Raw genomic sequence first — 57,628 nt, 5'->3', positions numbered from 1 at the left:
CAGTTTGTTCTCCTTAATGAAAGCTCGTAATTGCTCTTTTGTCCAAAGTCCCATGTGTTCCCCCAACCTTTCTATTACTTTCCATTTTAGTAGAATTGGGAGTTTACACAAATTATTTTACAGACTCTATTTACTTAAAAGTGTAGTAACGATTTTTTCCACCTCTTCATGTTCATTTGAGTTGATTTAGATGCTTTACTTTCCACTATTAGAAAACCAAGGTCGTAGCCCGCTAATATAACTCCTTTATAATCTTATTATTCGTGCTTTCGCATAACGTTCGTTTATCCACGACATCCCACCGACCTATGGCCCTGCCAAGAGCCTTAGGTCGGTGGGATGTGTTTTGATTACACTTCCCTGCCGATGCTGACCGAGGAGCCGTAAGGCTTTGAAGTGTGGACTCTTAATGTTATGCAAAGTACTATTAATACAAAAGAATTATGTTCTTTCCTCAAACATTTTAGACATTACTTTAAGAGTGTCATAATTATCTTCTGCATTAACTCGTGTTTGATAAGTTTGAAGACTTTTAGTTACAGTTATAAATAATTCATCCGCTTCTATCTTAGTATCTGATGATTTATAAATTATTTTCCTTATCGTATCTCTCCAAAAATTTAGTTCTTTACTAAAGTCTTTAAGTTTTGACTGATATATAATTTTCCACTTGATGTGAGTATCTTTTAGCTTTTCTACTTCTGCCACTAGCCTTTCATAGTCTTGAAAAATTTTAAGTCTTTCCTTTTCTTGCTCCTCCAGTCTTTTCTTAATTCTATCTGTATCTTCTTGGATGTCTCTCTTACTAATCTCCAGCCTTTCAGTATATTCGTTTTGTAATTTTTGTCTTCTTCTATCGGTTAAATAATTTGTTACTGCAAATAAAGCAGCATAAATAATTGCATTAATTATGAGGTTATCTATATTTCGTTTATATGGACTCGACACTTTATTGAAATATTCGACTTCGATATTATTTCCATTTTTATCTATTACCACTTGGTTTGTCTCTATTTTTTGAGAACTCATTATTACCATTGATATATTTTGATGCTCAGCCACTTTAGTTATTCGGAAAATAGCTCCAAAAGTATTTCCATAATTGGTTACAACCTTATTGATTGTTACTGGTTGTGTAACGATAATGTTATTAGCTGGAACATCAATAGGCAATTTAATTTCCAAATTGTTTATATTTTTATTACTAAAGTTCAAGATCGAAACAGAGATTTGAAATTGATTTTTATCAATCTCAATCGGTTCGCTAATACGTATAGTACCTTTTTCAACTATGAAATTTGAAGATAATAAATTAAAAAGAAACATTACTATCGCTAATAATAATGAAGAAATTATTGTTTCTATTACTTTTTTAGACATGATTATGCTCCTTTTGAGTAATAAGTATTTCCCCCAACGTCTCATTTATGAATTTATGGATATTCAAAACTAAGCCGACTATACTAACAAAGATGGCATAGTCTTTTTGAACTATACTTATTCTACTATAAAAATGGAATAATATGCCGAACAATTAGTTTTTATCTCGAAAATAGAAAAACTCCCGCTACTACTAGCGAAAGTTTTAAATCTAGATCTTATCCACATAACAAATAGCATATATGTTCCCCAACTTCAAACTCAAAACTCAGCTCTTCCACCATCAATTTCTTTTCTCAAACCCCTTCCCCTCCCCACAGAAAACCTCCATCATCATCAATGCTCCCATCCTAAATCCCTGAACAAAGGCTTCACTTGTAAGCATGGAATTCGACTCCCCGTTTAGATCCAAGATTTCCTCAAGGGCTTTGAAATCGTCCTCTGAAAGTCTTTGTTTGAGTTCCTCCATCAAATATGAAATTTTTCTATTGAACAGGCGATATTCAGGAATAGTTGGAACCATTTTCTCTTGAGGGTTAAGGTTACCTCTGTAAAGTTCCTCTAAAATACTTTTCATCCCACTCTCCCCTTCCAGACTTATATAAACTACCATTAAGAATCTTGAAATACTGCCGACACTATACTTATAGAATAAATTTTATGCGGAAAGTGCATAAAATACAATATGCAGTTTTCGCATAATTTAAACTTAGCTTGGGTGAATAAGATGTATAAAAGAATACGTGATTTGCGTGAAGATAGAGATTTAACGCAACAGCAACTTGCAGATAGACTAAATATCTCTCAAGCTACCTATTCCCGGTACGAAAGCGGGAACTTAGATGTACCGAGCTCCGTGTTGATCAGGTTATCGGAATTTTACAACGTAAGTATAGACTACATTCTGGGTCAGACGGATATTTCGAAGCGACTTAATGGAATGCGAAAATGAAAGACACTGATCCGGCTAATTCCAGCCGGATCAGTGCTTTTTGTCTTCTCCTTTACACTGATTAATCACTCGCCTCATCTTTACCCCTTCCCCCACAGATTAGCTCCACCCTCTCCCGGGATCAAACGTTCGATATATGGAACATTTTAGGTAGACTTCCCCTCCACAAAATGCTAGATTACTCTATAACTCAACCTTTACGACTCAAATTATTTATATTGGAGGATGCTGCCGCATGGACAAGAATTCCGGTTATAGAACGAACGTGATAGGTGCTGGCGAGGTGGGACGGGCCGTCTCGGTCGACATGGACAATGATTCTATACATAAAACAAACGTCGCTTTTTGGGATACAAAAGGAAATGAAATTTTAGGGGCAACCGCGCTTCCTTTGTACGGGTCATTTGTTTCGGAAGAAAATTGCCAACTGTTTGGCGATGTCACAGGGAAAAAGATACTGGAAGTAGGCTGCGGGAGCGGTCAATCCTTGCAATACTTGGGAGAACGCCAAACAGGTGAACTATGGGGTATAGACATTTCGGAACGACAGCTCGAAAAGACCACCCAACTTTTGACGTCAAGCGGTCTTTCGGCCAAATTGATTTGTTCTCCTATGGAAGAAGAATGCGGTATACCGGAGGATTATTTTGACTTCGTGTATTCGGTGTATGCCATAGGCTGGACCACGGACCTTGTGGGTACCTTTAAGAGGATCGCTTCTTACTTAAAAAAAGACGGCGCATTTATTTTCAGTTGGTCCCATCCTATCCACAAATGCGTGGTTGCTGAGAATGATATGCTTCTTTTCAAAAAGAGCTACTTTGATGAATCGTGGTATTCGGTATCTCTTGGTGATAGTACGCTGACCTTATCGGACCGTAAACTATCAACCTATGTGAATGCACTCTCGAAAGCGGGATTCGTCATTGAGCAAATGGTTGAGCAATCCGACGATGAATTGCTGCAAGCGCGGGGCGAGAACCATGATTTTGCCAAAAAAGCCGCAATGCTTCCCGTAACTTTTGTAATCAAAGCTAGAAAACTGTAGGAGCCCACTTTTTTAATTCGAGTGAACCTATCCTGTTTTACTCTGGTTTGCTTTGTCTTTATATTCTTTTATCAAATGATAGATGTCCATCTTCCATATCTGATCTTCTTTTTGTAGTCCCAATGCCAAGGTATGTGTCGTAGTTTCTATACTAACCGTAACAAGGACCGTGACCTTATTCTCTTCGGACGTACTCTCATCGACTTTTATAGAATCATAATATCTGTAATGTACAGCTGTTTCAGAATCATAGGTCATCGCATACTCAAAATAATCTTCCCGAAACTTATCTTTGTCCGGCAGCTGTCCGCCACTAAAAGTAATATCATACAGCAAATCCGGATCCCCTACGGATAGACAGTATAGATAAACCAACACCATGTCCTCAGGGGTAAAATTGTAAAGGTAACTCCGTTTCCGCTCCTCTTCAAATCGGGTGAACGCCTCTTGTTTCTCTAAGGGAAGTTGTTTCAGATACGAGAATTTTTCAACGGACTCTTTACCCGTAGACATTTTTATAGAGTTATTGTCAGGTGCCTTGACTTGGTCATTTTTTGTTAATTCCATCGTGGTTTCGGACATTACGGTTTTATCTGAGTTATCACTATTGCATGCCGTCACCAAAGATACTATAGCTAACACTAATATTACTAATCCTGTTTGCTTCAATCCATCACTCCGTTGCATAAGGAATTATTGTTGGGTTCTTATACTCTTGTAGTCTGACCCTTATTTTACCATACATCACCAGTAAGGTCCTTAGTGGAAACACATCCTCTTTTTGTTGAAACAAAAACCTCCGCCCTGTCGTCTGTTTGGGTGGAGGTGACTATTTTGAAAAAGTTGGTATTCATACTATTGCTGGCTCTTATGGGCTGTCAATCTACTGAACCGATCTCACCCGCCGCGGTAGATTCAAACTCAGCTTCGCATCACGATCTCTTCTCCATACAGCTTTCGCTTCCGGAACAAGTGAAGGTGAATGAGCCTTTTTCCATGGAGGCGGAGTTAAAAAACACTTCGGACCGAGCTTTCGAAATTATGACCGGAGAGCCGGTATTTTATTATGTCATCCGTGACAGTGACGGGAACTCCGATCCTATTATACGAACAGATATCGGGGTTATTCGACCTCTGGATCAGAACCAAGTCATTCTAGAGTCACACACCTATCGCTTTAAAAGCCCGGGTATCTACGAGATCTCCGCCGTAGCGGAATTTACCTTACAAGGCGAAGACGACAACCCTCAAGTCTACAAAATAGAGACCGATCCAAAGAAGATCGAGGTAGATTAAGTACTACACTGCCGGCAATATCTTCTCTTTAATCAATTCCCACCGGTCCCGGGGCTGCATCATAAATCCTGACGCTATCGCGATGACCAGTTCTTTATCAGGGATACAGCAGATGACATTCCCGCCATCCCCCATGGCCATATAAGCAGAAATGCCCTCCTCCTCCCTCAGCCACCATAAGTATCCGTAATGGTTGGGGTTCATTGCCGTGGACTCAAGCATCCAGGACTCGGGAACGAGCTCCCGGCCGTCCCACATCCCGCGGTTTAAACACAGCAAACCCAACCTTGCCATGTCGCGGGGCGTCAGCGTTAATCCCCATCCCCCGGTAGAGTTTCCGCTCGGGTCTTTAACCCAGCCCTTCACCTTGGCTCCAAACAATTCGTCAAAACCGAAATTTTCCATCGGATAATCCGGAATCGTCCTCATCCCTATAGGACCGAACAAGACTTCATTGGCGAATTCACGGGCGCTTTGGCCCGTGGCACGGGTGAGAATGGCGGATAGCAGATGCGCTCCCGCGGTGGAATATTTAAAAACGCCTGGTTCCCCTTTTTCCCCCAACATTTGAAGCGTATACTCGACCCAGTCGGGCTGCATGCATAGCTTGTCCAACGGTTCCTGCCAATCCTCAAAAGGATAAGGAGCCGTCATCGTGAGCAGGTGACGCAGCGTGATTTCTTTTTTTACCGGGTGATCACGATCAAGCGTATATTCCGGAAAAAAGTCCAACACCTTCTGATTCACATCTCGAATCAAACCGGCTTTGACGGCCATCCCGACAAGGACGGAGAGGACCGTTTTGGTCACCGACGCCACATGCTGCGCATCGTCCGGTCCGCAGCCGTTGAAGTATTTTTCATATGTCAAAAACCCGTTCTTCACGATCACGATACCGTTCATATTTCCATAATTCTCCGTAATCTCGGATTCCAGCCCCGATAGCTGATCCGCATCCATCCCCAGACTTACGGGATCGGCGGCTTGCCAGAAATCAGTCGGCCAAACGTTTTTTGGCATGTGTTCATCCCCTTGATTCAACCTTGTTATTTTTTCTTAACAGGAAAATACACTTCGGTCACCAGCCCCGCATCCTCCGCGGTGTTAAAAGGATCGGTCAAGTAAATTTCATAAGGCGCTTCCGTTAGCTCATAACCTTCCCGCTCCACCCATTCTCTCAATCTGGCATAGACCGAGATCAGTTCCTGGTATGAACCCGTTAAAACCGATTTCGCGCAGAGGCCTCCGGGAAAATCCCTCGTCCCCTTGACCGCCTCCTTGATGGGGATCGCAAACTCCGTATCATTGCCGACCGGATTATAATCCGGGCTGTGATAAATGGTCATCGGCGTCCCTTGTACGGTTAGTTTCCCGGTAGCGATTCTTTCATAGAGCTTGGCAAAATACATTCCATAGCCTGCCGCATATTCCTCGCTGCTCAAATTTCGCCGGAGGAAGAGGAGCTTCTGCGGCCGGGTCTCCACCAGCTCCACTTCGATGCGGTCAAGGAAGGACATGACGGATAGCCCTTGCTCCAGGCTGCCGATGTCAGAGTTCATTTGTCCCAAGACCGAGGCATAGGCCCGGATCTTCTCCTCGATCTCCCCTCTCTTGCTCTGCAAACGGAAGCGCAGCTGTTCCTCCGCTTGATCCGCTTCCCATGCAAGCACCTCTTTGATTTCATCCAGAGAGAAGTAATAAGACTTCAGCCGCTGGATTAGGAGCATCCTTTTGAGCTGGGCAATCGAGTAATATCGGTACCCGTTTTCAGGGTGGATCTGATCCGGGTGAATCAGTCCGATCTCGTCATAGTAGCGCAGCGTTTTAGTCGACACCCTGCATATTTTCGAGAATTCTCCAATCGAGAGCATGCGGTCACCTCCTCTGTTGTTTACCAGTGTGAGCCTTCCCCTAAGGGCAAAGTCAACTCCTAATTTATAAAAAGCAAACAGGCAACCTCAAGAACACGGGCCGTTCTTCAAGGTTGCCTGTTTTTTAGCCTATGTGTCACCCGTTTTGCGGAAACGATATTTCCCATAAATATATGGATGCGACCGAACCGTACGGTGAGTATCGGCGGCGGTATTGTTCAAACTGCTCTTTCGTGAGGGCCGGAAGCCCGTACAGATTCATGATACCGCGCCGAATCGCAATATCGCCCCAACTTACAATATCCGGCCGCTCCAGGCAGTTCATGAGCAGCATTTCGGCCGTCCAAACGCCGATGCCGGGCAGCACCGTCATCTTAGCGGCGACTTCCGCATCCGGCAAACTTCGGAGACCCTCGAGGTCGAATTCGCCCGAAGCGACCTGCGTGGCGATCCGGTGGATGCAAAGCGCCTTTTTCATCGTTATACCGCAGCGTTGGATCTCATCGGCCGAGGCTGCCGCCAAACGTTCCGGACGTATATCGCCGAAAGCTGCCTGCATGCGACTCCAGATGGTCTGCACGGCTTTTACGGAAATGAGCTGGCCGACAATCGCGTGAACGAGCGCGGGAAACAGCTCCGGAATGATCACGCGCTCCACTTGGCCCCGGCGTGACATGAAGTCCCCGAGCACCGGGTCCGCTGCCGACAAAGCTTCAATTTCCTTTGGTCCGTATTCAAAAAACTTGGTTACCACGGCGCACATGCCGATTCCTCCCAGTGATCAGATTCCAGCGGCCTTTGTTCGCAAAGACGACAGAAGCCGTACAACTACTATAGCGTATCGGATAGCAGAAAGTACGGCGGTTGGATTGAAACAGCAAGATAGTGAATATCCTATTTTTTTATTCGCTGCGATTTGTTGAGATGGACGATGAGATGCCGGGTGGCCGGCATCAGGATGATTCCCGCCTTGGTCAGGCCGCCCCAGTAGTCGAGCAGCCATTCCCCTTCTTCGCGGACATCCTTGTTGCTTTTAATTCTAGCGATCCGGGAAGGATCTATCTTCTGCTTCAAATCGCCGGGACGCATCGCCAAGACGATTTCCCGGGTACGAAGGCCCACCGCATTCCGGTAATCTCGAAGAGACGGAATATGAACGGAAGCGCTAAGCTCCTTCACGTCCTCGTCATTCATTCCGTTGCCGGTGTCACGATACCGGATTCCTATTTTGCCGGGCCAATCCTGTTCTTGTTCGTCAAACACCTGCGGCCGGTCTCCCACCAGGGTGTTCAACGTAATATCCTCGATCCGTGTGGAGTGGTAAATATGCCAAGCAATCGAGTTCACGCCCGGCTTGGGAATCCTCCGAAAGTTTTCCTCGCTCATATCATTCAGCACTTCGTCCTCAAAAGACCACGCATCCGGTTCGGCGATTCGGGCCGAATGAACCGCTGCATGCTGCGCCAGTATGATTTGAATGACAGATTCATGATGCTCCGGTTTAGCGATGATCGCTTTCAATTCTTTTTGCCGGGTATTCCAAAGAACTCGTTCGTTCGACAATGTTATCTTCCCCTATTCTCCTGACTTGGCCAGCGCTTCGGCAGCAGCGTTCAAATAGTACGCCAGACCGGTTTGCTGCCCCTCCAGCATATTTCGGTGAAAATCGTCCTCCAGAAAAAAAGAGGTTTGGAGCGCAAATTCGGCAACCGTCGCGGGATGACCATGCTTTTTCAAAAAATGTAGATGTCTATGAATTTTGTTCTGTATGCTCTCGTCGTCATATTTGAGTCCGTTTCTTAGACTGTCGGCCATTTCTCCCATAAACTGAGCGGCTTCCAGAGCCTGATCGTTCAGCGCCGGCACATCCAAAGGTTCCTCGCCGATGACGTCCACATCGTAGGTTTCCTGCAAATAACGATTTTGCTCTTGCAGTGCCTCCACCCACTCTTCTTCGCTGTTAAACCCTTTGAACATTTCGCCCTGATCCATGATTTCTCCTCTTTCCGTATAGACGATCGATTTTTCCAAAGTTGATAAAATATGCTCGAGTCTTTGTTTCTGACGGGCAAGAAGCTCTTTTTGCTGCGATAAAATAGCCAGACGCTCCGGATTGTCGGCAAGAAGTTGTTTAATCTGATCCAAGGGGAAATCCAGCTCCCGGTAGAACATAATTTCCTGAAGCCGCTCCAATTCCTCGTTTCCATACAGACGATATCCCGATTCATTAACTTGAGCCGGTATAAGCAGGCCTACCTTGTGATAGTGATGCAGTGTCTTGACAGTAACGTTAGCGATGGAAGCCACTTCTTTAACAGTAAACAGCATTTTGTGTCACTCCTTTCACTTCAAGCCTAATCCCTCCCCTAAGGTAAGAGTCAAACAAAAAAACTAATCTGCTTTCTCGCTTGACCCTCCTCTTAGGTCAGGACTTACGCTAAAGTCCGTAAAATGGCTTTCCGGTCCAAACTAAGTCAAACATGCTATGCATGTCACGTATGCCACGTATGCCACGTATGCCACGTTCTCCACATATTCCACGTACTCCTCGCCCCTCGTTGGATATTTTCCAATGATATCAACCAAATCGCCGCAGATTGTCTCTTTCATTGGAGAAAATCCAATGATATAGCCGATAATAGCCCATTTTGCACGAACTATGAAATTTTGATTGGATATTATCCAATCAACCCCCGAAATCCCCCCGCCAAAGCGCGACTCGTTGGAATTTATCCAACGAGTCAAATTGATTTTACTGGATAGTTCACCTAACAACGTGCCACAGGGCCAGCCTAATAATAAATGAAGCAGTTAAAACTGGGTCCGCTCTTCCATCTGGCCTAACGGGCCTCACTCGCCATTCTAACGCTCAACGCACCACGTCGTGCACTATCTCAACAGCTAAAACTAATTTGCACTTAATCCATCGCACCTCACCCTCCATCCTCAACTATTAACGTGCCACGGTCGCTCTATAACGCAACAGTAGAAGCTAGTTTCCTTTATCACAACGTTCTCTATGTTCTCTATGTTCTCTATGTACCCCACGTTCCTAACGCCCCAGCCCTACTCACTCCTCAACACTCAACGCTCCCCAGTTCCTCCCCCACGCAAAAAGGCCGCCCCGCGCAGCAGCAACTGCTACCGGGACAGCCCCCTCGCCTAATAGATAACTACTGGGCGACCGTTTGATCCGTCTTGCCTTGCAGCTTCACGAGCTGCATGATAACCGTCGCCGCATCCGCTTTCGTGACAGTGCCTTGCGGATTGAACTTGCCGTTTTGGCCTTGCAGCAGCCCCAGTTTAACGGTAAGCGCCACTTCGCCTTTGCTGCCGATCAAGGACTTGTCGCTGAATTGATTCAAGCTCTCATCCTCGGCCAGGAACCCTGCCAGCTTGTTGTATTTGACAATCGTTGTCAGCATAACGGCGAGCTCTTCTCTCGTCAATTTGGAATCGACCTTCAACACGGCATCTCGCTCGATCCATTTATATTGGGCAGCATAGGCTACCGCATTATAATATGGACTATCCACCGGTACCCCGGATACCGGCTTTCGTTCTCCCATTCCGTAATAACCGCCATAGTCCTTATAATAAGGAGTTACGGCTTGAGCCATCATACCAAGCCATTCGCCTACCGTAATTTCTTGATTCGGCTTCGCGTTGCCGCTCTCATCAGGCACAATTACCCTATGCTGAATCAAGGTCATGAGATCCTGCTCGGCCGGATGCCCTTTCACATCGGCAGGTATGGTCACGGAAGGATTCCCGTCCCCATACCGGATGTTATCATAGGTCGTCACCCATTGCCCCGAAACGGCATCAATAACTTGAAACGGGCGATCCGGATTTTTGGACTCCGCCCCATACGCGAGCCAAGTTTTCTGCTCGATATAATTGTTATCCACAAAATGACCGCCGGTGTTCATGTACTGCAGCTTCATGACGTACAGATCCCGGTATGCCTTCAGAGCTTCTTCTTTTGCCATTTTTGCGGTCGATGGTCCGGTAATTTGATCGAGTCCCGGCGTTCGGCCGAAACTGTAATATTTCAGGTTACCGTATAAATCAAAGGATAGCGAAATTCCGCCGTTACTTACCGGGATTCCTTGCACAAATCTAGTGAAATGATATCCATAGCTCTTCTTATTCTGATTGTTAGAATTGGCCTCCTTCTGCTCCGCCAGCTTATAATCCCGGCTTGCATTTGGAGCCAAAGCATTTACGAGTTCGATCGCTTTCTGACGGACTGTCGCTTGGCTCAGCTTCACAGCTCCGGCTGGAGGACTTGATGCGTCTTCCTCCCCCATTCCCGCGTATTCTTCCATGCGAAACTCAAGAATTTGTCCTGTCAAAGCATCAACCTCTGCGATTGTTTGTGACGAGAATCCTCCCGCGTACAATCTTCCCGGCTGTTCTCCCCAGGTCAATCTCCACAATTTGCGCTCAGGATCGGCGTAATCGGAATCAAGCGATGAATACAATAAAGTTCGACCCTTGGGAATCGTAAAGACTTGTTCCACCAGTTTTTTCGCCTCGTCAGCTGTCAGTTCTGTCTTGGCCGTACGAGGAGCAAACTGTTTCTTGCCCGCCGGGACTTCCGCATATACGGTCTTCCCCCTGATAACTTAGCCTTTTCCCGGTTAAGGCATCAATCGGATAAGTCGCATTCTCCGACGGATTCCAAGCCAGGATATATTTACTGACCTTATTATCCTTGTATATCGGAATATAACTGAGCTCGACATCCAATTCTTTAGCAAAAGTTTGCTCTGCAACGGTCTGGGAAATGGCAGCCGTCTTCTCCGGGTAGTTCAATTGGTCATAGGATTTGGAAAAGGAGATCAGATCGCCGTTGCCGTTGAGCGATACATTGACGTATTCGGGTGAAGGAATTCCATTCTTCAGCAGGCTAAAATAGAAACTGTATTGAACCGGTCCGAACAAGGAAGTCTCGTTCAGTCCCCAGGACGAGTACCCCTCCTGTTTCAGATCGCTCAGCGTAATGGAGGGAGCCGCTTTAACGATAAATGCTTTGGCTGCTTCCAACGCTTGATCCCGGGTCAGCTTTGGAGGATAATAATTTTCATTTGCTTCTTGGGCGACACTTAAATAGATACTGATCAACTCTCCGGTCAATGCATCAAGCTGGGAACTAAAACCATATCCCATGCTTCCCGACGGATAGGTCCATTCGATATTCCAAACCATTTGATTCGGTGGGGGAGGATATACATTCGTTACCCCCAGCGTGATATTCTGCGCGACGGCATCCTTCAACTCCGGCAACAGTGCCTTCACCTTCCCGACAGCCTGCTCTTTTGTAATTTTGGCTTGAGACGGATCCGGTGCGGTTGTTCCCGGCATCGGAATTTCACCGGCAGCAATCTTCAACCGGGTCTCGACCGGCAAATAATCATAAGTTCCAGAGCTTGTCTCAGCTCGGGCCAGCCCCGCAGGCAGCAACACTGAAACCGCTACCAAGCTGGTACAAGCCAATCTCGTCATCCGGTTGAACTGGCTTGCCCTCGTTCTTTTCCTATTCAACTCTATCCCATCCTCTCTCCTGGATACTTCTCTCCATTCTAAGATGTTTTAAACAAAATATCCAGAATTACCCTGTACCCCGCAAAAAAGAGACCGTCCGCCAAACCATCAGCGTACGGTCTCAACTTCATTTCTATTCACTTCGTAACTCATCCATTTACACGTTGACCCGAGGTTCGTTCAAGCAATTGCTCGACCGCAAGAACCGCCTCATCTACCGAATCGGCACGGATGGTCGTAAACTCGGCCCCCTCATACTGCTCTTCCGAATGTTCGTACCGCGGATCGTAATAATAGAGCAGCAGAAGCTCCACGGCTCGTTCATAATTGCCGTTCTTCAAACTGTCTCCGATTTCTACGGCGATGGGCCGGTGAATGCGGGACTCGATTTTTGAAAAAGCCTTGGCGCAAGCCTCCGGATGATCCCAGGGCTGGTAATCTTCCAGGATCGTCTGCACGCGTGCTTCAATCGGAAGCTCTACCCGGATATGGGTACCCTGATCCTTCTTGGCCATGACCAGCTCCGGAATAACAACCTTCCCGATCCGCTTGCTCTCCGCCTCCATGAGTATATAAGGAGCCTTCTGATACAGCAGCAGTTCATCCAGCAGCAAGGCGTCGAACGTTTTCTGGTTATGGGAGCGAAGTCCGATTTCGCCGAAAACCGATCCCCGATGCCCGGCCATGTCCTCCAGGTCAAGGACCGGATAGCCCTTTTGTTTCAGCTTCCGTAACAGTGCCGTCTTGCCATTTCCGGTATTTCCATGAATGACATAAGCCGGGGGTTCGAACGACATCGTCTCCAGCATAGCTACGACCCATTGGCGGTAAGCCCGGAAGCCGCCGGACAACCGGTAGGCATGGATGTTCATCAGGGACAACAGCGTTGCCGTCGTTTTGCTGCGCATACCGCCCCGCCAGCAGAACACGGCTTTCTTCTCTGGAATCGCCGCAAACTCTTTAATAAATGCCGGCAGCTTGGCCGAAACGATCTCGAGCCCGCGTTCCTGCGCCGCATCTACACTGACCTGCTTATACAGCGTCCCGATCTCCGCTCTTTCCTCATCGTTAAACAGCGGAATGTTGATACTGCCGGGAATGCTGGACTCCGCGTACTCCGAAGGAGAACGGACGTCGATCAGGACCAGTTCCCCCTTTTTGCGCACAGCCAGATCTTCAATGGTTATGTCTTGAAACATGATGTTTGACTCCTTCTATAAGACTTCCTACTCCACAACGATGCGTCCAGGATGTTGTTCGGTAACTTCCCCGATCAGGCTTGCCTCGACACCGGCTTGCACAAGCGCCTGCAGCAGCTCATCAGCTTGTCCGGCCTCCACCGAAATGAGCAGGCCGCCCGAGGTCACCGCATCGCACAGAATCCAGCGGCCGATTTGGTCCAGCTCCGCAGGGAAATCGATATCCACCTCGACATGAGCAAAATTGTTTTTCGTTCCGCCTGGTACATTTCCTTGCTCGGCAAGCTCCCGCACGCGCGGCAGAACAGGAACATCGCTATGTTTAATACGGATTCCGCATCCGCTTCCTTTCGCCATTTCCAACGTATGGCCCATCAGGCCAAAGCCGGTCACGTCCGTGCAGGCGTGAACATCGTAAGGCTCCATCGTCTCGGCAGCCGTCTTGTTCAAGGTCGCCATCACGCGGGTAACCCGCTGCGTCTCTTCCGGAGTCAGCGCATCCTTTTTAATCGAAGTCGTCATAATGCCTACCCCGATCGGCTTCGTCAGGATCAGCTTGTCCCCGGCCTTCGCTCCCGCATTCGTTCTGATTCTGTCGGGATGAACAAGGCCGGTCACGGCAAGGCCGAACTTGGGCTCCTTATCGTCGATCGAGTGACCGCCTACCAGCGTAGCTCCCGCTTCCCGGACTTTATCCGCAGCCCCGCGCAAAATATCCGCCAAAATGCTTTTATCCAAAGTGGAAATCGGAAAAGCTACAATATTAAGCACGGTCAACGGCTTGCCGCCCATGGCGTAAATATCGCTGATCGCATTGGCTGCCGCAATTTGGCCGAAGGAATACGGATCATCCACGATCGGCGTAAAAAAATCCACCGTCTGCACCAGAGCCATGTCCCCGGACAAACGGTACACGCCCGCATCGTCACTCGTATCCAAGCCCACGAGCAAGTCGGGGTTCGGCTCCGATTGAGGCAAACTCCGAATCACCTGCATCAAGTCGGCAGGGCCGATTTTACATCCGCAGCCACCCTTACTGGATAATGAAGTCAACTTTACTGAATCCGCTGCTGCCATCTATGAATCACTTTCCTTCCGTATATAAAAATATATTTAAAGGTCTTTCCATTGCCTGCTCCACTCTAAATCGTACTCCAATCGGCCCGGGAAAGGCAAATCAATAATGCAGCCTTGTCTCATTATGTTATACTGTAATTCGTGTCTTTGAAAATAACAAACTGTGGGGGAACATACATGGCAACATCAACGAAAACACACTCTCTCAATCCACGTACTCCTCGTACGCTCAAGACTATATTCTTCGTCGTCCTCTTTGTCATCATTGCCATTGCCGGCTTAAGTTATGTTAAGTGGTGGCCGTATTATGAAAAAGCATTCAAAGCCGCGGCGAACCACTCGATCGGCTCGTCGATTCTCGGCTCGGACGTCTCCGCAGCTCCTTCCTGGAGCTCGGCTATCGAATACGCGGCCGCCTATTTCAAATCGGTATGGAAAGCCGCCGTTCTGGGCATCCTGCTCGGCTCCCTTGTACAAGTACTGCTGCCGTCCAAATGGCTCTATAAAGTGCTTGGCAAAGCCAACTTTAAGAGCACGCTTCTCGGCGGCGTCGCTTCCTTGCCCGGCATGATGTGCTCCTGCTGTGCTGCGCCCGTCGCCTGCGGTCTTCGCCGTAAAAACGTCTCGGTCGGCGCAAGCCTCGCCTTCTGGATCGGCAATCCGGTGCTGAATCCGGCCACGCTCATATTTATGGCGTTTGTGCTCTCGTGGAAGTTTACCCTACTCCGGCTTGCCTTCGGGTTGATCTTGACCTTCGGAGTCAGCTACTTTGCGAACCGGTTTGCGAATACGAATGAAACGGCAGCAATCCCTGAGCCGCCCGTTCAGGAGATGGAAGAAGAGCAACGCTCTTTCTGGGTGCGCTGGCTCAAAAGCCTAGGCCTGATGATTCTTAATGTCGTCCCGGCTTACGCCATTTCCGTTCTGCTGCTGGGTGCCTTTCAGCACACGATGTTCCCTGTTGCACTGGGAACCGGTATCGCCGCCATTATCGTATTTGCCATCGTAGGTACGCTGTTCGTTATCCCGACGGCGGCGGAAATTCCGATTATCCAGTCCTTCGTAGCCCTGGGCCTGGGGACCGGCCCGGCGGCGGCCCTGCTGCTTACGCTGCCAACCGTCAGCCTTCCGTCCATGCTCATGGTCGCGCGGTCTTTCCCTAGAAAAGCGCTGATATTCGTCTTTGTCTCCGTGGTTGCGATCGGCATTGTAGGGGGCATCGCAGGCTCGTTCTTCCTGTAAAAAGATAAATAACCCGGCCCGCAACCATCGTTGCGAAGCCGGGTTTTGTTTATTTCCTTGCGGTCGATTCCCGGATCATCAATTCCGCCGGGAATGTTTTATGGGCGTGAGTTATTTTTTTATTAATCAGGTCAAATAAAATTTTGATCGTCTCCTCGGCAATTTCCTCAACCGGCTGACGAATCGTTGTAATGGATGGATGGTAATAGTAGGTGATATCAAGTCCGTCAAATCCGGCGACCGCATAGTCATCCGGAACCGATTTGCCGCTCTCGAAGATAGCCTTGCAGGCTCCTACGGCCAAGCTGTCGGATACGGCAAACAATGCCGTGAATTCCTCGCCGGAACCGAGCAGTTCCTTGGTCACCTCGTATCCGTTTTCCATCGAATAGCTCTCTATGCTTTCTTTCATGCTGTATACCAGCTTTTCGTTCAATTCCAGACCGTGATCCTCAAGCGCCTGCTTATAACCTTCATATCTTAATTTACCGATACTGACATCATCCATAGATGCCGTTATGATAGCGATTTTGCGATGGCCCTGATTGCATAAATAATCTACCATCTTGTAGCTTTCTTTAAAGTCGTCGACGGAAACGGAAGAATACTCATGCGGATCGTAGTCCGGCGTCATACCGATCGTACTGAGAACGAACGGTACCGTAAGCTGATCCAGCTTTTCTTTGGAATGCGAGAAATATCCGCCGAGAAAAACAATCCCCTTCAAACGCTTCTCTTTTTCGAGCTCGATCGCGACTTCGATTTCATCCTGGTTCTCATCCACCCTTTGCAGAATGAACGAATATTTCTTTCTTTGAATCTCTTTTTCAAACACCTGAATCATCCGGTTAAAAAACGGATTGGTTATCCCCTTGATCAGCACGGCTATCGTCTTGGAAGCGGAACGCTTCAAATTCCGGGCGCTGTTGTTAGGAACGTAATGATTTTCCTTGATGACCTGCATAATCATTGCTTTGGTCTCTTCGCTGATGTCAGGATGATTATTGATCGCCCGGGAAACCGTAGTAACCCCAACCCCGCACATTTTAGCAATATCGATAATTGTAATTGAAGCCATGTCCGATCTTCCCTTACATTATAATCTTTCCTTCATATACTCATAGAAAATATAGCAATTAACCCCCCGGAAAACAAGGGCGGATACAAAAAAGCAGGGCTTCCCGGCAAGTTATTCCCCCGGTAAAGAACCCTGCTTCGCCCGCTGCGCCTATTGCCTCAGGCATTGTTTCTGACCTTAACCTTTAACAGCGCCGGCAACGACGCCCTCAATAATATATTTTTGACAGAACAGATAGAAGATTACGATAGGCAAAATAGCCAATACCAGCATCGCCATCATCGCGCCCATATCAATTGAGCCGTAACCGCCCTTCAAGTATTGAATCGCGATCGGAATCGTTCTGTGCTCGGTCCCGATGACCAGCATAGGCAGCAAGTAGTCGTTCCAGATCCACATGACGTTGAGGATAGCCACGGTAATCGCAATCGGCTTCAATATCGGCAGAACCACTTTAAAGAAGGATTGGACCGGGTTACAGCCGTCGATCAGGTCGGCTTCTTCAATTTCGAGCGGTATCGACTTCACAAACCCGCTGAACAGGAACACCGACAACCCGGCTCCAAATCCCAGATAGATGAAAATGATCCCGACCAAATTGTCCACGTGCAAAATGTTAGCCACTTTCGACATCGTAAACATGACCATCTGAAAAGGAACGATCATCGAGAATACAAAAATGAAGTAGAGCATTTTAGTAAATTTCGTTTTGACCCGGGTAATGTACCAGGCGGTCATAGCTGTAAGCAGCACGATGACGGCCACGGAGCATACCGTAATAAACAATGAGTTTCCGAAAGCATTGAAAAATCCGATCTTGGCAACGCCGCCCGTATAGTTTTTAAGACCAATGAAGGTTTGGGCATCGGGAAGCTTGAACGGAGTGTCGCTGATGAAGAACTTTCCCTTGAAGGAGTTCATCAGCACGATCAGGATCGGTGCCAAAAACAGTACGGCTAGAATGAATAGCACTGTAACTACAACAGAATCTCTGCCCCTTGTTTTTTGCATCAGCTCTCAACCTCCTTGCTTCTTGTTGCGACAAGTTGAATCAATGCGATCAGGGCGACCAGTACAAAGAATACAACCGCTTTGGCTTGACCGACGCCTTCCCAGCCTACGCTGCCGTAGAACGTGTTGTAAATATCCAGCGCCAGCATCGAGGTTTGCTTCGACGGTGCCCCGGCTGTTAGCGCCAGGTTCTGGTCAAACAGCTTAAACGAGTTCGATAAGCTCAGGAACAAACAGATCGTAATGGAAGGCATCACGAGCGGGATAGTCACGTTACGCAATATACCGAAACGGGTACTTCCGTCGATCATGGCCGCTTCAATAACATCCTTGGACACATTTTGAATGCCGGCAATATAAATGATCATCATATACCCGATTAATTGCCAATTCATAAGTACAACGAGTCCCCAAAAGCCGTAGTTGGCGCTGGAGGTTAAAGTTACATCGAATTTAATCAGTATACCGTTAATGATAAGCTGCCAAATGTAACCCAGCACGATTCCGCCGATCAGATTTGGCATGAAGAAAATCGTTCTGAACAGATTGGTCCCTTTCTTTCCCCGGGTCAACAGCATGGCCAGAAGAAACGCGAACACATTGATCGTTAACACGGAGACAACCGTAAACTTGACCGTGAACCACAATGCATTCAGAAATTCTTTATTCGAGAAGGCTTTAAGATAATTGCTGAGGCCTACCCATTTCGCATCCGTGACTGTCGTAAATTCCGTAAAAGACAAGTACACGCCGAGAACAAACGGAATGATGAACATGACCGTAAAGGCCAGAACTGTCGGTAATGCAAAAAGGGCGAAATATCTTTTTATCGATTTCTGCATGGTGTTCTTCTCCTTACCCAGGATTAAAAAAATGGCGAGTCAGAAATGGTCCTCTATGAGTAATCGGTCATAAAATATGCCACGGTGCACCGGTTTGGCCCACCGCGGCATGAAAGTACATGCTAATTACTTGGCTTTTTCAGCTTTCCAGCTGTCTTTAAAGATCGTTACAACTTCATCCCAAGTTTTGTTGCCTTGAGCGTATTGCAGCAACGCGTCGCCGAATACGTTCTTGAACTCTTCGCTAGGGAATGCAGCGAACGTCCAAGGTACAGATACGATACCGTCTTTAGCCATCCAGTTGCTCACTTCTTTAGCCAGCGGATCAGCAGGTTTTTCGTTATCGTTGAACGTGTTGAATGGAGCGATGAATCCGAGATCGTTCGTTACGTATGCTTTACCTTTGTCACTGGAGAACAGCCATTCCAGGAAAGCGATCGAAGCTTGTTGTTTCTCAGGCGATACTTTGCTGTTGATGGAGAAGTAGTTCTCCGTACCGATAGCGAGACCTTGATTTTCTTCGCCGGCAACACCGGTGTAAATAGGCAGGAACTTGATGTCTTCGGCTTTAACTACGTTGCCGTCCACTTCGTTGATTTGGGACCATCCCCAGTTTCCGTTTTGAACCATTGCGGATTGACCCAGTGCGAACTCGGCCATCGAGTCGGTTACAGATTTGCTGCCCAAGAGGGAGCCTTTCGTAACCGAGTTGTTGATGTAGAGATCAAAAATGTTTTTGAAGTTCGGATTGTATTTGAATTCGACTTCGTTGGAGGCAAGACCGGCCAAAATCGTGTTGTCATATTCGGTGTTATCTTTGAATTCATAGTACAGCGGCATATTGGCCAAGTGAGTTTGCCATCTCCATTGTTCGCCGGCAGCCAGCGAAGTGGAGGAGAACACGCCCTTGATTCCCAATTGGTCTTTCTTCGCGGTCATATCTTCAACAACCGCTTTCAAAGTATCGAAGTTTTTGACATCGGCCATCGAGGATACCGAAACGGCTTTATCCGACAACTCGAAGTATTTCTTCATAATCGCGTCATTGTAGATAATGCCATAGCCTTCTACGACATAAGGAATCCCGTAAACGCCGCCTTCATTAGTTACGGCAAGGCTTTGGTCGGACAAGTAGCTGTAGAGCTTGGTGTCTTTCAAGTCGAGGGAGTAATCCTTCCAGTTCTGATAACCGACAGGACCGTTGATTTGGAAAATCGTCGGAGCGTCAGATTTGGCGATTTCAGCCTTAAGCGTAGTCTCATAAGTTCCGGCAGCCGCGGTTACGACTTTCACTTTCACGCCTGTTTCAGCTTCATAATCCTTGGCGATCTTCTCGTAAACCGGAGCAATTTCCGGCTTAAAGTTCAGGAAGTAGATCTCTCCGGCTTTGGCTGGAGCGGTTCCTGAATTGGCCCCCGAGTTCGTTGTGTCGGATCCTTCGTTTTTGTTACCGCAGCCGACCGCAAGTCCGGCGACCAAAGTTAAAGCCAGCATCAAACTCCATAGCTTTCTGACTTTCATGTGTACTTTCCCCCTCGAATTTATTCGAATTATATAGCGGAATGAATGCGCTTCCGATAATTCCGGTTTCGTTTTCGGTAACGGTTCCGAAAACGTGTCCGGCATCCTTTTCGGTAACGTTTTCAATCTCAACGTCATATTAGCATACACCTCAGGAATTCGGCAATATAAAGTTTAAAATTTCATTTATGTCGGAGTAAATCCGACGGTTTCGCTAGGTACGGTTTTCGGTAGATGTTGATAACTATGCTCCCCATTGGATATCTCCAATGAAAAAGCATCTAGCAGCTTAACATCTGTGCTTTGATTGGATATTTCCAATTAACACAGCTGAAAATGGTCTTCTTTCACGAAACCACTATATCCTCATTGGATATTTCCAATGAAACAGTTAAAGCATCTTATTCTCGCACCATCTCATTGGATATTTCCAATGGAGTAAAGGAAAAGCCAACCACACACCACAGGTACTTACGGATCACTAAGGATGGCCCTTGGGATGACAAACGGGTTCCTATGGATCACGAACGTATCTCCCCACGCCACACATGGATCAAGCACAATTTGCCACCCAACCCGCCAACCTGAAAGAACCACAAAAAAACCGGGCTCATTCGCCCGGTTTTTAACACTATTCCACAATGCTCGATAGTTACACGCCCAGCCAGCGTTTGAACATATGCTTGGTGGTCGCCTTGTTCATTTCGGCGATGGAGGTGGTCAGCGGAATGCCCTTCGGGCATGCGCGGACGCAGTTTTGCGAGTTGCCGCAGCCCTCGATGCCGCCTTCTTCCATCAGCGCCTCCAGACGTTCCTCCGCGTTCATTTCACCAGTAGGATGTGCATTGAACAAGCGCACCTGGGAAATGGCCGCAGGGCCGATGAAGTCGGTCTTCTCGTTGACGTTAGGACAAGCCTCCAGGCAGACGCCGCAGGTCATGCACTTGGACAGCTCGTAAGCCCACTGGCGCTTCTTCTCCGCCATCCGCGGGCCTGGTCCAAGATCGTACGTGCCGTCGATCGGAATCCAGGCTTTGACGCGCTTGAGCGCGTTAAACATCCGGCTGCGATCGATGACCAGGTCGCGCACGACCGGGAACGTCCGCATCGGCTCGACGCGGATCGGCTGCTCCAGGTTGTCGATCAGGGCAGCACAAGCCTGGCGAGGCTTGCCGTTGATCGTCATCGAGCAAGCGCCGCACACTTCCTCCAGACAGTTGGACTCCCAGCATACCGCAGAGGTGTTCTCGCCTTTCAAATTGACCGGATTCCGCTGAATTTCCATCAAGGCGCTGATGACATTCATGCCCGGACGGTAATCGAGCTCAAACTCTTCCGTATAAGACGCCGACTTGGGATCATCCTGGCGAGTAATCACAAATTTCACTTTCTTCGCCGTTAATTTTGTATCCGCTGTTGCCATAGTCTCTCCCCCCCTATTTATCCTTCGAATAATCGCGTACCCGCGGCGGGATCAAAGAGACGTCCACTTCTTCATAAGAGATCTGCGGACCGTCAGGCGTCCACGTCGCCTTGGTTGTCTTCAGGAATTCCTCATCATTACGAGTCGGGAACTCCGGTTTATAATGGGCCCCGCGGCTCTCGTTACGGAGCAGCGCGCCGAGCGTCATCGCTTCGGACAGCTCCAGCATGTTCCACAGCTGGCGGGTAAAAGCGGCGCCGGCATTGTTCCAGCGGGACGTATCGTTAATATTGATATTTTTGTAACGCAACTTCAATTCCTTGATCTTGCCGATCGTCGCTTCCAGCTTGCTGTTTGTACGAACTACGGTCATATTTGCCGTCATCCATTCGCCCAGCTCCTTATGCAGCACATACGGATTCTCCGTGCCGTTCATGGCCAGCAATCCTTCGTACTTATCTTCTTGCGCTTTACGATAGCTCTCATAAATCTGCGGGCTAAGATCCTCCGCCGATTTTTTCAGGCCGCGGATGTATTCCACCGCTTTCGGCCCGGCCACCATACCGCCATAGATCGCGGAAACCAACGAGTTGGCCCCAAGCCGGTTTGCACCGTGATACTGGTATTCGCATTCCCCTGCCGCAAACAAGCCGGGAATGTTCGTCATCTGATTGTAATCGACCCACATGCCGCCCATGGAATAATGGACCGCCGGGAAGATCTTCATCGGAATTTTGCGAGGGTCATCGCCCATGAACTTCTCATAAATCTCAATAATGCCGCCGAGCTTCACATCGAGTTCTTTCGGGTCCTTATGGGACAGATCGAGGTATACCATGTTCTCCCCGTTAATCCCCAGCTTCATATCGACGCAGACGCTGAAGATTTCCCGGGTCGCAATATCCCGCGGAACCAGGTTACCGTACGCCGGATATTTTTCCTCCAGGAAGTACCATGGCTTGCCGTCCTTATACGTCCAGATCCGTCCGCCTTCCCCGCGCGCGGATTCAGACATCAGCCGCAGCTTGTCGTCTCCGGGAATCGCCGTCGGGTGAATTTGGATAAATTCGCCGTTCGCGTAGTTCACGCCCTGCTGATACACCGCGCTTGCCGCTGTTCCTGTATTAATAACCGAGTTCGTCGTTTTGCCAAAAATAATGCCAGGGCCGCCCGAAGCCAAAATGACCGCATCGGAAGCGAAAGTAACGATTTCCATTGAGCGCAGGTTTTGTGCGCAAATCCCGCGGCATACGCCTTCATCATCCAAAACGGCAGACAGGAACTCCCAGTTCTCATACTTGGTGACCAGACCTTCCGCTTCATAGCGGCGTACCTGTTCATCCAAGGCATAGAGCAACTGTTGTCCCGTTGTCGCACCGGCAAATGCCGTCCGGTGGCGCTTCGTGCCGCCGAACCGGCGGAAATCGAGCAAGCCTTCCGGTGTCCGGTTGAACATGACGCCCATCCGGTCCATCAGGTGGATAATTCCCGGCGCCGCCTCGCACATCGCCTTAACCGGCGGTTGGTTCGCCAAGAAGTCCCCGCCGTATACCGTGTCATCAAAGTGCTCCCAAGGGGAGTCGCCTTCGCCTTTCGTATTTACGGCCCCGTTAATGCCGCCCTGCGCGCAGACGGAGTGGGATCTCTTCACCGGAACGAGCGAGAACAGATGCACCTGCACCCCGGCTTCCGCCGATTTAATCGTAGCCATCAGGCCGGCCAGACCGCCGCCGACAATAATTACGCTTTGTTTAGCCATCTCTATCTTCAACTCCTAAAAGAGGTTGTTCAAAAATCAACTTTGAACTCTCATCAATTGTTTTATATAGCCATTATCCTACGAATACACGAAGCGTCTCCAGCAATGCCGTTCCATCGGCCTGGAACTCCACGCCCCGGAAGGCGAACAGCGACCAGGTGAAGAGTACCGACACAATAACAAACAGGGTCATGCAAATATAAGAAGAAACCCGTTGGGCCCGCGGACCGACCGTGATGCCCCAGCTGACCATGAACGACCAAAGTCCGTTGGCAAAGTGAAATGCCGCAGAGAGCACTCCGATCAAATATAGAATGAAGAAGAACGGATTCATCACGATATCGTGCATCACCCCGCCGAGTTCTTCATGAGTTACATTACCGATAGCGACCTGAAAGCGGGTCTCATAGAGATGCCAGATTACGAACGCAAAGACAAGCACCCCTGTGATCCGCTGAAGCAAGTAGCGCAAATTGCGTTCATTCCGGAACCGCGTATTGTTCGGCTTCGCCTGGAAGGCGATAAACATACCGTAAACGGCATGATACAGCAGCGGCAAGAAGATCCCAAAAATCTCAAGTACAAGGACCAGAGGCAAGCTATTAAGAAACGCGACGCTGTCCTTAAACCCTTGGCTTCCTCCTTCAACCGCGGAAAAATTCGTAATCATGTGTTCCAGAATAAAAAAACCGAGCGGGATGACACCCAGAAGCGAGTGCAGTTTTCTGGAATAAAACCCTTTCATAAGTCCATGTGCCCCTTTCCGTTTCCATCGTTCCTCTAATAATCTCATTATTCAACAAATCTCGACCGCGGGACGTATATGATAAATTACACAAAAGCGCGGTCTTATTCCCTTGTTACAAAAGTAACATGTGAACATCTTGTGTCATATTTCATGTTACTCCTTTTTATCTTATAATGGAATTGCAATATACTTATTAATACTTATAACAAATTAACATAAGGAAGGTTGGCCACGGCTATGATTGAAGATTTGCTGGTGTTTACCACGGTCGTTGAGCAATCCAGTTTAAACAAAGCTTCCAAGCTGCTTAATTTGTCACAGCCCGCACTGTCCAGAAAAATTGCAAAGCTGGAGGAGGAATGGGGTGTCTCTTTATTCTCGCGAAAAGGAAAGCGGCTGGAGCTCACCCGCGTCGGACATGAAGCTTATATCTATGCCTTGGAGCAGCGGCAGCGCCATCAGAACTTTCTGCAATCCGTCTCCAGGTTCAAGGCGAGTGAACGCAGTGTAGTTACGCTTGGCGCCAGCCTCACTACAATTCAAACGACGCTCCCGCCGCTGGTTACGGCATTAATGAACAAGTTCCCCGAAATAGAGCTTAAGCTGGTTACCGGGAAGACGCATGAGATCGTCTCCTATGTCCGCGACCGCAAAGTCGATATCGGTGTTGTCGCCTCCTCAATCAGCGAAACGGGACTCCGGTGCATTCCCTTGTTCCAGGACCATTTGGAGTTAGTGGTCCCACGGGGGCATGAGCTGGCGGGCAATCGCCGCGCGGCAATGGAGGATCTGAACGGCCGGCCGATGATCATATTCTCGAAGGGCACCTGGTACCGGAAGCTGATCGACGATCTGTTCGGACGTTACGGGATCATTCCGGACATCCGGATGGAGATCGATTCTTTTGAAGCCATCGTCCGCTTGCTGACCACATGCAAGGCTGCGGCCCTTCTGCCGAAATCGTACTTACGCAAGCAATTGCTGAAAGACAACGACCTCGTCGCTGTTCCGATGAAGGAGCTTGAACAGACGCGCAGAGAAACATGCCTTGTCTACGGCGACAAATCGGAACTGAGCAAAGAAACGATGGAATGGTTTACGGGCATTAAGGAGAGTCTTGCAGAAGTGCTTTCTCAATAAATAGAATTCCAATATTTTATATAGCAGCCGGATGCTCCGGCTGCTTTTTTTCATGAAAGGATCATTCGCCTGTTGACAATATACCCCTATGGTTGTATGGTTAGTTACATAAGTAATTAACCAACACGGTGGTGAAGAAATGGGTGTGTTAAGCGACGATGGTCGGCCGATTTTTCAGCAAATTGCCGAAAAGATCGAAGATGACATTATTGAAGGTAGATTGCCTGAAGAAGCCCAAGTGCCTTCTACCAACCAATTTGCGGCCTTTTATCAGATCAACCCGGCTACGGCGGCCAAAGGCGTTAATTTGCTGGTAGATCAGGAGATTTTGTACAAGAAAAGGGGGATTGGCATGTTCGTTGCATCGGGAGCGCAGGCGGTTTTGGTTGAGAAGCGAAAGCAGCAATTTTTTGACCAGTATATCGTAGTCATGCTGCGTGAGGCGGCTAAATTGGGAATATCGCCGCGGCAGATTGCGGAAATGATTCAAAAGGCAGAGTCTGCCGATTCATGAGGACGAGAGGAGAAATTGTTGTGAATCCTATTCTGGAATGCCGTCAAATTGCTAAAAATTTCGGCAGTACCGAAGCTATCCGAAACGTGACCACGACTTTTGAAGAAGGAGCCGTTCACGGGCTTCTGGGAGCCAATGGCGCCGGCAAGACAACCTTGCTTCACATTCTCTCCGGCCTGATCTATCCAAGCCAAGGGCAAGTCCTCTACGACGGCCAACAGGTCCATGACAACCCCGCCGTCACCCCGAACATCTGCCTGGTCAAGTCGGATGAACGTTCTTGGGCCGATTATAAAGTCAAAGATCTGATGCATTATTGTTCACTGCTGCTTCCGTACTGGGACGAAAAGCTCGCAACCGAACTGCTTAGAAAATTCCGCTTGCCCGCCAAAAAGAAATATAAGCAGCTTTCCAGAGGCATGCAGTCGATGGTAGGGATCGTGAAAGGACTGGCCAGCGGCGCCCCATTGACTTTGTTCGACGAGCCGACCCTGGGGCTGGACGCCGACATGAGAGAAACTTTTTACGAATTAATGATTAACGATTGCGGTCAACGGGAGCGGACGATGATCCTGTCGACCCACCAGATCGATGAATCCTCCAATCTGTTCCAGTACATCACGCTGCTGGAGCAAGGGGTCATCACCTCCCATATGGATAAGGATGCCTTTGTGGCACAGGCGCATTACCTCCAAGGCGATTCTTCGCAGCTGCTGGCATTGGTATCAGACCCGCATGTGCTCCACGAAGAATCACTGGCCGGAACAACCGTCCTCGTCTGGTACGGGGAACTGGATAACCGGGTCGAACTGGAACGCCGGGGTATCAAAATCAGCTCAGTACCGCTGCAAAAACTGTTCGTTTATTTGACCCGCAAAGGGAATCTGAATTCGGAGGAAACAAATAATGGTTACTTCTCGTAAGATGCTGCGATTCTATTGGATGGATAACTTCAAACCGGTGACGTATTTTTGGTCTATCCTTCTGTTGGTTGATATCGCACAAGTGGTAATCATGCTTTATTTTCCGGAAATTATGAACTCCACTAACAGTTTTCTGTTCTCAGCCAACTTCGGAGCCATCGCCATCTATCTTTTGGTCTACGGCATTTTAATTGCAACGAACAGTTTCCCTTTGATGATGAGCTTTGGAATTCCCCGGCAGAGGTTTTATCTCTCTGTGATCGGAACGACGGCCATACTCTGTGCCGCCATGGCCTTGATGCAAAATATCGTCGTCTATGTAGGTTATGGGGTGACGTCGCTGTTAGGACATTCTATTGAAGAAAGCATCCCTGCGTTCTTGTCCTTATGGTACTCCCAATTTGCATTCTACCTGTTCGACATGTTTCTGTTCATCCTGCTTGGTACCGTTTTTTACCGGTTTGGCACGCTTCCCGGCTTGATTACAATCGCTTTTTACGTACTGATTTTAAACCTCAGCCCCGGAAACATGGACTTCGCGGAAAACTTTGAATTGTCGGCGCCAGGAATGTCCAACGTGATGGTTTCTCATCTATTTCTGGGATTAACCGTCATTCTGATCGGAATCGGCTGGATGCTTTACCGCCGGGCCCCGGTCCGTACTTATTAATCCAAGGAACCGGAAACCGACCCGTAAAATTAAAAGAAGCTGCCAGCAAAAGCCCTAAGGCTTTGCCGCAGCTTCTTTGATTTCGAGGCCAAGCTTTCGCGCCGCCCAGGCTGTCGTGCTCGCCTGAACGATAATCGTAAGCACGATCGCCATGAACGTAATCGCCGCAATGATCTCGGCATGCGGGACGCCCATTCCGACAATCATTCCCGACAACGCAGCCGGTATAACTCCGGTTTCGCGGACCCAGCACATAAACAGCAGCTCCCGCCAGGTCCACTTCACTTTCCGGTCCGGAAGGGCGCACAGCAGGATGGTCAACGGACGGGCTACAAACATAAGCAGCAGCACCGCCCCCAGACTCTGCCACAGGTAATGGCCCAGCGTGCCGAAATTAACCTGACTGCCCAGCAGAACGAAGATCAGCATGCGCATCATCACCGTGATATTTTCCGCAAAAGAGCCGACCTCGATATGTCTTTCCTTCATTGAAAGATTAAAGGTTTCCGCATTACCCCAAATGATCCCGGCCACAAACGTCGCCATAAACCCGCTGACATGCATCAGGTCGGCAATCAAGTAACTCGACAGGGCGCAGACAAGCATTACGATAGTCGTATATTCCCGCAGTACGCCATGCCGCGCATGTCCCGTGAAATAGGCCAGCAGCCCGGAAATGATCAGCCCGATCACAATTCCGCCGAGCGCGGTTTTTACAAAGTCCAAGGTCATCGCGCCAAAATGGAGTTCGCCGCCGCCCGCGACCGCCGCCAACAAAGCAAACGTAAGAATCGAACCCGTTGCATCATTAAATGCCGATTCGCTCTCCACCGTCTCGCGGACACGCTCCTTGATCTTCACCTGTTTGAAGATGGGGATGATCGATGCCGGGTCCGTAGATGCAATGACCGCAGCTGCGAGGAAGGCAAAAATCCAATCCACCCCGAACAGAAAATGCACGCCTGCCCCCACAACCAATACCGAGATGATTACCCCCGGGACGCTAAGCAAGGATAGGGTGATCCAAACCTTACGGAGACCGCTGAGCTTAAGATTCCTGCCGCCATCAAACAGAATGAGCGCCGAACCCAATGTTAAAATGAGCTGATTGATCAGCGAGCCGCTGGATTCATGAATGAGCTTCAAGCCGGGCCCGAGCAGCATGCCGACGGCGATGAATACGGCAACATCGGGCAGCTTGAGCCAAGCGGCTAATTTGCCGGAAACCATGCCGACACTGAGAACAAACAATACTAGGATCAGAAAATGCCGAATTGCTTCCGTTGCAGCAGATTCCATGCAGGTCACACTCCAAGAGCAGAATCACTAAAATGATTAATCATTTATAATAGCTTCGAATTCATCGATGTTTTTCTTTGCCCCGATGATGACCATGATGTCCCCAAGGATTAGATGATCCATTGCCGTCGGTGCAATAATGACGCCGTTCTCCCGGTGGATGGCTACGATGCTGCAGCCGAAACGTGCTCTCGGGTTCAGGTCGCCGACATTTTTTCCGTCCAGGCATTGCGGTACTCTCATTTCGACAAGTCTGTATTCTTTGGAAAGTTCAATGTAATCCAGCAGGTTTGGAGTTACAAGCTGATGGGCGACCCGAACCCCCATATCCCTCTCGGGAAAGATAACCCGGTCGACGCCGAGCTTCTCCAGCGCCCGGCCGTGAAGGACGGAAATCGCCTTGGCTACCACCGTTTTAATCCCAAGGTCTTTGAGAAGGATGGCCGACAGGATGCTCATTTGAATATCATTGCCGATCGCTACGATCCCGCAGTCGAAATTTCGAACGCCCAACGACTTCAGAACTTCTTCATCCGTCGCATCCGCGACGACGGCATGCGTAAGCCGGTCGCTCCATTCCTCGACCACTTCCTCGTTCCTGTCCACGCCCAGAACCTCGTAGCCGAGGTCCATCAGCTCTAGCGCCAGGCTGGAACCGAAACGCCCCAAGCCGATCACTACAAACTGCTGTGTTTTCATCTCACTTTTCCCCTTATCCTATAATCATTTTGCCTTCGGGATGTCTATATAATTCTTTACCCTTCTTCGGCCCGAGCGCATAAGCTAACGTCAGCAGCCCTAACCGTCCGGCAAACATGGTGAAGCTGATAATAATTTTCCCCGCAATCGTCAATTTTCCCGTCAGCCCCATGGAAAGGCCGACCGTACCGAAAGCGGAAGTCGTTTCGAACAAAATGCTCAGGAAGCTGGCATCTTCCGTAGTTGAAAGCACCATCGCCACGGCGATGACCAGGAACAAAGCGAGCATCGTGATCGTGACGGCTTTGAATATCCGCTCCTGGGCCAGCCGGTAACGGAACAACACGAGATCCGAACGGCCGCGGATCATGGAAATGACCGCCCCGACCAGAATCGTGAACGTCGTCGTCTTGATCCCGCCCCCGGTGGAGCTTGGCGATGCCCCGATGAACATCAGGATGATCATAAAGAATTGCGTCGCCTGCCTAAGCCCGCCGATATCCACCGTATTGGCACCCGCCGTTCTCGGCGTAACCGACTGGAAGAACGAGCTCCAGATTTTCCCGCCCCAATCCAGCGGTTGCAAGGTATTGGAGTTGGTGAATTCAAACACGAAAATAACGAGCGCTCCGACCAGAATCAATGTGGCGGTCATGGAGAGAACCACCTTGGAATGAAGCGACAATTTGCGGCGTTGCCGAAACTCGATCAGGTCGGACAAAACGATAAAGCCGAGCCCTCCGGAAACGATCAGGAACATCGTTACGAGATTGACGACCGGATCGTTTACATACTGGGTAAGGCTGCGGTACTCGCCGAACAGGTCAAAACCAGCATTGTTGAACATGGAAACGCCGTGAAAGATACCGAAGAACAGCGCCCGGCCAATCGGCATGTCGAACGACCAGCGGATTGTGAACAGAAGTGCGGCGCAGCTCTCGATAATCAGGGAATACATCAGCACCTTACGGATCAGCCGGACGATCCCTTCCATCGTATTTTGGTTCATCGCCTCCTGGAGCAGAAGCCGGTCTTTCAGCGAAATCTTTCGTTTAAACACCAGAGCGAACAAGGTCGCCATGGTCATGAACCCCAGACCGCCTACCTGGATCAGCAGCATAATGACCACCTGGCCAAATGTTGAGAAATAGGTTCCTGTATCCACTACGACAAGCCCTGTTACACAGGTTGCTGAAGTAGCGGTAAAGAAAGCGTCAATAAAAGGAAGCGACTCTCCCGTACTACTGGAAATCGGCAGCATCAAAAGCAGCGAACCGGCCAAAATAATGAACGCAAAGCCCAACACAAGGACTTGGGGTGGGGAAAATCTGATCCATTTGGAAAGCAACGGGCTCACCTCATTACTCAATTTGGCAAAAAAGAAACAATGAAAAAAAGCACTGGAAATCCAATGCTTTTTGATTGGTCCCTGCTGCAAAGGCCTACGAGGTTAGCTGACGGATTCGGGCTTGCGCGGTCTGCCCTATTCGCTTTTTCACCAGGCGCAATGCAAGTGAAGCAGCGAAATTCACCCCTAAATATCGGTTCCCCCGTTTTCGGTAGAAATTCGGCCAACATATTAAGTTACATTCATTTTCATTTCATTTTCGTCAAATTGGATTATAATCCTTATTCACTTCCATCACAAAGGTTTAATTGGATGAAATAGATCGAAAATGACTTAAAAGAGTTGAAACAGACCGTAAGGTGAATGCTTATCTAAGCCATGCTGGGATTTGCCGTGGTTATTGCGCTTTTACGCGAAACAAGCTTCGTCTCTGGCGAAGAAATCTCCCCTGTGTTATCTTTACTGTGACATGGAAGTACCGAAATCATACAGATTCAACAAAAAATCGTTAAAAGGAGTTTTCGTATGTATTCCGATTTAAAACCGAAGACGCGCGGGATAAAGACCAGGACCTTATGGATACTCGCCGTCATTGGACTCATCGTCTTTATTTTACTCCAGATTGTCCCGACTACCGCTTCCGAAACGCTGCAGGTCGAACAATCGACTCAGCTAATCACGAAGGAGCAGGCAAAGGAAGCCGCCGTCAAATTCGCGGAATCGACGCTCGGATTAACCGGTCCCTTCAACGATGCCCTGGTTACTTACGAGACGCGCGCTGATGTATACGGGTATTTGACCCGGGAAGGTTTAATGGAAGATTACCTTAAAAAGTATGAAAAGCAGTTCCCCTACGACATCTTTCAAGTCCGCATCAATAAGCCAGGCGGGCTGCTCAAAGCCGTAACGGTAGATATCCATATGACCACGGGCAAGGCGGTCGGCTTTAAAGAATACCCCGAAACCGGGTTTCCGGACATCGAGGGATTGGGCGGCGGTTCATCCGAAGCTGATGCCGCTACCTCGGGAGTGCAGGACCTATCGTGGGAAGAAAAGCTGGCGTTAGCCCAACCTTACTTGAAGTCGCTTGGTTACAGCGAAGATATGCAATCTTCCGTGGGCGAAACACCGGATGGTCTGTCTTTAACGCTGGTGGGATATGAAGCGGGGAAATCGAATGCCCAAATCGATATTCATTATTTCGAAGGCCAGGTCTCCGAAATCGATAGTTACTTCTCCGTGCCGCAAAGCCATACCGATTATGTAAAAAGCCAAACCACGCTCGCCAACTGGCTGACCTATGTAGGATATGCCCTATTGACTTTTGTGCTGGGAATTCTCGCGATCGTGTACAGCGCCATGACAAGAGTACATACTTCATTCAAGCGGGGAATCGTGCTCGCCTCCCTGTACTTCATCATTTCCATGGGTTCCGCTCTTAATATGATGCCTTATTTTGAAAAAGAAGGCTTAAGCGGTGCAATGCTGATCTTCGGGCTTGTATTTCAGGGCGTCGTCACGCTGATTCTGGCCGCCTCCGTCTATTTCTCCCTCGTCGGAGGCGATGGACTCTGGCGCAAGCAGGGGATTAATCTCTGGGCCCGGGCCAAGGAACAGGGTTATGGACGGCATGTAGTAAAATCGATGGCGGACGGATACGCCTGGGCACTTATTCTGCTTGGAGTTCAGTCCGTGATCTTCTTCATTCTGGAAAGAACGATCCACACCTGGTCGACCACGGATGCCTCCCAATCACCGTATAACATGCTCTATCCTGCGCTGCTCCCGCTGCTTGCCTGGGTGGCAGGGATCGGGGAAGAGGCCGTATACCGGCTGTTCGGGATTCCGATGCTGAAGAAAATGTTCCGCAGCACGCTCGTCGCAAGTATCATCACGACGCTGATCTGGGCGTTCGGCCATACGTTGTATCCGATCTACCCGGTCATCTCCCGTCCGATCGAGCTGCTCATTATCGGCCTGTTGTTCAGCTATATTTTCCTGCGCTACGGTTTTATTGCGGTCCTGTTCTCGCACGTCATCTTCGACAGCATCTTAATGTCGCTGAGCATTATGTTCACAGGTGGAACGCTGAATATCACGGCAGGCATATTCTATATCGTATTACCGGCGATTGTTGCCTTCGTCATCTACTTGTTCAATCCGCCGGGCAAGGAACGCCCTTCAGCACCGTTGCCAAAAAAAGAGGAGCCGTTGTTCACGACTCCTCATCATCACGAAGGGCATCTATAATTTGTTTGGCTAGCTTGTCGCCAATGGAAAGGGGCCGGAAGTCTTCGACTGAGGCCTCTTTCATTTTTTTGAGCGAACCGAAGTGCTTCAGCAGCGCCTTACGACGCTTCTCCCCGATGCCCGGAATCGCATCCAGGCGCGAAGCCACCATCGATTTCGCCCGCTGCTCGCGATGGAACGAAATCGCAAACCGGTGAACCTCGTCCTGAATTCGCTGGAGCAAATAAAACTCCTGGCTATCGCGAGGCAAATGAACCGGCTCGGGCGGATCGCCCACCATCAGCTGCGCAGTCCGGTGCTTGGCATCCTTGACCAGGCCGCCCACCGGAATGAATAGACCGAGCTCGTTCTCCAATACGTCGATTGCAGCCGAAATCTGCCCTTTGCCGCCGTCGACGATGATCAGATCAGGCTGAGGCAAGTTCTCCTTCAACACGCGCTCGTATCTGCGGCGGATGACCTCGCGCATCGTTTCATAATCGTCCGGACCCTGAACGGTCCGGACTTTGTATTTCCGGTAATCCTTCTTGGCCGGTTTGCCGTCGATGAACACAACCATCGCGGAGACCGGATTCGTCCCCTGGATGTTGGAGTTATCAAACGCTTCGATCCGGGATACCCGATCCAGTCCGATCGAACGGCCCAGGTTCTCCGCGGCTCCCCGAGTCCGTTCCTCATCCCGCTCGATCAGGCGGAATTTCTCGTCAAGCGCCACGCGCGCATTCTCCTCAGCCATCGTCACCATCTGACGCTTAAGGCCGCGCTGCGGCACCAGCGTCTTCACGCCGAGCCACTCATGCAGCGCCGAAGCCCCGCTTGCCGCGTCGAGCGCCTCGCTGACGCCTTCGGTTGCGACAGATGAGGCTTTGGCAACCTCCGGCTCGCCTGGGGCTTCCTCGCCCTGTCCAGGCTCCTCAGCCATGCCGGGGAGCAAAATCTCTTTCGGCAATGCCGGGTTATCGCTGTAATATTGAGTCACGTACGACAGAAAGTCACTGTAGGCATCCCCGTAAAAAGGAAAGACCGAGGCATGCCGTTCAATCATTTTACCCTGACGCATATACAGGATCTGAACGCACATCCAGCCTTTGTCCACCGCGTAACCGAATACGTCCCGGTCCTTGGCGTCCGCCGTCGTAATCTTCTGTTTTTCCATGAGCGCATCGATGTTGATGATCTGGTCCCTTAGTTCCTTGGCGCGCTCAAAATACAGGTCTTCCGCGGCCTCCTGCATCTTCCGTTGCAATTCCTTCTTAATCTCTTCATGTCCGCCGCTGAGGAAAGAGGTGATTTCCTGCGTCATCTGCTCATAGGCCGATTGCGGCACTTCCTTTACGCACGGAGCCAGGCATTGGCCCATATGATAATACAGGCATACCTCCTTGGGCATCACATTGCATTTGCGCAGCGGATACATGCGATCGAGCAGTTTTTTGGTCTGCTGTGCGGCATAGGCGTTAGGATACGGACCGAAATATTTGGCTTTATCCTTCAGCAGGCGGCGGGTCACCTCAAGGCGCGGATGGGGCTCATTCGTGATTTTAATGTAAGGAAAGGTTTTGTCGTCCTTCAGCAGCACGTTGAAACGCGGATAATGCGTTTTGATTAAATTACACTCCAGAATGAGTGCTTCCATGTTGCTGCCTGTCACGATATATTCAAAATCCCGGATCTCCGATACCAGGCGTTGAGTTTTTCCGTCATGGCTTCCGGTAAAATAGGAGCGGACCCGGTTCTTCAGTATTTTCGCTTTGCCGACATAAATAATCTTGCCGTCTTTATTCTTCATCAGGTAACAGCCCGGCAAATCCGGCAGCAGCGCCAATTTGTGGCGGATCGCCTCCATTGCCTTTTCCTGTTCCTGAATGTCATTCGTTATGGAATCCATGCTACAAGCCTCCTCCCCCACATGGAATAGCTTCCGCTTTTACGCAGAAAACGCCCCCGGACATGCCGGAGGCGTAAACCAGGCCGTATTGAAGCAATTGGACCTTATTGATGTTTTGCAAGAATGTTCTTCAAGTTTTCTTTGGAGTTCAAGCCTACAACTTTATCCACCGGTTGACCGTCTTTGAAGAAGATCAGGGTAGGAATGCTCATTACGCCGAAACGGGAAGCCGATTCCGGGTTTTCGTCCACGTTTACTTTAGCGATTTTCACGGAATCGCCTACTTCGTTTGCCAGATCTTCCAGAATAGGAGCGATCATTTTGCAAGGTCCGCACCAAGGTGCCCAGAAATCAACGAGAACCGTGCCTTGACCTTCAACTTCATTATTAAAAGTTTGATCGGATACATTAACAATTGCCATGAATAATCTCCTCCTTATATTTGTGCCCAGTCTGCAAAATCCTTGCCGGGACAGGTTTTAAGATATTTTTATGAATCATGACATCGCCGAAGCGACGTGTTGTCAATTATACCACATTTTTTTAGTAAAAGAAAAATCGTAATGAATACGCCTTCTTTACAAATTTCAGGGCGATTGGTTATACTAATAATAACCCAAAAACGAATTGTCTATGATGTTTATTATTGACAACGAGTTTATTTTGCGAGGAGGCCCTGTCTTCATGGATGCAAACACACATGTGACCGACCCCCGGGAGCATATTAACGAAGAACCCCGTAACGATTTATTTGATCTGATGAACGGATTCTTCGGCATGCTCACGTTTATGGCAGTTATTTTCTTCGGAATGGTAATCGTAAAATTTATCGCCGGCTAAGAACGTCGGTAAGTTGTATTTACGACAAAAAGTCGGGTAAGGGATCATCCCCTACCCGACTTTTTTGTTTATGTTTACACTATACCCGACCGCGCTTGTTGCTGCCGCCAACGGGGACCACATCCACGAACGGAGCGATCCGGTCCATCAGCCGCTGTCCCTTATGCATTTCCTCGCCGTCTTTGCTTGTGAAGCTAAGATGCTTCTCCAGTACGTTCAAGGAATAATTCGAGGTATAAAATGTAGGTTTGCGGTTCATCCGGTAGTTTAAGATCGATCCCAAAACATGGTCACGGGCCCACGGATTCAAATTCTCCGCTCCGATATCATCAAAGATGAGCAGGTCCGCCTGCTTCATAATTTCGGTCATTTCCTTCAGCTTCTGGCTGTCCTGCATCATCGATTTCAGGTCTTCCACGAATTCCGGCATGTATACGATAACCCCGGAGTATCCTTCCTTGGCCAGTTCATGCAACAGATAGCTCATCAAAAATGTCTTACCTGTTCCGAAATGGCCTTCAAGATAGAGTCCACGGGTTTGGAGACCCGACTCCTTGGTCTCATTGATATATCGGAATACCTGGCTCACGGCCGGAGCCCGGACACTATCCTTCGACATGATCTCCACTTCATCATAACCCTGCTCCAGAGCCCGTTCATCTACATAAAAGCTATGGATCCGCTTCTTGATGGACAGTTCCCGCTCAAAACGCAGCTGCTTGGGGCACGGCACCTGACGGTCGATGAGCTGCGTTCCCGCACCAGAATCCTCCACCGTCAGCTTCGTGAAATGTCCGGGGAAATCATTCGGGCATTGGTCCAAACCCGGGCAGTTCGCGCAATGCCGGCTGTCATTAACGTATTGATACAGCTTCGCCATACCCCGAAGCAGATGTTCTTCGCCAAGCTCCGGGTGGCGGATGCATAGATCGCGTACCAGCGGTTCATTCAACAACCTGGCCTTCAATTCTTCCGAACGCCGCCGAAGCTGCGGGCTTTTCATTTGCGACATCAATTCCCCAAGGGACTCCATTCTTTATTCACCTTCTTACTTAAGTCTTATCCTTTTTTCTTGCTGGCCTTCATCCGCTCGGCCATTTTAAGCAATTCGGCGAATTCCTCTTCCGAGACGCCCTGCTCTCCGCCCGAGCTCTGTACAATCGGAATTTCCGGTTTTGGCTTGGCGGTCCGGCCGCCATAGGTTCTTCCCCGCCCGTTTCCTGCCGCGGGTGACGTCTGCGCTGCCGTCTTCTCCTTCACCTTGGCTTGATCGCGAATATACTGAACCGCTTTTTCATACGTATTAATCTGCTTCATCAGCATATTCGACGCTATCGCGTCCACGAAATTACGGTTGATGCGCTGTTCACCGCCCGATGTCAGCAAGGCCATCAAGTAATGGATCAGCACGTTGATGACTTCGCCGGGCAGCTTATAATTCAAATCTATTTTCTCAAAAATATCGAGCAGATTATCAGGCACCGCTCCCGGGAAAAACGTCTTTAACAACCGGGTGTACGGCTCGTTCCGCAGCATCATATTGTATTGATGCACATCGCATTTATTGGTAAATTGAGGCGGCACCTCGACGTAATATTCCATCTGAACGGCAACTTCCTCCTGATGGCTTCCGGCTTCTTGGGCGTTCTCTTCCCCTCGAATCGAAACCACCTTGGCGTAAGCGACTTCCCGCTCTTCCCGGCGCCGTTTCCCCTGTCTGAAATGAAGATTAGCTTTGTGCTGCAGCTCATCGAGGAGCAGCGTTCCGCCGGAATCGAACACGCCGTCTTCGTCCAATAACCGGCATAAATCCTGCACGGAAAGATCGTATTTGCGGACGACATAATTGGCGATTCCCATCCCCTCCGGGTCAAACCGCAGCTTCTCCACGAAGGCCCGGTTCACGGATTCCCGCGGGAAACGGACAATAATATCGGTATAATTCAGCGCTTCCTCTTCTTCAACCAGTTTCATTCCCGGCTGTCTGGCAATGGAAGTCTCGGCAATCGCCTGCTCCAATTCATAATCGATAGAATGCGTATTAAGCTCGAAGATTTCGTAAAATGGCACCGATATATTCTCTTTATTATAAGTCAAGCCATACATATCCCCAGGCTCCATGCAAAAAAAGCGTTCCCGCAGCGACAACACCGCAAACTTGCCGATTTTATCGCGAAGCAGCAGCGTTAAGTGCTGAGTGCGGAAAAACTCGGCCGGAGACAGCGGCGGTTGAAGTTCATATTCATACAAATAATCGTCGCCATCCGGTATGTATAACCGGCTTGTCTGCAGCAATCCGACGGCTTCCAGTTTGGACGCCTGTTCTATCAGGATCGCCCGCCCTTTCTCGCTAGGTTCAAGCCCCATCGTCAAAAACAGACCCCGCTGCTGCTCAATAGCCGAATAACCCACCTGATCCAGCGCCACTTGATCCGCAAGCAGCCGATACAGTGACACAGCAAGAGCTCCGACCATAGGCTGGTAGATCAACCCTAGCATTTTGTCATCCACGGGACTGAGAGAGAAGTCACGGTATACGCAATAACGGTGATTTTCAGTATAATGCAGCATATTGTTCATGCGCACGGCTTCATCGCTCCTTCCCTAACACGTTCATTTAGACTTTCTATATTCTATCATAAATCCCTTCGCCCCGAATCGTTAAAACCTTACAAAAAACGCTAAATATTTCCCCTCCCGAGGCTCTATCTATATTTCTCGGCTTATTTGCCCAATTCCCATATTTCGTATCGACCAAAAAAGAAAAACGGAGACCCCCTATCAAGTAGGACGATCTCCATTCTTCAATTTTGTGTTACGCATCCTAATATATTTAACCGTTATGCTCTAAATACCCCCGATAATCCCCTCTAAAAAAACTGCGGACAACTTCGATCGGAATTCCCGACTCCTTGGCCATAATAAGCAAGCTTACCCATTCCGGATCCACTTCCATGCCATACTCTTCATCCATGAAGACCTGGGCGGACTTTTCCAACTACATTCTCCCCCTAAGTAATCTTGATATATCCCAGGCAGCCCGGCCATCCTAGTATTTCTACCTTAGATCCGAAACTTTGCGCCCTTGCCTTTCAGCAAGTTTGCCCCTTACTGGCATCACCCGAATTAAGTAACCAAGTTAGCAAAGACAATGAAGATTTGAATTCATTATATAAGAATCTTCCTAAAAACACTGTCGTTGTAGGTAAAAAGAAAAATGGATTTTTAATATACTTGTTAGCTTATTTTGTTAGAAGATCAGTAATTTTCACGAAAGGGGTCTAATAACCGAAGCGGAGTCTTTGGCCGTTCTCAATAAAGAATAAAATTACTAATAATTAACGATTTCCTAAGAAAACTCGTGATTTAATTAGCAAACCGTTCGTTATAAGGAACTTTTGCTTGAATATCCAAGTTTCCATTTGGGCGCAAATTGAATATATTCGAGTTGCTTGATGGTTCGTTATAACGAACCACCTACAGAACATCGTGACTACGAAAGGTAAATGGAAAGGAGGCCTTTGTCTGCGAAGACCAAGATCCGGATCCATTCGGAAAACCAGGAGAATACAGCGGAAACGATATATGTTAAAAACGGTTCAATCCAGCATGGCACTATCCACTTTATTATTTTACGCTTCGCAGCAGGTCGGTACCACGTACGGTGAATTCAACAGCTTCAAGGAGGACTTGACGGGAATTCAGGCCTGCGAAATATTTCCGGAGAAAATCGAAAGCTTACTGACGGATTTAAATAACTCTTTGCAGCAAGCTTCAGATTATAAAAGAAGTCTACAGTCAGTTTCAGTAACCTATGCAACTTATGAAGAGACATGGAGCGCATGGGCACCGAGGAACCACACCGTCACCAGTTCGACTTACGGCGAAGATGAACCCGCAGACTCTGCAGGATCAGACCTGGAAACGGCCGCAGGCGACATATCGGGACAGATTGATAAATTATCTGATCAACTTAAGAACCTTCAGCTTATTTATGACAGTAACCAGATCGCATGGGATCATTTATCCGGAGAAATGGCGGCCAGCTCGGCGATCGCCCTCGATTTGCTCCAGCATATTCAACTGTCCCAGCCCAATTGTGTTGAAATCAAGCAGGCTTCGCTTCTAAGCAGCATCGGCAACCGGTTAAATCAATCACAATTTCTATCCGATTCCCTTCGAGACTCACTCAATAGCATTCTTGTATTCTTACAAAAAATATATGATACAGGACTCGAGCTCGACCGACTTCCCTATCAATCCAGCAATCGAATCGAAGGGATTTATATATTCGAGGGATATGCCGCCAGTGGAGATCCCGTGAGTCAGGAACTGCTGTCTTATTACAACGGGCTGCAACAGTCTTTGTCATCCTCAATAACCAATCTGTCATCTGACATCCTCAAATTGGAGGGTTTACGGGAAACCCTGCTCGAAGCCGCAGAGGCACAACGACTGGCTGAAGAAGAAAGGATGAAGCAGTTTGAGTTAGAACAAGCAAAACGATTGGAGCAAGAACAACAGGAGCTACAAGAGCTACAAGAGCTACAAGAGCTACAAGAGCTACAAGAGCTACAAGAGCTACAAGAGCTACAAGAGCAACAAGAGCAAGAGCTGTCACAGGCACCGGAAGAGCAACAACCTGAACAACCTGCTGGCATTGAATCCGGCAATGCCGGAACGCCACCGGACGAGGAAAGTCCTTCAGAAACTAAAGACGGAAGCGGGCCTTTTGCCGCCCCCGAAGATACGGATTCGAATCAAACAGATACAGGAGTCGATGCAAATGATTTATAAAAGAATACTTGGCCAAGGTCTAACGTTTATCATGGTGCTTCTATTTATCATAGTTGCAGGGTCAGTCATTCTGTCCAAAATTTCAGGCGGAACGCCGACCTTTTACGGTTACCAGCTAAAAAGTGTTCTTTCCGGTTCAATGGAACCGGTAATCCATACAGGATCTATCGTAGCGATAAAACCCGGAGGAGATACCTCAGGATTCAAAAAGGGAGATATCATCACATTTCATGCTGACGAGAATCGGTTGATTACCCACCGCATCGTAGAGGTTGTTAGAAATGAGCAGACCAACCAGGTAATCTACCGGACCAAAGGCGACAGCAACGACGCCCCGGATATAGAACCCGTCCTATCGGCAAATGTCGTGGGCCGCTACACCGGCTTCACAATCCCTTACGTCGGCTATATTTTAAGCTTTGCCGGGACGAAACTCGGAAACGTCACCCTCTTGATCGTACCCGGGCTGATGTTATTCATCTATGCCGTCATCTCCCTCTGGAAGACCATCTCGTCGTTGGAGGAGAAAAAACAAGGGTCCTCCATAGAAGAAACTAATCCGAAAACGACTTAACTCAACTGCGGTTGTTCTCCTTATGATTTTCATAGGGATGCAATATAAAAATTATTGAGAAATCGGGAGGAATTTGTTCATGGGAATCAAGAAAACTTTGGGCTTTGGCGTAGTAACCGCAGCACTCGGCTTAACCTTGATCGGAGGAGGGACGTTCGCTTACTTTAGCGACTCCGTAGAAACCACCGGAACTTTTGCGGCGGGCACTCTGGATCTGAATGCCGATCCGACAGCCATTATCGACGTAGGCAATTTAAAGCCTGGAGACTTTGCAATTCGCACTTTTAAGCTGAAAAATAACGGCTCCCTGGACATCGGAAAAGTAAATCTGGCTACTTCTTATACAGTAACTAATCGTGCGGGCGCTCCTGCAAATACCGACGATTTCGGCAAACACATTAAAGTTAAATTTTTGACGAATATCGATAAAGATGAGACCGTCATATATGAAACTACGTTATCCGCTCTGCAAAGCCTCTCCCCGGATGCGGTAGAAAACACCTGGCTGGGCTGGTTTGAAGAACGCGGCGGACTCCGGGCCGGAGACTCAGACAACCTGATCGTTAAATTTGAATTCGTGGACAATAATGAGGATCAGAACCAATTCCAAGGCGATTCCCTGAATCTCAAATGGACTTTCACAGCTAAGCAAGGTAAAGGCGTAGCTAAATAATTTCCACGCTTCGGTCTACTTAACAAGAACACCGTATCCCCCGTTTGCCGGTGGTTGCGGTGTTCTTTTCTATCCCGGAATGGGGCTTGTCTCCTTTGTTCAATACTGCATTTTTTGGTATAATGACTAAAATATTATTTATAGAAGGGCGACGGCTACATGGCAGACCATATTGGGGAACGCATCCGAAAAATCAGGCAAGATCGTGGCTTTTCCTTGTCAGAGCTAGCCGATACGGCGGAAGTCGCCAAATCATATTTGAGCAATGTTGAACGGGGAATCCAATCCAATCCTTCGATCTCATTCCTACAAAAAGTGTCCGATGCCTTAAATGTTCCTATAAACTTGCTACTATATGGAGATCGTCCTTCAGACTCGAACCTCGACCCGGAATGGGCGTCGCTGGTTCAAGAAGCCATGTCCTCCGGCATAAGCAAGAAGGAATTTCGGGATTTCTTGGAATATCAAAAGTGGAAACTGGGGCAAAAGGATTGATCGGCTCCAGCATGCGAAAGCCCCAGGCAACAAGGCCTGGGGCTTTCTTCATTTCTTTAACTTTTCCATCAACATCAAAACATCTTATAGCCGCCGATCCGCAGCTTGCGAATCGTCCATCCGCTTAATATCGCACCTGCGAGCCCCGCAAGCGCCGTCAGGTAGTCAACAACCCGGAAAGAGGCCAAGTAGGCGCCAAAGCCTTGGTCATGGTCCCACAAGCTGTATACGACGATCGGCAAGATGACGATAATAAAAATGTAAGCCGGAAACCAGGTTGTCTTCATAAGCATATTAAGAATAAATCCGATGCCGAACATCATGACAAAAAACAGAACCATCAGCACCAAAACGATGAGCCATCCCAACCCAAACTCCACCCTTCATTAGTCACACTATAATTAATATCACAAGATCAAGAACTAGTAGATAGTTTACTAAAAAAAATGTTGCGAATCAATGAACTTTCACCGAAAGCAGGGGAATTCCGTTTGCTCCCTGGCTCAACGTTGGGATACAATAAGAGAAGCGCATCCTGCGGGCTGCGGAGAACGGACAATAACTATGATAATTTGGGAGTGATCATAAATGAATGAAGCGGCATTAACCCTAGAAGGATGGTACGCCCTGCATGATTTCCGGTCCATTAACTGGACGGCATGGAAAGCGGCGGACGACGAGGAACGCGCGGGCTGTCTGGAAGAACTGCATACCTTTTTGCAGGAATGGACTCAGGCCGAGCAAAATAAAACCGGAAGCACGGCGGTTTACTCCATCGTAGGACAAAAAGCCGATTTCGTGTTCATGCATTTGCGCGAAACGCTTGAGGAATTGAACGCTCTGGAGAATGCCTTTAACAAAACGACTTTTGCCCAGTATACTACCAAAGCTTATTCTTACGTCAGCATTGTCGAATTGAGCAATTACATGGCTTCGGGCGACGGAGATCCAAAAGCCAACCCTGAAGTGATGGCGCGGTTACAGCCGATCCTGCCGAAATCGAAATACATTTGCTTCTATCCGATGAACAAAAAACGCGATCTTGACGACAACTGGTACATGCTTTCGATGGAAGAGCGCCGCGGAATGATGCGCAGCCACGGCATGATCGGTCGCGGATATGCCGGCAAAGTAAAACAGATCATTACCGGCTCCGTCGGCCTCGACGACTGGGAATGGGGCGTTACTCTGTTCTCAGACGACGCTTTGCAGTTCAAGAAGCTGGTTTATGAAATGCGCTTTGACGAAGTCAGCGCCCGTTTCGGAGAATTCGGTTCCTTCTACGTCGGCAACCTGCTGAATGAGCAGTTGTTTGAGGACATGCTAAAACTATAATACGCTTACCATTAGCCGCCCGGCATGCCCGGGCGGTATTTTTAACATTAAAGAAAGTTTAAGACTTTGAGGAAGGCAGCCATTTTTATCGTTGCCTGACTAAGGTGTCTGGGCAGACTGAGTTACTGAGAAGACTGAGTTGTTACGCTGAAGATACTGACCGTACTCACTAATGGCGGCATAGTCTCGTGCTGCGCTTTCTGGCGTAAGGTAACAGCCGATTCCGATTCTAACGGACGTGAGAGACGTTAAACCTCCCGAAAATGGGGATTTACGATTTTAACGGACACCAGAGACCTTATTCGTGTGAAACTTCAAAGAAAATAGAAATTTTGGGGCTAATAAGGTCTCCTATGTCCGTTAGATTGCTTAGGCCGCAATAAACAGCTAGTTAAGGTCTCCTATGTCCGTTAAAAAATATACGCATCCCATCACGCCTCATTACATCACCCGACCCGCATTGCTAATTTCTCATCATCACATTTCATCCTACCGGCACGGGCGCAGATTTGGCAGAAACGGCTTTCCAGTCGGCAGAAATCCCATCGAAATAAGGCGTTAATGCTGAGCGCTCCCTAATTTTCAATCTAAAAAAAGACCGCCCCCGACGGGACGATCTCACATTACTTAATACATTATTCGTCTTCTTCTTGCTGTTCCCGCAGCGATTCCAGGAACTCCGCCGTCGCACGGTCGCGGTCCCTGCTCTTCTCCTTGAGGCGCTCGATGGCCGGGAGGATCAGAATATCGACTTCCTTTTGAACCGTATAGGCCAAGTCGTATTGCTGCTGGGATTCAAGATAGGAACCGACCTCCATCAGGCCGTTGTACCGGTCGAGCTCCTCCCGGGTCAGCAGTCCCCGGACTTGAACGCTGCAGTGGCGCATCTTACAGGAATCTGCCTTTCTTCAAGACGAGCGGAATCCCGCCGATGGTAAACAGGTAACGAATATCGACCATCTTTTTGAGCTGAGCGGCCACCCAGCCTTTATACTTCTTGCCGAAGGCTGTCGCCACGGCTTCCCCTTTACCCAAAGAAGCAACCGTCCCCTTGTTGCTGAAGACGAATTTCTTAAGCTCTTTGCCGCGGATCGAAGCCACCACGTTTTGCGCACAGGTTACCCCTTGCTGCATGGCGATTTGTGCGGTCGGAGGATACGGACGGCCTTCCGGGTTAAACATCAGCGAGTTGTCCCCGATGATAAACACATGATCATGGCCAGGAGCGCGCAGGAAGTCATCAATCTTGACGCGCCCTCTTGCCGTTTCGAAGCCGGCCGCTTCAATGAGCCGGTTCCCGCGGATACCGCCTGTCCAGACGACTGTCGCGGACTTGATCTCTTCACCGGTAGCCAGCAGAACGCCATCCGGCGTGCACTCTTTGATCGCTACGCCGATTTTGAACTGAACGCCTTTTTTGACCAGGACGTCCATGGCATACTCGACCAATTCCGGATCAAAGCCCGGAAGCGCGGACGGTGCAGCTTCTACATTATATACATTCACCATGTTCGGATCGACATCATATTCTTTGCATAGATAAGGAATACGGTCGGCCAGCTCGGCGACGAATTCAATGCCGCTGAAGCCTGCGCCACCCACAACGAAATTAAGACGGTCCGTACGGCTTTCGTCCGCCTTAAACAACGCAAACTGATATTCGATATGCTGACGGATCAAACGTACCGAGTTGATGCTGCGGATCGTCATGGCATATTCCGACAAGCCGGGAATACCGAACGATTCAGGTTCTCCGCCGAGAGCGATAATCAGGTAGTCGTAGGATAGGGTTCCGTCCTGGAGAACGACTTTTTTGTCCGAGAGACGGATCTCTTGGACATTCGATTTAACGAGGTCGATTTTGAATTCATCGATCAATTTAGAGATCGGAACGCGTGTATGTTCTATGGAATCGGTTCCGGCCGCCGGCATATGCAGGTGCGTGGTGAAGTAATGATAATCATGCCGGTTCACCAGGGTAACGTCTGCTTCATTGTAATTTAATTCTTTTTGCAGCCGTTGCGCAGTCAAAATACCGCCATATCCCGCTCCAAGAATGACGATTTTAGGTATGGTACTCATCAGGCTTGTTCTCCTTCCGGGGGTTGAAGCTCTATATTTTATATAAAACCAAAAACTCTAATGTGAAATTATACACATAAAAAAATAGTCTCTGGTGATAACCCATTTTGCTATTGTGCGACATTTGTCACATTTATTTTAAACCGTTACGGAATAATTATCAAAAATAATACACACCATTTTGTAAATGTACTCTTTTCGTCACAAATCTGTGTACATACATTTGAATAATATCGGCTTTTGTTTAAAAGATCAAGTCTTATTTTACGCTGTTTCCCGGCGTTTTGCAGGCCTTTCTGACGTCAAATTCGACAATTTTTGGTCTGCTTTGCAAGGCCCTGATGGGATAGATATAATAAAGTAGAAATGACAATATAAAGTTTTTGAAATTAACCGGAGGTGTTTGCCTGTGTCATCCCAACCTGCAAGCGGCGAATTTACCGACCTGCTCATTATCGGAGGCGGGCCGGCAGGCATGTTTGCCGCTTTTTACGGCGGAATGCGAAAAGCGTCCGTTAAATTAATCGAAAGCATGCCTCAGCTGGGAGGGCAGGTTGCCGCCCTTTACCCAGAGAAATATATTTACGATATCGCCGGTTTCCCTAAGATTACCGGACAGGAACTGGTCAACAACTTGCACGAGCAGCTTAAGCTGTTTAACCCGGACATCCGTCTGGAAGAAAAGGTGCTGCAGATCGAGAAGAAAGACGAGCGCCATTTTATCGTAACGACCGACAAAGAAGTCCATCATGCCCGCGCCCTGATCATTACGGCCGGGGTCGGCGCATTCGAACCGCGCCGTCTGGAACTTGATAACGCGGCCCATTTCGAGAAGAGCAATCTTCATTATTTCGTAAGCGATCTTAGTAAATTCCAAGGCCGCCGCGTTTTGATCAGCGGAGGCGGGGATTCCGCGGTAGACTGGGCACTCATGCTTGAACCGATTGCCGATCAGGTCACGCTCATTCACCGCCGCGATAAATTCCGCGCCCATGAACATAGCGTGGAGAACTTAATGGCTTCCAGCGTGCAAGTAATTACACCGACAGAAATTAGCGCTTTGCATGGGGAAGACAAGATTGAGCGCGTCACCCTTTCGCATTGCAAAACACAGGAAACTCAGGAGATCGAAGTCGATGACGTCATCGTCAACTTCGGATTCGTTTCCTCCCTCGGACCGATTGCGGAATGGGGACTGGACATCAGCTCCAATGCAATTCTGGTCGATTCGCGCATGGAGAGCTCCATTCCGGGAATTTTTGCAGCCGGCGATATTACCACTTATCCCGGCAAGCTCGATCTGATCGCCGTCGGATTCGGCGAAGCACCGACCGCTGTCAACAACGCGAAGGTGTATATTGACCCGGACGCCAAATTGTCGCCTGGTCACAGCAGCAACATGAAGATATAGCTACATGAGATGAAACAAAAAGGGGTATCTTAACTTTACGCAGGAAATACTTGCTGTAAAGGAGAGATACCCTTTGTCTTATATATGCCCGCTATGCAACGGAATGGCTAACTTGTCAGCGACCTGTCCCGATTGCGGTCACGGTCTGGAAAACGCCGGTAAGAAGGAGGACTATGCCGGACCTTACAGCCCTTATGGCTCGGCAGACCAGTATACCTCCGCCTATTCCGCTCAAGCTCCTTCAGGTTGCGAACATGTTGTAATGTGTTCGCATTGCCATGAAGCCTATATTTATCATGTCAACGCTTGGAAAGCGCCTTAACGTTAGCTTGTCCATCACAAATCGACAGTTACTCTCTTAATGCAATAAGGGTGAAACAGTCATTAGCTCGCGTCTATGGATCTCTGCCAACAGCAGTGCGATGAACTCCCGGTCCAATTGAAGCGAAGTAGCCATATGATAGGATTCAAGCAGCATCTCATCTGTCAACATCGCCATTGATAACACATCCCTTCTATATTTTTCCTCATCATATCAAGAAATTCCCAGTAGAACAAGCGTTCCTGTTATCCACAAAAGGCTGTGGAAATCCTGTGAATAACATGTTAGTAAGAAAGCTCATTCATTGTAGAATAAGATAGGATAATGTGGATAAAAGTTATTCACAGGATATTTCCGCCCTTTTTCCGACCAATTTTTTTTTGTAAAAAGCTTAATTTTTATAACTTATTAACCCTAGGAGCTTAGGAATAAACCATTTTCAGGAAATTTTTCACTGTGGCCGCGTATTTACTTCGAATATCCACACCTTCCCGCTTCGATCAATCCCGTAATCAAACCCCAGTTGATCGATGCCCGGAAAGGCGGATTCAAGGATCCCGATACATGTGTTCGTGAGGTTTCGCATCTCTTGTCGTTTTTGTCGTACTGCCCCTTTTCTGCGAAGCGAGAGAGCTAAACCCTGTTTGGCCGTTAATAGGCTCCCTCCTTTGCATAAGTTTGTAACAAACAATCCAGGACGGGCCAGTCTCCCTACCATCGCGCGGTAAACCCAGGCTCCATTCTGCTTAACGACTTTTACCCGGTAGTCAATCGGACGGCCTCCAATTCTGGCCAGATGAATGCCTTGCTGAATCATATATTTCCGGCCTACTTTCACCCGGTTTAACGCTTGGAACATTGCATCGAAGCTGCGGAACGCTTTCTGGGCGGACATGTTAGTGAAGGCGTATACCCCTCGGGAGTAGGTCACTTTTATAACGCCGTAGCCCCCGCCGCCTCTAAGCGGCTTGATGACCACCATGCCAAATTGATGCAGCATGCTCCTTAACGATTCCGCACTGTACATTCGGGTTTGCGGTATGTGGGCGGCCACGTCCGCGTTGCGTAGTAGCGCTTCCGTTTTCAGCCATTTGTTGGCCAGTTGTCTTCCCGCCATGACACCATCCCCTTTCCGTTATAAGTTATTCATACTCAAACCGGGTCTGGTGTTCCTGTATGTTTGTCCAAGGCGTATGCCTGTTTTGCGATCATTATCGCTTCTTTGCAAAATGAATAATTTAACGTATAGTAGGGGCTAACGAGATTTTTTGCAGAGGGGGATTCCTTGCATTATGGAAGATAAGACGATGGAGAAACTGTTCGAAATTCTATACTGGTTCGCCATGATCGCCATGTCTCTTATGCTGGCAGCGATCACAGTGATGTTGTTCATTACGGGACTCAAGTTCGCCAAGGGATCCCGCAAAGGGCTGGGCGCCGGATGCATCGCGTTCTCGCTGGTGGCCGCGGTTATGGTATTTTTTATGGTAGAAAGGCAGTTCTTCTAAAACCCGTTAAACAGTGGGATTCATAGCCTTCGGCAAACCGAAGGAATATGAATTCTTTTTATTTAAGAGGATTTTAAAGGCTTTTTTTGAAAAACTCTGAAACTAAATGATTTTTTTGCGTAATACTATATTAGTAACTTTTTTATTGACAGGAGGACTTTGCTTTCATGGGAAGCACGAACACTTGGGGCGATCGCTTCAAAAAGTTTTTTCTGAACAACCGATTTGTAGTCTTTCTTCTGATTCTGGCATTGATTGGACTGAATATTCTAATATTCGATAAAGTCTCTTTCGTGTTCAAGCCGATAACCGTACTGCTCAAAACCGTGCTCTTTCCGATTTTATTGACAGGCGCGATCTATTATCTGCTGAACCCGCTGGTGGATTGGCTCGAACGCAAAGGCATTCCTCGCGTCTATACGATCGTCGCTCTTTACCTGTTAATCGTCGGAATCATCACCATTGTGATCATTTCCGTAGTTCCGATCGTTCAAAGACAGATCACCGAATTGATTGATAATTTCCCTAAATACAGTTATGAGGTGCAACTGCAATTCGAAAGTGTCATCGGCAGCAACTTCTTTCATCAGGTTCAGGAATCGACCGGATTTAATCCGACCAAACTGGGGGAAACGATTTCCGAACAGGCTACCACGATTCTCGATAATGCCTGGTCCGGCATCGGCGGATTTCTGGGCGCGCTGAAAGACATTATCCTCGCCGTTGTAACCGTTCCGTTCATCCTGTTTTATTTGCTTAAGGACGGTAAGAAGCTCCCCGGCTTCATCTTGAGATATGTCCCTGTCCGTTTCCGGAACCAGACCAACCGGGTTATGTCGGAAATGAACGGGCAAATCAGCTCTTACATTCGGGGACAGATCATCGTCAGCTTCTGCATCGGGATCCTGCTGTATATCGGATTTTTGATTATCGGCATGGATTACTCCCTGGTGCTGGCGATCATCGCTTCATTTACCAGCATCGTTCCTTATCTGGGGCCTGCCATTGCCATCACACCGGCGCTCATTATCGCGATCGTTACGTCACCGTTCATGCTGCTCAAGCTGATCATCGTCTGGACCGTGGTGCAGTTGATCGAGGGTAAATTCATTTCCCCGCAGATTATGGGAAAAACGCTGAGAATCCACCCGATCACAATTATTTTCGTTATTTTGACTGCCGGCAATTTGTTCGGCGTGCTTGGAATCATTTTGGCGGTACCTGGTTATGCAGTGCTGAAGGTGGTCATTACCCACCTGTTCAAATGGTTCGAGATGCGTTCCCATCTGTACGACCCGCTGGAGAACGACCAGGAGCCCGGGCCTGATGTGGAGGTTACCGTTAAAGTAACCAACCCGGAACAAAGCCAGTAAGTGAAACAGAAAGGCGTTACTGAAAGGTCTACGGACCCTTCGGTAACGCCTTTTTCGCGAGTATTATTCCGTCGGCGTAAATTCCAAGTCTCTTTTTACTTCGGGATAAATATCAACGTTTTCGGCCAGGAGCGCTGACTTTTTACCTTTTAGATAAGTATCAAAGAAATCCAGTACATAATCATTCACGATACCGGCACCCCTGTTTGCTTCGAGTGTCCCTGTCATCCCGGTCAGCGATACCAGTGGAGAGTAGAGGGGGAGATCGGTGAAATTATAATGCTCACTGCCTTCGATGTAGATAAAATGACCATTATTTTGCTGGGCACTCCCGATTATGGACTTTTCATTATTGATGATTTCTCTCATTCGTTCCGGTTCGGCTCCCTCTCCATCCAATCCACTACCTTGAATGAAGTTTTTGAATGCACCCGATTCCATGAACAAAAAAGGTTTGGTCAAAATATGCTTCTCATCGAACACATCATAATTCGTCCCGTCCATATTGATTCCTGCTTTAATTTTGTCGCGGGTAGCTGCAAGATGATAAGCGGTTGCCCCGCCGAAAGAGTGGCCCATGACTCCGATCTTGCTGACATCCAGCATTCCCTTGAATCTCCCGGGATTCTCCCCTTGGTTAAAGCGTTCCAAACACTCAATTACGAAATCGACGTCAGCAGCCCAAGTCTCACCGAGTTCTTTCCCGGATTTCAAGAAGTCGTCTCCGTCCATCTTCGCTTGAAACCCGGTGACTTCCCCATCCGGGAACACCGTAGCCGTGGTGCTGTAGGTGTGATCAATGGCCGCCACGACATATCCCTGGCTTGCCAGGTTTTCCGCTTGCGAAGTATGAAGCATTCTCGTGGTCCCCAGGCCATGGCTGAGCAGAATGATCGGGTAAGGAGCCGTGCCTGATGAAGCTATCTCAGCTTTTTCATAACTGTTGCCTCGAAGGTACTTCCAGTAATCCAGCGCAAAATCAGGGAGTCCCATTGCTTCCGAATAGGTACTCAAAAAATGCTTCTCCATTCCTTCGGCTCCCGATTGCGGGAGAAGCATGGCTCGTTTTCCTGTTGCCGCTCGTTCCGCCGGATACCAGATTGTTACCATCAGGGTTCGATGATCATCAGGATCTTCCGTGTAGGTCTCCATCCGCTGTGGATCAACAAACATGAAGCTCTCCGTCCCTACTGCATAGATCCCGTCCGGTTCAGGAAGCCGGAATACAGGAAGTAGCACAGCCAATGCGGCTGAGACAAGGATACCGATGCCGGATACCGCGAGCAGCAGAAACTTCCCCGCCTTTCTCCGCCAGTTCCCCTGATGTGGTGTCCCCGACCTTTGCAAGGCAACAGCTGCCGCCAGCAGAAGTAAAGAAAAATAGGCCGGAACCAGTTGCCATCGGTAGCCTTCAACGAGCCATTGAACCACTAGAGCTATAAAACAAATTCCAACGATGACCCATCCGACTTTTTTGCTCAACCGGCGTATAAATAATACCGCCAGCCAGAGTAGAATTATCCCCGCAAATAAGATAACTTCTAAAGGCCTCACCATATCCCTCCACCATATAAATACTTTGATATCTCTATCGTACTTCCCGCAGGTTAAAAAAGAAGGCGTCTCCGTTTAAATGCGGATTAATTTTACGGAAAAACAATGGAAATACAAAAGCCTTCCCTTATGGGAAGGCTCTAAGTTGAAATTAATGCGGGATCATCAGTCGCAAACTTCCGGACGGCCCTCTTCGTTACGCATACGGAACGATTGACCGCAGCCGCAGGAAGCGATGGCGTTCGGGTTGTTGATCGTAAATCTAGCGTACGGCTTGCGCTTGGCTAAAACCGCGTCAGATCAACGTTTATCGCGGATAAGCGGGATTGTTAATACCCGTATGTACTTGTTAATCACGATCCTCTATGGCGTATAATCGCGTTGATCGAATTATACCCTAATGGCGACCGTTCGCGCAAGGCTTGCGGAACCAATTCGCGTTTATTTACCAGTTATTTCTGGACGTTTAAAATCCTGCGAGAAAACTGCGGAGGTCATGTACGCGCCCTTTCCGGAACCCCCCGCCCCCTTGTCGTACTTTATCGCATTAACGCGCGGACATATTCACAAAACGCGCATTTTGTGTATTACTCTTGCGCCTGGGAAGCCGCACCATTACGCCATTCTCTCATTTACCTCTTCGGACACTTGCGCAAATATGCGATTATACACCGTTTATGCAGCGTATATACACGGTATTTGCGCGATTTCCGAAAAGTTTCCGAGGGGTCGCGTTCCGGGGCGCTTCGGCGGGTAAATCCGCATAATATCCGAAGTAATCCGAAACGTTATTCCCTTCGATTAACGCATACCTACGCGGATTATTCGTATTCATTACCGAGTTCGGATTACGCGAAATCCACACTATTTCACAACGCATAAATCGCCGAGAAGCCGCGTCAATAGTCGCGTATAGTCGGTATTGCCGTTTTGTGTATTCGCTCATTTTCGGCCGTATTTGTGAAGCGGTGTGCACGTCCGTCTCCGGAGAATACTCGCATAATCTTCGCCGGACGTTCGTTATCTCCCTATTGCTTGCTTTTCGTCTGTATTGTCGCAACTTCACACGCACAAAAAAAAAGCGGAGCCGCAGCGCAACCTTCACGCCGAGACTCCGCCTTAATTACGCCGGGTCTACGTATTCGATTTCCGGCAAGTCATCCGTCTTTGACAAGTAGACTGACATTCGGTGCGCGCCGTCCTCGAACGTATGTCGATCCGCGGTAACGTAGTATCCACCGGCCGTCTTCGTCATCGACTCGAACGCATATACGGAAACTCCGCTAATAACCTCCGTATTCCCTAGCGCCTCCACTTCGATTTCCTCGCCTACTTTCGCCAAGTCTTTCAAACGTTGCTGAGCGAGCTGGTCGAGTTGCGACTTCTTCATATCCGAATCAGCGGTTTCATAATGCTGCATCAGCCCATACTTCGCGATCATTGGCACATCTTTCGCCGCCGCAGTCCTTCGCTTTTTCTCCTCGCCAGCTTCAACCTTTACGGCCGTACGCGTATCTTCAATCGACAGCGACCGGTTGGCCCCGGTTATGTTTACGCCTCGTTCCAAGTACCAGCGGACTATCTCCTCTTTTCGTTCGCGAAGGTACAAAAGACCGCCCTTCGACATAACGGAGAATTTGCGGCCGTTTTGCTTTCTCGTTTCGGTCAGCGCGGTTACTATCATGTCCCATAGTGTCTTACCTTGCAGAATCATTTTCGGGATCACATAACCAGTATTGGCAACCGATCCGACAGGCACCTCGAAAGCCTTGCATATCTCTTTGACAATCGCGCCGGCTGTCATTTTCGTAAACTTGCGCGTATCAACGTTTTTCGTAAGATAGACGTTTTCATCATGCGCAGTAACGACGGCCTCACCTCGGTCCGTTATATCGTATTTGAAGATAATTCCGCGAAACAGACCGGTATTGTTCGCGTAGAAACGGACCTCTTTTCCGACCTCAAACGGTATGGCCTGTTCCTTGCCATTTAGCGTATTGGACAATGTCAGCGTTAAAGTCCGGTAGGGTTCCGCGACATCTCCGGACCACTCTGCGGATTTAACGAGCGGCTCGACCCAATACTTTCCGTCGTATAAAACTTGAATCTCGTTAATGGTATCGCCTCCTATCCGGCAAGTAATCCGGCCAATTCGCGAGCGATCCGGTCAATATCCGAATCATTACGGACGGTCAGATTCGCGATGTGAATCAACGGGCCATCTCCGCGACTCCCCTTTCCGGTTCCGCTTTGATTCTCGCGGTACTCCTGCGCTTCTGTACGCGTGAGTACGGTCTCGTCACGGTGGAGACGCGCGGTATAACCGTTATAAGGGACACGGTCGAGTCCGCCGGCGTGGCCGTTAGGCTTTTTTGCGCCTCCAATATACAAGTACTTACGGGCCTCTTCATTTACGCTTGATTGTGAGCCTTGGACACCCGAGAGGTCTAACTGAGTGGGGTGTTTGATCCAGTCGCGGATTGAATTAAAACCACCGGAAAACCCTTCCCAAGCATTTTTGCCCCAGGTTTTAGGTTCTGGAGCAACAAACGCCCACCCCTCTTCTACTCCCGGAACTTTATAATCAGGCTTGGACGCTTCCTCGACGCCTTTTTGCCACGCGTTGTACTCTCGGTTAAACTCTTCGCGTCCCTGGATTGTTGGGGAGACTCCCTCAACAAGAGCCTTAAACCAGGCGGGCGCAGTTACAGATAGTGCAACAGTAAGGCCGATAGGCGTCGGGCTTGCGATTAATGCCGCGACACCGAGCGTAGTGGCAAGTACTGGATTATCCAGAATCCCCTTCGTCATTGACGGAATCATGCCGGAGATCATTTTACTTGCAAGTTCACCGCCGAACTTCATGCCGTCACTTAATACCGGAGCAAGATCACTAAGCACAAACTTGACTTTGCTTTCAAACGTCTCCAACTTCTTAAACTCAGGGTTATCCAGGAAGTGCGTGTTGATGTAGTCTGTTGCTTTACGAACCATATTTGACGCACCTTGGAATACTTCGGCGAAAGCCTTAGTCCCGGCCTCTTTGAATTTCTGGAAACTCGGACTTTCAAGCCACTTGTTAAAGTCGCGTAATAGCGGTTTTATCTTTTCCAGTCCTTGCGTACCCATTTCGCGGAGTGCTCGTGTCATCTTCGCCGTAGCTCGCCGCCATTCGCCCATTCCGGTTGCCGCTTGCGCTTCGATTAGCTCGTTTGTTGCGCCGATCTTATCAAAGTACTTGTCGAGTTCTTTGAGCTGCTTTTCGAGCGGGAGGTCCTTAAGGTCATTCATTACTTTACGCGGCAATTCAAACCGCTCTACCAACGAAACCGCATCGCCACTAAAGAACTCTTTCAACGCAAAGGCCGCGCCGGTTAATCCTTGATCCGGATCGATCGCGCCAAGTCTTTCCGCCAAGTTGATCATTTTCGCAAGTTGCGCGTTATCTTTTGTCGTCGGTATAAACGATTTCCCCGCAGTCAAAAAATCGTCCATCGAAAACTGCGAAACGGCTGCGCGTCCCTCGACGAAATCGAGATACTTTTGCGCGTTTTTCGTAAAGTTACCGCCGAACATCGCCTTAACCGTTACCTCGCGCATCTCGTACTGAGCCGCGGCACCAATCGTCTTATCGAAGAGACCAGCCGCAGCTTTTGCGCCCAGGTACGCCGTCGCCACCGCACCAATACCGCGCACGAGTCCGCCAGTTCCGCGAGCAGCCCGGTTCATTGCGTTGCTGGCGTTTTTACCGAATGTGTTCGCCGACCGGCTGGCCCGCTGCATCATGCGCTCGAGCGCGGACATTTGCTTCGTCGCGCTCTTTCCGGACGATACGAATTTACCTTGCGCATTACGGAGGCGGCCGTTTGCATCGGTATAGCTGTCCGTCGCTTTGACTGCCCTTTCGGTCATCTTTGTAACTTTACGCATCTTATCGGAGAAATTATCTTGAAGCTTTAATTTCGCGACTAAATCAAACGCCATTGACCGCCACCGCCTCGCGTATCAAGCGCGTCGAAAACGCTCCCCACGCATTATTTAGCGCCTTAGACGACCGACTTAACGCCGTTATTGCGCTCTTCGATTCCGCCGGACTACCCTCTTGCGCCACCTTGTCCACCGTCCTAAGTCCGCCAGCAACCTCCGCCATTGCCTGGCCGAAATTGCGCACCTCAATAACGGGTGATTGACGGAATAGCATCGATACTTCGCGCCAGGTTGCGGATTCCTTAGGAAAGTTCTCCGCGAATTGATAGGCACCGGGCCGGCGGTACGTTACGATTTGTTCGATTAGGCGAACGACCGGGACGACGCGCTCGGCTGCTGCGATTTCTTCGTCTGTGATCTTGATAAAATGACCCCCTTATATAAAATAAAAGAGGCCCGAAGGCCCCTTAGTTAAATGTGATCAACGCGATTGTTCCGTCGCCTGTGAATTTCGTTGTAACCTGCGCCTTATATGCGTCAGTTAGCGTTACGCCTTCCGGAAGTTCTACGGTGAGATTGACGCCAGAATAACCGCCGATAATCAAATCAAAAACACTTGTTTTAAGCGCATGCTCGACTACTTCCATTGGTATCTCCGAAGACCCGCCGTATCTCTTTTCCATTCCGTTTGCAAGTGAAAATCCAATGCCCCACATATACCGCCCAACACTTGCCGAATATGTTCTTGTGACTTTGATTGTTCCATTCATATACAAATCCCCCTCTTATCTTCCGCGGATTTTACCGCGCGATTTCAAACTTTGGTATACGTCCCTGCCGATTTGCGTAAGGTCCGGTTTTTCCCTGTACGCCCTCATAGTGGGATGTGCGGGACCGGGCGTTCCTATCAGCGAATATTTTCTAGGGTCAGTTCCGAATGTCTTGGTCTGCTGCATACGCTTAACGCGGACTAAGACCGGCAACTCTTCGCCCAACTCGGAAATAGCCATCAAAATATCCTGTTCGTTGTCCGCGTCGATATGTTCGATGCAATATTCGATTTCCTCACGGCTAAGGCCGAGTTTCTCAAGCGTCTGCCATTTGACCGTTTTTGTTAAGTCCACAATCTTAGCGGTCAACGCGTCGACGTCTTCCTGCGTGTATGTCTTTGGGTCTTCTGATTGCTCTACGCCCCCCGGGTCTTCCTCCTCCGCAAATAGCTGCAGATTAAGCGGCAGCCTAAACCGTTTTCTCATTCATTTTCACCTCCTCGATATGCCACATTTGCGCCTGGATGACTCCGCCCTTTCTTACGTCAACATTACGGACATAAGCGTTAGGGTTTTCGTCTTGGTATTCCTCAAGCGCGGCCATATCGCTAAACGTCATTAATTGTTCGTCAACTTTGTACTTTCGGCATGATATTTCTGCCGGAATGTCCATGCTGCCGATCGTCCTCATTCGCTCTCACCCGCCCTTAACGCTTCCATTGCGGCTTCATATTCGCGATCCGATCGATATTGCGCAGACACTTCCGCCGCGAGATAACCCGGCTGGTAGGTGCGGTGCGTCTTCGTAAGATGATCGTAGGCCACGCCAGCATTACCGTCCTTCTGAATCTGCGTTAGAATTTTGTACTCAAGCGCGGAATCACCGACTTTAAGCTGCGCGGTCATATCGTCAAATAGCGCGGCTTTACTACCGGCCAGCGCTTTGATTTCGTCGAACCGGCGCAGCAATTCCGTTTTGGTCGGGCCGTCCATCGCCGGCAGTTGCGCGCGGATAAGAGCGGCCACGTCCGCCGGATCATTCGTCCGCAACTGGATCAGCACGCCGTCGGCAAACGCCTGCGCCTCCGGTGTTGGGGCCTCGGTTTTGAACGCCTTCTGCGCGGATACGATAGACAGCGCCTTTAGTTCGGTTTGGTAGCCGGCCTTTAACATCGCAACCGTTTCGTCGAGTTGGGCGCGGGCTTCGGCGATCTTATATTGACGTTCATGAGCGCTCAT

58 protein-coding genes, 1 pseudogene and 2 riboswitches (1 of these 61 running past the window's edge) are annotated in these 57,628 nt (G+C 48.8%); of the genes and pseudogenes, 19 read left to right on the top strand and 40 right to left on the bottom strand.

Features of this window, described 5'->3' with window-relative positions:
* Nucleotides 1–441 precede the first annotated feature (441 nt).
* Both KJS57_RS19010 and KJS57_RS19005 read right to left on the bottom strand, forming a co-directional pair.
* A complete protein-coding gene (locus tag KJS57_RS19010; RefSeq protein ID WP_213655988.1) occupies nt 442–1,380 on the bottom strand; it encodes a hypothetical protein in 939 nt (312 codons plus the stop codon).
* A gap of 283 nt (nt 1,381–1,663) precedes the next feature.
* Nucleotides 1,664–1,957 (bottom strand): DUF6809 family protein, encoded by a 294-nt coding sequence (locus KJS57_RS19005; RefSeq protein ID WP_213655987.1) that lies wholly within the window; start codon nt 1,955–1,957, stop codon nt 1,664–1,666.
* A 150-nt stretch (nt 1,958–2,107) separates the two neighbouring features.
* On the opposite strand from KJS57_RS19005, the gene KJS57_RS19000 reads away from it, so the two are divergent.
* On the top strand, nt 2,108–2,332 hold the full coding sequence (locus KJS57_RS19000) for a helix-turn-helix domain-containing protein (protein ID WP_213655986.1): 225 nt from the start codon (nt 2,108–2,110) through the stop codon (nt 2,330–2,332).
* A 235-nt stretch (nt 2,333–2,567) separates the two neighbouring features.
* Entirely contained in the window at nt 2,568–3,380 is an 813-nt protein-coding gene (locus tag KJS57_RS18995) for a class I SAM-dependent methyltransferase (protein WP_213655985.1), read from the top strand.
* Nucleotides 3,381–3,407: 27 nt separating this feature from the next.
* Here KJS57_RS18995 and KJS57_RS18990 read toward each other — a convergent pair whose 3' ends face one another.
* Entirely contained in the window at nt 3,408–4,049 is a 642-nt protein-coding gene (locus KJS57_RS18990; protein WP_213655984.1) for a hypothetical protein, read from the bottom strand.
* A 165-nt stretch (nt 4,050–4,214) separates the two neighbouring features.
* Here KJS57_RS18990 and KJS57_RS18985 point away from each other — a divergent pair, with 165 nt between their 5' ends.
* Complete coding sequence (locus tag KJS57_RS18985; RefSeq protein ID WP_213655983.1) at nt 4,215–4,676, top strand: hypothetical protein; 462 nt, start codon at nt 4,215–4,217, stop codon at nt 4,674–4,676.
* 3 nt (nt 4,677–4,679) lie between these two features.
* Here KJS57_RS18985 and KJS57_RS18980 read toward each other — a convergent pair whose 3' ends face one another.
* The 9 genes from KJS57_RS18980 to selD form a co-directional block, all read right to left on the bottom strand.
* Nucleotides 4,680–5,696: a serine hydrolase domain-containing protein gene (locus KJS57_RS18980; protein ID WP_213655982.1), complete on the bottom strand. Its 1,017-nt coding sequence runs from the start codon at nt 5,694–5,696 to the stop codon at nt 4,680–4,682.
* A gap of 26 nt (nt 5,697–5,722) precedes the next feature.
* Nucleotides 5,723–6,547: a MerR family transcriptional regulator gene (locus KJS57_RS18975; RefSeq protein ID WP_213655981.1), complete on the bottom strand. Its 825-nt coding sequence runs from the start codon at nt 6,545–6,547 to the stop codon at nt 5,723–5,725.
* 136 nt (nt 6,548–6,683) lie between these two features.
* Nucleotides 6,684–7,310 carry a DNA-3-methyladenine glycosylase family protein gene (locus tag KJS57_RS18970; protein ID WP_213655980.1) on the bottom strand — a complete coding sequence of 209 codons (627 nt, stop codon included), beginning with the start codon at nt 7,308–7,310 and terminating at the stop codon, nt 6,684–6,686.
* A gap of 131 nt (nt 7,311–7,441) precedes the next feature.
* On the bottom strand, nt 7,442–8,110 hold the full coding sequence (locus tag KJS57_RS18965) for a DinB family protein (RefSeq protein ID WP_213655979.1): 669 nt from the start codon (nt 8,108–8,110) through the stop codon (nt 7,442–7,444).
* Nucleotides 8,111–8,122: 12 nt separating this feature from the next.
* Nucleotides 8,123–8,875 carry a MerR family transcriptional regulator gene (locus KJS57_RS18960; RefSeq protein ID WP_213655978.1) on the bottom strand — a complete coding sequence of 251 codons (753 nt, stop codon included), beginning with the start codon at nt 8,873–8,875 and terminating at the stop codon, nt 8,123–8,125.
* 845 nt (nt 8,876–9,720) lie between these two features.
* Nucleotides 9,721–11,100 carry an S-layer homology domain-containing protein gene (locus KJS57_RS18955; protein ID WP_373316844.1) on the bottom strand — a complete coding sequence of 460 codons (1,380 nt, stop codon included), beginning with the start codon at nt 11,098–11,100 and terminating at the stop codon, nt 9,721–9,723.
* A complete protein-coding gene (locus tag KJS57_RS18950; protein ID WP_213655976.1) occupies nt 11,090–12,097 on the bottom strand; it encodes a YcdB/YcdC domain-containing protein in 1,008 nt (335 codons plus the stop codon). Before KJS57_RS18950 ends, KJS57_RS18955 begins: the two co-directional genes overlap by 11 nt.
* 149 nt (nt 12,098–12,246) lie before the next feature.
* Nucleotides 12,247–13,296, bottom strand: coding sequence for a tRNA 2-selenouridine(34) synthase MnmH (gene mnmH, locus KJS57_RS18945; RefSeq protein ID WP_213655975.1), 1,050 nt, complete (start codon nt 13,294–13,296; stop codon nt 12,247–12,249).
* Between the two features lie 27 nt (nt 13,297–13,323).
* The gene (gene selD, locus KJS57_RS18940) at nt 13,324–14,373 is read right to left on the bottom strand and encodes a selenide, water dikinase SelD (protein WP_213655974.1); all 1,050 of its coding nucleotides are present in this window, start codon (nt 14,371–14,373) and stop codon (nt 13,324–13,326) included.
* 177 nt (nt 14,374–14,550) lie between these two features.
* Between selD and KJS57_RS18935 the strand changes: the two genes are divergently transcribed.
* Nucleotides 14,551–15,615 carry a permease gene (locus KJS57_RS18935; protein WP_213655973.1) on the top strand — a complete coding sequence of 355 codons (1,065 nt, stop codon included), beginning with the start codon at nt 14,551–14,553 and terminating at the stop codon, nt 15,613–15,615.
* A 49-nt stretch (nt 15,616–15,664) separates the two neighbouring features.
* Here KJS57_RS18935 and KJS57_RS18930 read toward each other — a convergent pair whose 3' ends face one another.
* The 7 genes from KJS57_RS18930 to KJS57_RS18900 form a co-directional block, all read right to left on the bottom strand.
* Nucleotides 15,665–16,693, bottom strand: coding sequence for a LacI family DNA-binding transcriptional regulator (locus tag KJS57_RS18930; RefSeq protein ID WP_213655972.1), 1,029 nt, complete (start codon nt 16,691–16,693; stop codon nt 15,665–15,667).
* A gap of 177 nt (nt 16,694–16,870) precedes the next feature.
* Nucleotides 16,871–17,704: a carbohydrate ABC transporter permease gene (locus tag KJS57_RS18925; protein WP_213655971.1), complete on the bottom strand. Its 834-nt coding sequence runs from the start codon at nt 17,702–17,704 to the stop codon at nt 16,871–16,873.
* Entirely contained in the window at nt 17,704–18,546 is an 843-nt protein-coding gene (locus tag KJS57_RS18920; protein WP_213655970.1) for a carbohydrate ABC transporter permease, read from the bottom strand. The genes KJS57_RS18925 and KJS57_RS18920 overlap by 1 nt, the downstream gene beginning before the upstream one ends.
* A 126-nt stretch (nt 18,547–18,672) precedes the next feature.
* Nucleotides 18,673–20,067 carry an ABC transporter substrate-binding protein gene (locus KJS57_RS18915; RefSeq protein ID WP_213655969.1) on the bottom strand — a complete coding sequence of 465 codons (1,395 nt, stop codon included), beginning with the start codon at nt 20,065–20,067 and terminating at the stop codon, nt 18,673–18,675.
* A gap of 652 nt (nt 20,068–20,719) precedes the next feature.
* A complete protein-coding gene (gene sdhB / locus KJS57_RS18910; protein ID WP_213655968.1) occupies nt 20,720–21,490 on the bottom strand; it encodes a succinate dehydrogenase iron-sulfur subunit in 771 nt (256 codons plus the stop codon).
* Between the two features lie 13 nt (nt 21,491–21,503).
* The gene (gene sdhA, locus KJS57_RS18905) at nt 21,504–23,249 is read right to left on the bottom strand and encodes a succinate dehydrogenase flavoprotein subunit (protein WP_213655967.1); all 1,746 of its coding nucleotides are present in this window, start codon (nt 23,247–23,249) and stop codon (nt 21,504–21,506) included.
* A gap of 73 nt (nt 23,250–23,322) precedes the next feature.
* Nucleotides 23,323–23,994: a succinate dehydrogenase cytochrome b558 subunit gene (locus tag KJS57_RS18900; protein ID WP_211023513.1), complete on the bottom strand. Its 672-nt coding sequence runs from the start codon at nt 23,992–23,994 to the stop codon at nt 23,323–23,325.
* 240 nt (nt 23,995–24,234) lie between these two features.
* Here KJS57_RS18900 and KJS57_RS18895 point away from each other — a divergent pair, with 240 nt between their 5' ends.
* The 4 genes from KJS57_RS18895 (at nt 24,235) to KJS57_RS18880 (ending at nt 27,244) form a co-directional block, all read left to right on the top strand.
* On the top strand, nt 24,235–25,137 hold the full coding sequence (locus tag KJS57_RS18895; RefSeq protein ID WP_211023515.1) for a LysR family transcriptional regulator: 903 nt from the start codon (nt 24,235–24,237) through the stop codon (nt 25,135–25,137).
* 139 nt (nt 25,138–25,276) lie between these two features.
* Nucleotides 25,277–25,651, top strand: coding sequence for a GntR family transcriptional regulator (locus KJS57_RS18890; RefSeq protein WP_211023518.1), 375 nt, complete (start codon nt 25,277–25,279; stop codon nt 25,649–25,651).
* 20 nt (nt 25,652–25,671) lie between these two features.
* Nucleotides 25,672–26,574 (top strand): ATP-binding cassette domain-containing protein, encoded by a 903-nt coding sequence (locus KJS57_RS18885; RefSeq protein WP_211023520.1) that lies wholly within the window; start codon nt 25,672–25,674, stop codon nt 26,572–26,574.
* Complete coding sequence (locus KJS57_RS18880) at nt 26,558–27,244, top strand: hypothetical protein (RefSeq protein WP_213655966.1); 687 nt, start codon at nt 26,558–26,560, stop codon at nt 27,242–27,244. Before KJS57_RS18885 ends, KJS57_RS18880 begins: the two co-directional genes overlap by 17 nt.
* A gap of 54 nt (nt 27,245–27,298) precedes the next feature.
* On the opposite strand, the gene KJS57_RS18875 is transcribed toward KJS57_RS18880, so the two are convergent.
* The 3 genes from KJS57_RS18875 to KJS57_RS18865 are packed head-to-tail and all read right to left on the bottom strand — an operon-like array spanning nt 27,299 to nt 30,590.
* Nucleotides 27,299–28,543 carry a cation:proton antiporter gene (locus tag KJS57_RS18875; RefSeq protein ID WP_213655965.1) on the bottom strand — a complete coding sequence of 415 codons (1,245 nt, stop codon included), beginning with the start codon at nt 28,541–28,543 and terminating at the stop codon, nt 27,299–27,301.
* A 36-nt stretch (nt 28,544–28,579) separates the two neighbouring features.
* Nucleotides 28,580–29,242, bottom strand: a complete 663-nt coding sequence (locus KJS57_RS18870; protein ID WP_211023526.1) for a potassium channel family protein — start codon at nt 29,240–29,242, stop codon at nt 28,580–28,582.
* A 13-nt stretch (nt 29,243–29,255) separates the two neighbouring features.
* A complete protein-coding gene (locus tag KJS57_RS18865; RefSeq protein WP_373316841.1) occupies nt 29,256–30,590 on the bottom strand; it encodes a TrkH family potassium uptake protein in 1,335 nt (444 codons plus the stop codon).
* A gap of 75 nt (nt 30,591–30,665) precedes the next feature.
* Nucleotides 30,666–30,825: riboswitch (cyclic di-AMP (ydaO/yuaA leader) on the bottom strand.
* A gap of 290 nt (nt 30,826–31,115) precedes the next feature.
* Between KJS57_RS18865 and KJS57_RS18860 the strand changes: the two genes are divergently transcribed.
* Entirely contained in the window at nt 31,116–32,840 is a 1,725-nt protein-coding gene (locus tag KJS57_RS18860; RefSeq protein ID WP_213655963.1) for a CPBP family intramembrane glutamic endopeptidase, read from the top strand.
* On the opposite strand, the gene uvrC is transcribed toward KJS57_RS18860, so the two are convergent.
* Nucleotides 32,806–34,728: an excinuclease ABC subunit UvrC gene (gene uvrC / locus KJS57_RS18855; protein WP_213655962.1), complete on the bottom strand. Its 1,923-nt coding sequence runs from the start codon at nt 34,726–34,728 to the stop codon at nt 32,806–32,808. The genes KJS57_RS18860 and uvrC overlap by 35 nt on opposite strands.
* Nucleotides 34,729–34,832: 104 nt before the next feature.
* Nucleotides 34,833–35,150, bottom strand: coding sequence for a thioredoxin (trxA, locus tag KJS57_RS18850; RefSeq protein WP_211023532.1), 318 nt, complete (start codon nt 35,148–35,150; stop codon nt 34,833–34,835).
* Nucleotides 35,151–35,412: 262 nt separating this feature from the next.
* Between trxA and KJS57_RS18845 the strand changes: the two genes are divergently transcribed.
* Nucleotides 35,413–35,568 carry a YqzM family protein gene (locus KJS57_RS18845; RefSeq protein WP_114496945.1) on the top strand — a complete coding sequence of 52 codons (156 nt, stop codon included), beginning with the start codon at nt 35,413–35,415 and terminating at the stop codon, nt 35,566–35,568.
* Nucleotides 35,569–35,647: 79 nt separating this feature from the next.
* On the opposite strand, the gene dnaI is transcribed toward KJS57_RS18845, so the two are convergent.
* The 3 genes from dnaI to KJS57_RS18830 all read right to left on the bottom strand — a co-directional run bounded on the left by dnaI (nt 35,648) and on the right by KJS57_RS18830 (nt 38,566).
* On the bottom strand, nt 35,648–36,601 hold the full coding sequence (gene dnaI / locus KJS57_RS18840) for a primosomal protein DnaI (protein ID WP_211023534.1): 954 nt from the start codon (nt 36,599–36,601) through the stop codon (nt 35,648–35,650).
* 26 nt (nt 36,602–36,627) lie between these two features.
* On the bottom strand, nt 36,628–38,154 hold the full coding sequence (locus KJS57_RS18835) for a replication initiation and membrane attachment family protein (RefSeq protein ID WP_213655961.1): 1,527 nt from the start codon (nt 38,152–38,154) through the stop codon (nt 36,628–36,630).
* Nucleotides 38,155–38,401: 247 nt separating this feature from the next.
* Nucleotides 38,402–38,566, bottom strand: a complete 165-nt coding sequence (locus KJS57_RS18830; RefSeq protein WP_211023539.1) for a hypothetical protein — start codon at nt 38,564–38,566, stop codon at nt 38,402–38,404.
* Nucleotides 38,567–38,599: 33 nt separating this feature from the next.
* Nucleotides 38,600–38,684: riboswitch (cyclic di-GMP riboswitch) on the bottom strand.
* Nucleotides 38,685–39,153: 469 nt separating this feature from the next.
* Between KJS57_RS18830 and KJS57_RS18825 the strand changes: the two genes are divergently transcribed.
* The 4 genes from KJS57_RS18825 to KJS57_RS18810 all read left to right on the top strand — a co-directional run bounded on the left by KJS57_RS18825 (nt 39,154) and on the right by KJS57_RS18810 (nt 42,107).
* Complete coding sequence (locus tag KJS57_RS18825) at nt 39,154–40,365, top strand: hypothetical protein (protein ID WP_213655960.1); 1,212 nt, start codon at nt 39,154–39,156, stop codon at nt 40,363–40,365.
* Nucleotides 40,355–40,939 (top strand): signal peptidase I SipW, encoded by a 585-nt coding sequence (gene sipW, locus KJS57_RS18820; RefSeq protein WP_211023543.1) that lies wholly within the window; start codon nt 40,355–40,357, stop codon nt 40,937–40,939. Before KJS57_RS18825 ends, sipW begins: the two co-directional genes overlap by 11 nt.
* A 79-nt stretch (nt 40,940–41,018) precedes the next feature.
* Complete coding sequence (locus KJS57_RS18815) at nt 41,019–41,612, top strand: TasA family protein (protein ID WP_211023545.1); 594 nt, start codon at nt 41,019–41,021, stop codon at nt 41,610–41,612.
* Nucleotides 41,613–41,771: 159 nt separating this feature from the next.
* Nucleotides 41,772–42,107, top strand: coding sequence for a helix-turn-helix domain-containing protein (locus KJS57_RS18810; protein ID WP_211023547.1), 336 nt, complete (start codon nt 41,772–41,774; stop codon nt 42,105–42,107).
* A gap of 74 nt (nt 42,108–42,181) precedes the next feature.
* On the opposite strand, the gene KJS57_RS18805 is transcribed toward KJS57_RS18810, so the two are convergent.
* Nucleotides 42,182–42,475 carry a YuiB family protein gene (locus tag KJS57_RS18805; protein WP_211023549.1) on the bottom strand — a complete coding sequence of 98 codons (294 nt, stop codon included), beginning with the start codon at nt 42,473–42,475 and terminating at the stop codon, nt 42,182–42,184.
* 220 nt (nt 42,476–42,695) lie between these two features.
* On the opposite strand from KJS57_RS18805, the gene hemQ reads away from it, so the two are divergent.
* A complete protein-coding gene (hemQ, locus tag KJS57_RS18800) occupies nt 42,696–43,442 on the top strand; it encodes a hydrogen peroxide-dependent heme synthase (RefSeq protein ID WP_211023551.1) in 747 nt (248 codons plus the stop codon).
* 635 nt (nt 43,443–44,077) lie between these two features.
* On the opposite strand, the gene KJS57_RS18795 is transcribed toward hemQ, so the two are convergent.
* A complete protein-coding gene (locus KJS57_RS18795; protein WP_211023553.1) occupies nt 44,078–44,329 on the bottom strand; it encodes a hypothetical protein in 252 nt (83 codons plus the stop codon).
* Between the two features lies 1 nt (nt 44,330).
* On the bottom strand, nt 44,331–45,524 hold the full coding sequence (locus tag KJS57_RS18790) for an NAD(P)/FAD-dependent oxidoreductase (protein WP_211023555.1): 1,194 nt from the start codon (nt 45,522–45,524) through the stop codon (nt 44,331–44,333).
* A 409-nt stretch (nt 45,525–45,933) separates the two neighbouring features.
* Between KJS57_RS18790 and KJS57_RS18785 the strand changes: the two genes are divergently transcribed.
* Both KJS57_RS18785 and KJS57_RS18780 read left to right on the top strand, forming a co-directional pair.
* Nucleotides 45,934–46,935: an NAD(P)/FAD-dependent oxidoreductase gene (locus KJS57_RS18785; protein WP_213655959.1), complete on the top strand. Its 1,002-nt coding sequence runs from the start codon at nt 45,934–45,936 to the stop codon at nt 46,933–46,935.
* Nucleotides 46,936–47,008: 73 nt separating this feature from the next.
* Nucleotides 47,009–47,257, top strand: a complete 249-nt coding sequence (locus tag KJS57_RS18780; protein WP_211023559.1) for a hypothetical protein — start codon at nt 47,009–47,011, stop codon at nt 47,255–47,257.
* Between the two features lie 36 nt (nt 47,258–47,293).
* Here KJS57_RS18780 and sda read toward each other — a convergent pair whose 3' ends face one another.
* On the bottom strand, nt 47,294–47,434 hold the full coding sequence (gene sda / locus KJS57_RS18775) for a sporulation histidine kinase inhibitor Sda (protein ID WP_211023561.1): 141 nt from the start codon (nt 47,432–47,434) through the stop codon (nt 47,294–47,296).
* Nucleotides 47,435–47,708: 274 nt separating this feature from the next.
* Nucleotides 47,709–48,374 carry a YheC/YheD family protein gene (locus tag KJS57_RS18770; RefSeq protein WP_213655958.1) on the bottom strand — a complete coding sequence of 222 codons (666 nt, stop codon included), beginning with the start codon at nt 48,372–48,374 and terminating at the stop codon, nt 47,709–47,711.
* Between the two features lie 175 nt (nt 48,375–48,549).
* Here KJS57_RS18770 and KJS57_RS18765 point away from each other — a divergent pair, with 175 nt between their 5' ends.
* A complete protein-coding gene (locus tag KJS57_RS18765; protein ID WP_244861622.1) occupies nt 48,550–48,765 on the top strand; it encodes a hypothetical protein in 216 nt (71 codons plus the stop codon).
* 167 nt (nt 48,766–48,932) lie between these two features.
* Nucleotides 48,933–50,138, top strand: coding sequence for an AI-2E family transporter (locus KJS57_RS18760; RefSeq protein ID WP_211023565.1), 1,206 nt, complete (start codon nt 48,933–48,935; stop codon nt 50,136–50,138).
* 63 nt (nt 50,139–50,201) lie between these two features.
* Here KJS57_RS18760 and KJS57_RS18755 read toward each other — a convergent pair whose 3' ends face one another.
* The 8 genes and pseudogenes from KJS57_RS18755 to KJS57_RS18725 all read right to left on the bottom strand — a co-directional run.
* Complete coding sequence (locus KJS57_RS18755) at nt 50,202–51,692, bottom strand: alpha/beta hydrolase family protein (RefSeq protein ID WP_213655957.1); 1,491 nt, start codon at nt 51,690–51,692, stop codon at nt 50,202–50,204.
* A gap of 165 nt (nt 51,693–51,857) precedes the next feature.
* Nucleotides 51,858–51,953, bottom strand: a pseudogene (locus tag KJS57_RS26535) (iron-sulfur cluster assembly accessory protein); the annotation flags it as partial.
* A gap of 862 nt (nt 51,954–52,815) precedes the next feature.
* Nucleotides 52,816–53,799 (bottom strand): XkdQ/YqbQ family protein, encoded by a 984-nt coding sequence (locus KJS57_RS18750; protein ID WP_213655997.1) that lies wholly within the window; start codon nt 53,797–53,799, stop codon nt 52,816–52,818.
* 20 nt (nt 53,800–53,819) lie between these two features.
* Nucleotides 53,820–55,676, bottom strand: a complete 1,857-nt coding sequence (locus tag KJS57_RS18745; protein ID WP_213655956.1) for a hypothetical protein — start codon at nt 55,674–55,676, stop codon at nt 53,820–53,822.
* Between the two features lie 410 nt (nt 55,677–56,086).
* Nucleotides 56,087–56,389 (bottom strand): hypothetical protein, encoded by a 303-nt coding sequence (locus KJS57_RS18740; protein WP_213655955.1) that lies wholly within the window; start codon nt 56,387–56,389, stop codon nt 56,087–56,089.
* A gap of 15 nt (nt 56,390–56,404) precedes the next feature.
* Nucleotides 56,405–56,875, bottom strand: coding sequence for a hypothetical protein (locus tag KJS57_RS18735; RefSeq protein ID WP_213655954.1), 471 nt, complete (start codon nt 56,873–56,875; stop codon nt 56,405–56,407).
* Nucleotides 56,859–57,080: a hypothetical protein gene (locus KJS57_RS18730; protein WP_213655953.1), complete on the bottom strand. Its 222-nt coding sequence runs from the start codon at nt 57,078–57,080 to the stop codon at nt 56,859–56,861. The genes KJS57_RS18735 and KJS57_RS18730 overlap by 17 nt, the downstream gene beginning before the upstream one ends.
* Nucleotides 57,077–57,628 carry the 3' portion of a hypothetical protein gene (locus KJS57_RS18725; RefSeq protein WP_244861620.1) on the bottom strand. It continues 222 nt past the right edge of the window, so the window shows 552 of its 774 coding nt (coding positions 223–774); its start codon lies off the right edge, out of view — the gene reads right to left on this strand; the stop codon is at nt 57,077–57,079. The genes KJS57_RS18730 and KJS57_RS18725 overlap by 4 nt, the downstream gene beginning before the upstream one ends.

Origin of the sequence: Paenibacillus vini (genome assembly GCF_018403325.1) — a bacterium.
Taxonomy (GTDB): domain Bacteria; phylum Bacillota; class Bacilli; order Paenibacillales; family Paenibacillaceae; genus Fontibacillus; species Fontibacillus vini.
This window is presented reverse-complemented; position numbering and strand designations above follow the sequence as displayed.

Bases quoted from the DNA above. Each gene is read 5' to 3' on its own strand.
- uvrC (WP_213655962.1), bottom strand. From the start codon at position 34,728: ATGGATTCCATAACGAATGACATTCAGGAACAGGAAAAGGCAATGGAG.
- KJS57_RS18870 (WP_211023526.1), bottom strand. From the start codon at position 29,242: ATGAAAACACAGCAGTTTGTAGTGATCGGCTTGGGGCGTTTCGGTTCC.
- sda (WP_211023561.1), bottom strand. From the start codon at position 47,434: ATGGCGATGTTGACAGATGAGATGCTGCTTGAATCCTATCATATGGCT.
- sdhA (WP_213655967.1), bottom strand. From the start codon at position 23,249: ATGGCTAAACAAAGCGTAATTATTGTCGGCGGCGGTCTGGCCGGCCTG.
- KJS57_RS18925 (WP_213655971.1), bottom strand. From the start codon at position 17,704: ATGCAAAAAACAAGGGGCAGAGATTCTGTTGTAGTTACAGTGCTATTC.
- hemQ (WP_211023551.1), top strand. From the start codon at position 42,696: ATGAATGAAGCGGCATTAACCCTAGAAGGATGGTACGCCCTGCATGAT.
- sdhB (WP_213655968.1), bottom strand. From the start codon at position 21,490: ATGGCAACAGCGGATACAAAATTAACGGCGAAGAAAGTGAAATTTGTG.
- KJS57_RS18815 (WP_211023545.1), top strand. From the start codon at position 41,019: ATGGGAATCAAGAAAACTTTGGGCTTTGGCGTAGTAACCGCAGCACTC.
- KJS57_RS18810 (WP_211023547.1), top strand. From the start codon at position 41,772: ATGGCAGACCATATTGGGGAACGCATCCGAAAAATCAGGCAAGATCGT.
- KJS57_RS18745 (WP_213655956.1), bottom strand. From the start codon at position 55,676: ATGGCGTTTGATTTAGTCGCGAAATTAAAGCTTCAAGATAATTTCTCC.
- KJS57_RS18980 (WP_213655982.1), bottom strand. From the start codon at position 5,696: ATGCCAAAAAACGTTTGGCCGACTGATTTCTGGCAAGCCGCCGATCCC.
- KJS57_RS18875 (WP_213655965.1), bottom strand. From the start codon at position 28,543: ATGGAATCTGCTGCAACGGAAGCAATTCGGCATTTTCTGATCCTAGTA.
- sipW (WP_211023543.1), top strand. From the start codon at position 40,355: ATGATTTATAAAAGAATACTTGGCCAAGGTCTAACGTTTATCATGGTG.
- KJS57_RS18970 (WP_213655980.1), bottom strand. From the start codon at position 7,310: ATGTGCGCCGTGGTAACCAAGTTTTTTGAATACGGACCAAAGGAAATT.
- KJS57_RS18915 (WP_213655969.1), bottom strand. From the start codon at position 20,067: ATGAAAGTCAGAAAGCTATGGAGTTTGATGCTGGCTTTAACTTTGGTC.
- mnmH (WP_213655975.1), bottom strand. From the start codon at position 13,296: ATGTTTCAAGACATAACCATTGAAGATCTGGCTGTGCGCAAAAAGGGG.
- KJS57_RS18895 (WP_211023515.1), top strand. From the start codon at position 24,235: ATGATTGAAGATTTGCTGGTGTTTACCACGGTCGTTGAGCAATCCAGT.
- KJS57_RS18735 (WP_213655954.1), bottom strand. From the start codon at position 56,875: ATGAGAAAACGGTTTAGGCTGCCGCTTAATCTGCAGCTATTTGCGGAG.
- KJS57_RS19005 (WP_213655987.1), bottom strand. From the start codon at position 1,957: ATGAAAAGTATTTTAGAGGAACTTTACAGAGGTAACCTTAACCCTCAA.
- KJS57_RS18920 (WP_213655970.1), bottom strand. From the start codon at position 18,546: ATGCAGAAATCGATAAAAAGATATTTCGCCCTTTTTGCATTACCGACA.
- KJS57_RS18825 (WP_213655960.1), top strand. From the start codon at position 39,154: ATGTTAAAAACGGTTCAATCCAGCATGGCACTATCCACTTTATTATTT.
- KJS57_RS18760 (WP_211023565.1), top strand. From the start codon at position 48,933: ATGGGAAGCACGAACACTTGGGGCGATCGCTTCAAAAAGTTTTTTCTG.
- dnaI (WP_211023534.1), bottom strand. From the start codon at position 36,601: ATGGAGTCCCTTGGGGAATTGATGTCGCAAATGAAAAGCCCGCAGCTT.
- KJS57_RS18790 (WP_211023555.1), bottom strand. From the start codon at position 45,524: ATGAGTACCATACCTAAAATCGTCATTCTTGGAGCGGGATATGGCGGT.
- KJS57_RS19000 (WP_213655986.1), top strand. From the start codon at position 2,108: ATGTATAAAAGAATACGTGATTTGCGTGAAGATAGAGATTTAACGCAA.
- KJS57_RS18740 (WP_213655955.1), bottom strand. From the start codon at position 56,389: ATGAATGGAACAATCAAAGTCACAAGAACATATTCGGCAAGTGTTGGG.
- KJS57_RS19010 (WP_213655988.1), bottom strand. From the start codon at position 1,380: ATGTCTAAAAAAGTAATAGAAACAATAATTTCTTCATTATTATTAGCG.
- trxA (WP_211023532.1), bottom strand. From the start codon at position 35,150: ATGGCAATTGTTAATGTATCCGATCAAACTTTTAATAATGAAGTTGAA.
- KJS57_RS18730 (WP_213655953.1), bottom strand. From the start codon at position 57,080: ATGAGGACGATCGGCAGCATGGACATTCCGGCAGAAATATCATGCCGA.
- KJS57_RS18880 (WP_213655966.1), top strand. From the start codon at position 26,558: ATGGTTACTTCTCGTAAGATGCTGCGATTCTATTGGATGGATAACTTC.
- KJS57_RS18890 (WP_211023518.1), top strand. From the start codon at position 25,277: ATGGGTGTGTTAAGCGACGATGGTCGGCCGATTTTTCAGCAAATTGCC.
- KJS57_RS18900 (WP_211023513.1), bottom strand. From the start codon at position 23,994: ATGAAAGGGTTTTATTCCAGAAAACTGCACTCGCTTCTGGGTGTCATC.
- KJS57_RS18765 (WP_244861622.1), top strand. From the start codon at position 48,550: ATGGAAGATAAGACGATGGAGAAACTGTTCGAAATTCTATACTGGTTC.
- KJS57_RS18995 (WP_213655985.1), top strand. From the start codon at position 2,568: ATGGACAAGAATTCCGGTTATAGAACGAACGTGATAGGTGCTGGCGAG.
- KJS57_RS18960 (WP_213655978.1), bottom strand. From the start codon at position 8,875: ATGCTGTTTACTGTTAAAGAAGTGGCTTCCATCGCTAACGTTACTGTC.
- KJS57_RS18930 (WP_213655972.1), bottom strand. From the start codon at position 16,693: ATGGCTTCAATTACAATTATCGATATTGCTAAAATGTGCGGGGTTGGG.
- KJS57_RS18975 (WP_213655981.1), bottom strand. From the start codon at position 6,547: ATGCTCTCGATTGGAGAATTCTCGAAAATATGCAGGGTGTCGACTAAA.
- KJS57_RS18795 (WP_211023553.1), bottom strand. From the start codon at position 44,329: ATGCGCCACTGCAGCGTTCAAGTCCGGGGACTGCTGACCCGGGAGGAG.
- selD (WP_213655974.1), bottom strand. From the start codon at position 14,373: ATGGCAGCAGCGGATTCAGTAAAGTTGACTTCATTATCCAGTAAGGGT.
- KJS57_RS18845 (WP_114496945.1), top strand. From the start codon at position 35,413: ATGGATGCAAACACACATGTGACCGACCCCCGGGAGCATATTAACGAA.
- KJS57_RS18935 (WP_213655973.1), top strand. From the start codon at position 14,551: ATGGCAACATCAACGAAAACACACTCTCTCAATCCACGTACTCCTCGT.
- KJS57_RS18770 (WP_213655958.1), bottom strand. From the start codon at position 48,374: ATGGCGGGAAGACAACTGGCCAACAAATGGCTGAAAACGGAAGCGCTA.
- KJS57_RS18860 (WP_213655963.1), top strand. From the start codon at position 31,116: ATGTATTCCGATTTAAAACCGAAGACGCGCGGGATAAAGACCAGGACC.